General features: G+C 75.5%; 46 protein-coding genes and 1 riboswitch (1 of these 47 running past the window's edge). Of the genes, 29 read left to right on the forward strand and 17 right to left on the reverse strand.

The window, feature by feature from the left end:
* The first annotated feature begins 306 nt into the window (after positions 1-306).
* Positions 307-437, forward strand: a riboswitch (FMN riboswitch).
* 167 nt (positions 438-604) lie between these two features.
* From ribD to NX801_RS28650, 8 genes are all read left to right on the forward strand, one after another.
* On the forward strand, positions 605-1,954 hold the full coding sequence (ribD, locus tag NX801_RS28615) for a bifunctional diaminohydroxyphosphoribosylaminopyrimidine deaminase/5-amino-6-(5-phosphoribosylamino)uracil reductase RibD (protein WP_258790856.1): 1,350 nt from the start codon (positions 605-607) through the stop codon (positions 1,952-1,954).
* Entirely contained in the window at positions 1,955-2,605 is a 651-nt protein-coding gene (locus NX801_RS28620) for a riboflavin synthase (protein WP_258790857.1), read from the forward strand.
* A 56-nt stretch (positions 2,606-2,661) separates the two neighbouring features.
* Positions 2,662-3,240, forward strand: a complete 579-nt coding sequence (locus NX801_RS28625; RefSeq protein ID WP_258790898.1) for a nicotinamide mononucleotide transporter family protein — start codon at positions 2,662-2,664, stop codon at positions 3,238-3,240.
* A gap of 176 nt (positions 3,241-3,416) precedes the next feature.
* Positions 3,417-4,697 carry a bifunctional 3,4-dihydroxy-2-butanone-4-phosphate synthase/GTP cyclohydrolase II gene (locus tag NX801_RS28630; protein ID WP_258790858.1) on the forward strand — a complete coding sequence of 427 codons (1,281 nt, stop codon included), beginning with the start codon at positions 3,417-3,419 and terminating at the stop codon, positions 4,695-4,697.
* A gap of 348 nt (positions 4,698-5,045) precedes the next feature.
* Complete coding sequence (gene ribH, locus NX801_RS28635; protein ID WP_258790859.1) at positions 5,046-5,531, forward strand: 6,7-dimethyl-8-ribityllumazine synthase; 486 nt, start codon at positions 5,046-5,048, stop codon at positions 5,529-5,531.
* Between the two features lie 34 nt (positions 5,532-5,565).
* On the forward strand, positions 5,566-5,838 hold the full coding sequence (locus NX801_RS28640) for a phosphoribosyl-ATP diphosphatase (RefSeq protein WP_258790860.1): 273 nt from the start codon (positions 5,566-5,568) through the stop codon (positions 5,836-5,838).
* A gap of 155 nt (positions 5,839-5,993) precedes the next feature.
* Positions 5,994-6,842 (forward strand): ATP phosphoribosyltransferase, encoded by an 849-nt coding sequence (gene hisG / locus NX801_RS28645; protein ID WP_258790861.1) that lies wholly within the window; start codon positions 5,994-5,996, stop codon positions 6,840-6,842.
* Between the two features lie 221 nt (positions 6,843-7,063).
* Positions 7,064-7,519: a PH domain-containing protein gene (locus NX801_RS28650; protein WP_258790862.1), complete on the forward strand. Its 456-nt coding sequence runs from the start codon at positions 7,064-7,066 to the stop codon at positions 7,517-7,519.
* Between the two features lie 97 nt (positions 7,520-7,616).
* On the opposite strand, the gene NX801_RS28655 is transcribed toward NX801_RS28650, so the two are convergent.
* Positions 7,617-9,893, reverse strand: coding sequence for an AAA family ATPase (locus NX801_RS28655; RefSeq protein WP_258790863.1), 2,277 nt, complete (start codon positions 9,891-9,893; stop codon positions 7,617-7,619).
* A gap of 372 nt (positions 9,894-10,265) precedes the next feature.
* On the reverse strand, positions 10,266-10,853 hold the full coding sequence (locus tag NX801_RS28660; RefSeq protein ID WP_258790864.1) for a uridine kinase family protein: 588 nt from the start codon (positions 10,851-10,853) through the stop codon (positions 10,266-10,268).
* Positions 10,854-11,566: 713 nt separating this feature from the next.
* Between NX801_RS28660 and NX801_RS28670 the strand changes: the two genes are divergently transcribed.
* The 3 genes from NX801_RS28670 to NX801_RS28680 all read left to right on the forward strand — a co-directional run bounded on the left by NX801_RS28670 (position 11,567) and on the right by NX801_RS28680 (position 14,906).
* Positions 11,567-13,012, forward strand: a complete 1,446-nt coding sequence (locus NX801_RS28670; RefSeq protein WP_258790865.1) for a C39 family peptidase — start codon at positions 11,567-11,569, stop codon at positions 13,010-13,012.
* Between the two features lie 188 nt (positions 13,013-13,200).
* Positions 13,201-13,344: an SCO1431 family membrane protein gene (locus NX801_RS28675; protein WP_258790866.1), complete on the forward strand. Its 144-nt coding sequence runs from the start codon at positions 13,201-13,203 to the stop codon at positions 13,342-13,344.
* A 374-nt stretch (positions 13,345-13,718) separates the two neighbouring features.
* Positions 13,719-14,906 carry an acyl-CoA dehydrogenase family protein gene (locus NX801_RS28680; RefSeq protein ID WP_258790867.1) on the forward strand — a complete coding sequence of 396 codons (1,188 nt, stop codon included), beginning with the start codon at positions 13,719-13,721 and terminating at the stop codon, positions 14,904-14,906.
* A gap of 172 nt (positions 14,907-15,078) precedes the next feature.
* Here NX801_RS28680 and NX801_RS28685 read toward each other — a convergent pair whose 3' ends face one another.
* Complete coding sequence (locus NX801_RS28685; protein WP_258790868.1) at positions 15,079-15,474, reverse strand: hypothetical protein; 396 nt, start codon at positions 15,472-15,474, stop codon at positions 15,079-15,081.
* A 202-nt stretch (positions 15,475-15,676) separates the two neighbouring features.
* On the opposite strand from NX801_RS28685, the gene NX801_RS28690 reads away from it, so the two are divergent.
* The 4 genes from NX801_RS28690 (at position 15,677) to fxsA (ending at position 20,322) form a co-directional block, all read left to right on the forward strand.
* Positions 15,677-16,117 carry an Lrp/AsnC family transcriptional regulator gene (locus tag NX801_RS28690; protein WP_258790869.1) on the forward strand — a complete coding sequence of 147 codons (441 nt, stop codon included), beginning with the start codon at positions 15,677-15,679 and terminating at the stop codon, positions 16,115-16,117.
* Between the two features lie 433 nt (positions 16,118-16,550).
* Entirely contained in the window at positions 16,551-18,176 is a 1,626-nt protein-coding gene (locus NX801_RS28700; protein WP_258790870.1) for an amidohydrolase, read from the forward strand.
* Positions 18,177-18,774: 598 nt separating this feature from the next.
* The gene (locus NX801_RS28705) at positions 18,775-19,563 is read left to right on the forward strand and encodes a polyprenol monophosphomannose synthase (protein WP_258790871.1); all 789 of its coding nucleotides are present in this window, start codon (positions 18,775-18,777) and stop codon (positions 19,561-19,563) included.
* A 156-nt stretch (positions 19,564-19,719) separates the two neighbouring features.
* Complete coding sequence (fxsA, locus tag NX801_RS28710) at positions 19,720-20,322, forward strand: FxsA family membrane protein (protein WP_258790872.1); 603 nt, start codon at positions 19,720-19,722, stop codon at positions 20,320-20,322.
* A gap of 308 nt (positions 20,323-20,630) precedes the next feature.
* Here the strand turns inward: fxsA and NX801_RS28715 are convergent, their stop codons facing one another.
* The 4 genes from NX801_RS28715 to yczE all read right to left on the reverse strand — a co-directional run bounded on the left by NX801_RS28715 (position 20,631) and on the right by yczE (position 24,358).
* Entirely contained in the window at positions 20,631-21,005 is a 375-nt protein-coding gene (locus NX801_RS28715) for an RNA polymerase-binding protein RbpA (protein WP_026278069.1), read from the reverse strand.
* A 255-nt stretch (positions 21,006-21,260) separates the two neighbouring features.
* Positions 21,261-22,655 carry an MFS transporter gene (locus NX801_RS28720; protein ID WP_258790873.1) on the reverse strand — a complete coding sequence of 465 codons (1,395 nt, stop codon included), beginning with the start codon at positions 22,653-22,655 and terminating at the stop codon, positions 21,261-21,263.
* Positions 22,656-22,763: 108 nt separating this feature from the next.
* The gene (locus tag NX801_RS28725) at positions 22,764-23,525 is read right to left on the reverse strand and encodes a glycerophosphodiester phosphodiesterase family protein (RefSeq protein WP_258790899.1); all 762 of its coding nucleotides are present in this window, start codon (positions 23,523-23,525) and stop codon (positions 22,764-22,766) included.
* Positions 23,526-23,530: 5 nt separating this feature from the next.
* Positions 23,531-24,358, reverse strand: coding sequence for a membrane protein YczE (gene yczE, locus NX801_RS28730; RefSeq protein WP_258790874.1), 828 nt, complete (start codon positions 24,356-24,358; stop codon positions 23,531-23,533).
* A 64-nt stretch (positions 24,359-24,422) separates the two neighbouring features.
* Between yczE and NX801_RS28735 the strand changes: the two genes are divergently transcribed.
* On the forward strand, positions 24,423-25,925 hold the full coding sequence (locus NX801_RS28735; RefSeq protein WP_258790875.1) for an SCO1417 family PLP biosynthesis transcription factor: 1,503 nt from the start codon (positions 24,423-24,425) through the stop codon (positions 25,923-25,925).
* 158 nt (positions 25,926-26,083) lie between these two features.
* Here the strand turns inward: NX801_RS28735 and NX801_RS28740 are convergent, their stop codons facing one another.
* Both NX801_RS28740 and NX801_RS28745 read right to left on the reverse strand, forming a co-directional pair.
* Entirely contained in the window at positions 26,084-27,739 is a 1,656-nt protein-coding gene (locus NX801_RS28740; RefSeq protein WP_258790876.1) for a hypothetical protein, read from the reverse strand.
* Between the two features lie 37 nt (positions 27,740-27,776).
* On the reverse strand, positions 27,777-27,971 hold the full coding sequence (locus NX801_RS28745) for a hypothetical protein (RefSeq protein ID WP_258790877.1): 195 nt from the start codon (positions 27,969-27,971) through the stop codon (positions 27,777-27,779).
* Between the two features lie 431 nt (positions 27,972-28,402).
* Between NX801_RS28745 and NX801_RS28750 the strand changes: the two genes are divergently transcribed.
* Complete coding sequence (locus NX801_RS28750; RefSeq protein WP_428986262.1) at positions 28,403-28,897, forward strand: ankyrin repeat domain-containing protein; 495 nt, start codon at positions 28,403-28,405, stop codon at positions 28,895-28,897.
* Between the two features lie 233 nt (positions 28,898-29,130).
* Positions 29,131-30,549: a HEAT repeat domain-containing protein gene (locus tag NX801_RS28755; RefSeq protein WP_258790878.1), complete on the forward strand. Its 1,419-nt coding sequence runs from the start codon at positions 29,131-29,133 to the stop codon at positions 30,547-30,549.
* Positions 30,550-31,102: 553 nt separating this feature from the next.
* Here NX801_RS28755 and NX801_RS28760 read toward each other — a convergent pair.
* The 4 genes from NX801_RS28760 to NX801_RS28775 all read right to left on the reverse strand — a co-directional run bounded on the left by NX801_RS28760 (position 31,103) and on the right by NX801_RS28775 (position 34,967).
* A complete protein-coding gene (locus NX801_RS28760; protein WP_258790901.1) occupies positions 31,103-32,026 on the reverse strand; it encodes a 5-oxoprolinase subunit C family protein in 924 nt (307 codons plus the stop codon).
* 29 nt (positions 32,027-32,055) lie between these two features.
* Positions 32,056-32,757: a 5-oxoprolinase subunit B family protein gene (locus tag NX801_RS28765; protein WP_258790879.1), complete on the reverse strand. Its 702-nt coding sequence runs from the start codon at positions 32,755-32,757 to the stop codon at positions 32,056-32,058.
* Complete coding sequence (locus NX801_RS28770) at positions 32,754-33,539, reverse strand: LamB/YcsF family protein (protein WP_258790880.1); 786 nt, start codon at positions 33,537-33,539, stop codon at positions 32,754-32,756. Before NX801_RS28770 ends, NX801_RS28765 begins: the two co-directional genes overlap by 4 nt.
* A 102-nt stretch (positions 33,540-33,641) precedes the next feature.
* Positions 33,642-34,967: an MFS transporter gene (locus NX801_RS28775; RefSeq protein ID WP_258790881.1), complete on the reverse strand. Its 1,326-nt coding sequence runs from the start codon at positions 34,965-34,967 to the stop codon at positions 33,642-33,644.
* Between the two features lie 308 nt (positions 34,968-35,275).
* On the opposite strand from NX801_RS28775, the gene NX801_RS28780 reads away from it, so the two are divergent.
* The 4 genes from NX801_RS28780 to NX801_RS28795 all read left to right on the forward strand — a co-directional run bounded on the left by NX801_RS28780 (position 35,276) and on the right by NX801_RS28795 (position 44,430).
* Positions 35,276-36,037: a GntR family transcriptional regulator gene (locus NX801_RS28780; protein ID WP_258790882.1), complete on the forward strand. Its 762-nt coding sequence runs from the start codon at positions 35,276-35,278 to the stop codon at positions 36,035-36,037.
* 307 nt (positions 36,038-36,344) lie between these two features.
* Entirely contained in the window at positions 36,345-37,871 is a 1,527-nt protein-coding gene (locus tag NX801_RS28785; RefSeq protein WP_258790883.1) for a hypothetical protein, read from the forward strand.
* A 415-nt stretch (positions 37,872-38,286) separates the two neighbouring features.
* Complete coding sequence (locus NX801_RS28790) at positions 38,287-39,216, forward strand: hypothetical protein (protein WP_428986263.1); 930 nt, start codon at positions 38,287-38,289, stop codon at positions 39,214-39,216.
* Between the two features lie 282 nt (positions 39,217-39,498).
* Positions 39,499-44,430, forward strand: a complete 4,932-nt coding sequence (locus tag NX801_RS28795; protein ID WP_258790884.1) for a coiled-coil domain-containing protein — start codon at positions 39,499-39,501, stop codon at positions 44,428-44,430.
* 76 nt (positions 44,431-44,506) lie between these two features.
* Here NX801_RS28795 and NX801_RS28800 read toward each other — a convergent pair whose 3' ends face one another.
* Positions 44,507-44,887 carry a hypothetical protein gene (locus NX801_RS28800; protein WP_258790903.1) on the reverse strand — a complete coding sequence of 127 codons (381 nt, stop codon included), beginning with the start codon at positions 44,885-44,887 and terminating at the stop codon, positions 44,507-44,509.
* An 873-nt stretch (positions 44,888-45,760) separates the two neighbouring features.
* On the opposite strand from NX801_RS28800, the gene NX801_RS28805 reads away from it, so the two are divergent.
* From NX801_RS28805 to NX801_RS28820, 4 genes are read left to right on the forward strand one after another with little or no spacing between them, the layout of a single operon-like run.
* Complete coding sequence (locus NX801_RS28805) at positions 45,761-48,757, forward strand: sensor histidine kinase (protein ID WP_258790904.1); 2,997 nt, start codon at positions 45,761-45,763, stop codon at positions 48,755-48,757.
* Positions 48,754-49,182 carry a roadblock/LC7 domain-containing protein gene (locus NX801_RS28810; RefSeq protein ID WP_258790885.1) on the forward strand — a complete coding sequence of 143 codons (429 nt, stop codon included), beginning with the start codon at positions 48,754-48,756 and terminating at the stop codon, positions 49,180-49,182. The genes NX801_RS28805 and NX801_RS28810 overlap by 4 nt, the downstream gene beginning before the upstream one ends.
* Before the next feature lie 10 nt (positions 49,183-49,192).
* A complete protein-coding gene (locus tag NX801_RS28815) occupies positions 49,193-49,615 on the forward strand; it encodes a DUF742 domain-containing protein (protein WP_258790886.1) in 423 nt (140 codons plus the stop codon).
* Positions 49,596-50,264: a GTP-binding protein gene (locus NX801_RS28820; protein ID WP_258790887.1), complete on the forward strand. Its 669-nt coding sequence runs from the start codon at positions 49,596-49,598 to the stop codon at positions 50,262-50,264. The genes NX801_RS28815 and NX801_RS28820 overlap by 20 nt, the downstream gene beginning before the upstream one ends.
* Before the next feature lie 83 nt (positions 50,265-50,347).
* Here NX801_RS28820 and NX801_RS28825 read toward each other — a convergent pair whose 3' ends face one another.
* The gene (locus NX801_RS28825; protein WP_258790888.1) at positions 50,348-51,331 is read right to left on the reverse strand and encodes a M15 family metallopeptidase; all 984 of its coding nucleotides are present in this window, start codon (positions 51,329-51,331) and stop codon (positions 50,348-50,350) included.
* 79 nt (positions 51,332-51,410) lie between these two features.
* Between NX801_RS28825 and NX801_RS28830 the strand changes: the two genes are divergently transcribed.
* Positions 51,411-51,962 (forward strand): NUDIX domain-containing protein, encoded by a 552-nt coding sequence (locus NX801_RS28830; RefSeq protein WP_258790889.1) that lies wholly within the window; start codon positions 51,411-51,413, stop codon positions 51,960-51,962.
* A gap of 65 nt (positions 51,963-52,027) precedes the next feature.
* The gene (locus NX801_RS28835) at positions 52,028-53,275 is read left to right on the forward strand and encodes an alpha/beta hydrolase family protein (protein ID WP_258790890.1); all 1,248 of its coding nucleotides are present in this window, start codon (positions 52,028-52,030) and stop codon (positions 53,273-53,275) included.
* A 136-nt stretch (positions 53,276-53,411) separates the two neighbouring features.
* Here NX801_RS28835 and NX801_RS28840 read toward each other — a convergent pair whose 3' ends face one another.
* Both NX801_RS28840 and NX801_RS28845 read right to left on the reverse strand, forming a co-directional pair.
* A complete protein-coding gene (locus NX801_RS28840) occupies positions 53,412-53,621 on the reverse strand; it encodes a hypothetical protein (protein WP_258790891.1) in 210 nt (69 codons plus the stop codon).
* Between the two features lie 198 nt (positions 53,622-53,819).
* Positions 53,820-56,222, reverse strand: a complete 2,403-nt coding sequence (locus tag NX801_RS28845; protein ID WP_258790892.1) for a glycoside hydrolase family 31 protein — start codon at positions 56,220-56,222, stop codon at positions 53,820-53,822.
* A gap of 246 nt (positions 56,223-56,468) precedes the next feature.
* Here NX801_RS28845 and NX801_RS28850 point away from each other — a divergent pair, with 246 nt between their 5' ends.
* A protein-coding gene (locus tag NX801_RS28850) for an acetoacetate--CoA ligase (protein ID WP_258790893.1) crosses the window boundary here: on the forward strand, positions 56,469-57,671 show its 5' portion. Its footprint extends 840 nt past the window's final position; 1,203 of the gene's 2,043 nt are visible here — the first part of the coding sequence; the start codon lies at positions 56,469-56,471; its stop codon lies beyond the right edge, outside the window.

Below are 57,671 nucleotides of genomic sequence, written 5' to 3' on the forward strand. Positions count from 1 at the left end.
GGCAACCGGTCCGGCCCCGGGCAACCGGTCCGGCCCCGGGCAACCGGTCCGGCCCCAGGCAACCGGTCCGGCCCCAGCGGCCGGCCCGGGCCCATCAGTCGACCCGGGCCCATCGGTCGGTCCGGGGTCCATCAGCCGGTCCGGGCCCATCGGTCGGTCCGTGTCCGCCGGCCGCCCACGCGGGCGGAGCGGTGCGCGCTGGTGCGGATGCGCGTTCCTGTGCTCGTTCGGGTGCTGTGAGTCAGGCCACAGAGATCGGCCGCATGGGGGACGGCCCGGCGTGGCAGACTGGCCCTGTATCAGCAGCAGCGCACTCCGGGGTCGGTGCAATTCCGAACCGGCGGTTACAGTCCGCGACCCGTCCGCAGCCAGCGGTCGGTTGACCAGGTGAAATTCCTGGACCGACGGTGAAAGTCCGGATGGGAGGCAGTGCGCGGCGGGCGACCCCACTTCACGGGCGCGCCGGCCGGAGGTCCGCTGGTCGCCGTGGTCACGGCGGTCGGTACGGACCGGCCGTCGGCGTATCCCCGGCGGGGTGTCGTTCCGCTCTCTGTCGTCATCGACAGGCCCCGGAGTCCGTGCCCGAACGAGGCAGGAGGACCCGGTGGCCACCACCGCCGACACGGACGCCATGCGCCGAGCCGTCGCGCTCGCCGCGCGCGGACTCGGCGCCACCAGCCCCAACCCGGTCGTCGGTTGTGTCGTACGGGACGCCTCCGGCCATGAGGTCGGCGCCGGTCACCACGAGCGGGCCGGCGGGCCGCACGCCGAGGTCAACGCCCTGCGCCGGGCCGGTGTCCTCGCCCGGGGCGGCACCGCCTACGTCACCCTGGAACCCTGTAACCACACCGGCCGCACCGGCCCCTGCGCCCAGGCCCTGATCGAGGCCGGGATCGCCCGGGTCGTCTACGCGGTGGCCGACCCCGACCCGGTGGCGGGCGGCGGCGCCGAGACCCTGCGCGCGGCCGGGATCCGGGTCGAACACGGGCTGCTCGCGGCCGAGGCCGAGGAGGGCAACGCCGCCTGGCTCACCTCCGTACGCCTGGGCCGGCCGTACGTCACCTGGAAGTACGCCGCCGGGCTCGACGGCCGGGTGGCCGCCGCGGACGGCACCAGTCGCTGGATCAGTTCCGCCGAGTCCCGCGCCGATGTGCACCGGCTCCGTGCCGAGGCCGACGCGGTGGTCGTGGGCTCCGGCACCGCCCGCGCCGACGACCCGCACCTGGCCGTGCGCGGCGTCGACGGAGCCGTACAGCCGCTGCGGGTGGTCGTGGACACCGAGGGCACCGCCGTCCGGCCGGGCGCCCGGGTGCTGGACGGCGCCGCGCCGACCCTGATCGCGGTCGCCGAGGACACCGGTCGTACGGACAGTCGTGCGGACAGCGGTCGTACGGGCGCCGAAGCCGAGGTCACCGGCCGCACGGAGGGCGCCGGCGCGGCCGGGGGCACCGGCGTCGAGTGGATCCGGCTGCCCCGGGCGGCGGCCGGCGGGCTCTCCGTCCCCGCGCTGCTCGCCGCGCTGCACGAGCGGGGCGTCCGTTCCGTCCTGCTGGAGGGCGGTCCGACCCTGGCCGGGGCCTTCGTCGCGGCCGGCGCCGTCGACCGGGTGATCGGCTATCTCGCCCCGCTGCTCCTGGGCGCGGGCCCGGCCGTGCTCAATGACGCCGGAATCACCACGCTCGCCGGGGCGTTGCGGCTCGATGTCCGCGAGGCCGTCCGCCTCGGCCCCGACCTCCGGATCACCGCCACCGTCGCCCGCCCCGCCGTCCCGGCAGCCGGACCCGGAGCCCCGGACCCGGACACGGCCACCGTCCCGGCCGCCCAGGACCCGCGCACCACCGGCCCGCAGGCACCGGGCCCGCACCCGACCCGCCCGGCGACCCCGGGCCCCGCCACCGCCGATCCCGCAGCCGCCGGCCGGGAAACCGCCGTCGTCGCACCGAAGGAGTCCTGAGTGTTCACCGGAATCGTCGAAGAGCTGGGCGAGGTCACCGCCGTGGAGAACCTCGGTGACTCCTCCCGCTTCCGTCTGCGCGGACCCGTGGTCACCGAGGGGGCGAAGCACGGCGACTCCATCGCCGTCAACGGCGTCTGCCTCACCGTGGTCGACGCCGAGCACGGCGAGTTCACCGCCGATGTGATGGCCGAGACGCTGAAGCGTTCCAGCCTCGGCGCGCTGGCCACCGGCTCCCGGGTCAACCTGGAGCGCCCCACCCCGGTCGGCGGCCGGCTCGGCGGCCACATCGTGCAGGGCCATGTCGACGGCACCGGCACCGTGCTGGCCCGGACCCCGTCCGAGAACTGGGAGCTGGTCACCGTCTCGCTCCCGGCCGAACTCGCCCGGTACGTCGTGGAGAAGGGCTCCATCACGGTGGACGGCGTCAGCCTCACCGTGGTGACGGCGGCGGCCGACCACTTCACCGTCAGCCTCATCCCCACCACCCTCGCGCTGACCACCCTCGGCATCAAGCAGCCCGGCGACCCGGTCAACCTGGAGGTCGACGTCATCGCCAAGTACGTCGAGCGACTGCTCGCCGCCGGCGGCCGGGACGCCGCCGCGGCGGGCCAGGACACCGTCCGCCCGGCCGGGGGGAGCCTCCGGTGAACTGGCTCAACACCGTGGCGTTCACCGCCTTCGGCCAGCGGATCCTCTGGACCGACATGGTCGGCAACACCATCGGCCTGATCGCCCTGGCGCTCGGCTGGCGGCGGTCGGTCCTCACCTGGCCCGCCCAGCTGCTCTCCGGGGTGATCCTGGTCGGCGCCTACGCCTCCGCCGAACTCTCCGGCGGCGTCGGCAAGCAGCTGCTGGTGATCGGGGTGGCCGGCTGGGGCTGGCACCAGTGGACCCGGGGCCGCCGGCAGGCCCAGGACGGCTCCATAGCCGTCCGGTTCGCGAGCTGGACCGAGCGGGCGGTGCTGCTGGGCGGCGCGCTCGTCGGCACTCTCGCCGTCGGCGGCCTGTTCATCCTGTTCCCGTCGCTCTCCTGGAGCCCGTGGGCGGACGCGTACATCTTCGTCGGCACCCTGGTCGCCATGGTGGCCCAGGCCCGGGGGCTGGTGGAGTTCTGGTTCGCCTGGCTGCTGGTCGACCTGGTCGGCGTGCCGCTCGCCTTCAGCAGCGGGCTCGCCTTCTCCGGCCTGGTGTACGTCGTCTACTTCGGGCTCGTGGTCTGGGGCATGCGCGACTGGTGGCTGCGCTCCCGCACCCCCGCCGCCCTGAACGGGGCCTGGTCATGACCGCCGCGCCCGCCGAGCCGGACCCGCCCGGCGCCGTCCCCGGCGAACCCACCGGTGACCGGCCCGGCGAAGGCCCCGCTGCCGGCGTCCCCGCCGTCTCCGCTGTCCCGGGTGTCCCCGCGGCCTCCGCTCCCTCCGCCGCCCCCGCTGTCCGAAGCGACCGAAAGGCAAGCACCATGAGCGCCCTCCCCGCGTGGGACGCGGCCGATCTCGCCCTCGACCCCGTCGAGCAGGCGATCCGCGACATCGCCGCCGGCCGGCCCGTGGTGGTCGTGGACGACGAGGACCGGGAGAACGAGGGCGATCTGATCGTCGCCGCCGAGAAGGCCACGCCCGAGATCGTCGCCTTCATGATGAGCGAGTGCCGGGGCCTGATCTGCGCCCCGATGGAGGACGAGGAGCTGGAGCGGCTGCGGCTGCCGCAGATGGTCTCGGACAACACCGAGTCCATGCGGACCGCCTTCACCGTCTCGGTGGACGCCGGCCCGGCCCACGGCGTCACCACCGGCATCTCCGCCGCCGACCGGGCCACCACGCTCCAGCTCCTGGCGAGCGGCGCGGCCACCCCGGACGACTTCGTCCGCCCCGGCCACATCTTCCCGCTGCGCGCCCGCCCCGGCGGCGTCCTGGCCCGCGACGGCCACACCGAGGCCGCCGTGGACCTGGCCAAGCTCGCCGGACTGCGCCCCGCCGGGGCCATCGTGGAGATCGCGGGCGAGGACGGGGTGATGCTGCGGCTCCCGGAACTCGTGCCGTTCGCCCGCAAACACGGGCTGACGATCATCTCCATCGAGGACCTGATCGCCTACCGGCGCGGCAGCGAGCCGACCGTACGCCGGGAGGCCGAGGTCCGGCTGCCCACCGCGCACGGCGACTACACCGCGTACGGCTACCGCTCCACCGTCGACGGCGTGGAGCATGTCGCCCTGGTCCACGGCGACCTCGGCGACGGCGAGGAGGTGCTGGTCCGGATCCACTCCGAGTGCCTGACCGGGGACGTCTTCCATTCGCTGCGCTGCGACTGCGGCCCCCAGCTCCAGGCATCCATGGAGCGGATCACCGAGGCGGGCCGGGGGGTGGTCGTCTATCTGCGCGGCCACGAGGGGCGCGGGATCGGGCTGCTCTCCAAGCTCCGGGCGTACGAACTCCAGGAGCGCGGCCACGACACCCTCGACGCCAACCTGGAGCTGGGCCTGCCCGCCGACGCCCGCGACTACGCCGCCGGGGCCCGGATGCTCACCGACCTCGGGGTGCGCAGCGTACGGCTGCTGACCAACAACCCGGACAAGATCGCCGCCCTGGTACGGCACGGGCTGACGGTCACCGGCCGAGAGCCCATGCCGGTCCAGGCGGGGGAGCACAATCTGCGGTACCTGCGGACCAAGCGGGACCGGATGGGGCACGACCTGCCCTGGCTCGACGCCCCGGCCCCGGGTCCCACCTGCGGAAACCAGTGACCGGGGCGGCCGGCGGCCGGTGATCGGCGGCCGGCCGGCCGGGGCGGTGCCCCGCCGGCCGAAGCGCCGTCCGCAGGCCCCGGCCACAGCCCTGGCCGAAAGAGATCCGGTCAGCGGACATCACAGTCACATCACCGGACATCAGAGTCACTGGACAGCGCGGTCACCGGACCGCACAGTCATCCGGACTCCACCGTCACGCGGATCCCCCGGCAGGACGGATCCCACCGTCGTGTGGACTCCGCGACGCACCGGACAGTCACCGGGCGGCACGGTCACAGCACCGGGCGGCACGGTCACAGCACCGGACATCACAGTTCACCGGACATCACAGGAAACGAGACGCACGTGAGCGGCAAAGGCGCACCCGAACTGAGCGTGAAGAACTGCGGCGACCTCCGGGTGGCCGTGATCGCGGCGCAGTGGCACGAGAAGATCATGGACGGCCTGGTGGACGGCGCCCTGCGCGCCCTGCACGAGCTGGGCATCGACGAGCCCACCCTGCTGCGGGTGCCCGGCAGCTTCGAGCTCCCGGTGGTCGCCAAGGTGCTGGCCGAGCGCGGCTACGACGCGATCGTGGCGCTCGGCGTCGTCGTCCGGGGCGGCACGCCTCACTTCGACTATGTGTGCCAGGGCGTCACCCAGGGGCTCGTCCAGGTCTCCGTGGAGACCGGCGTCCCGGTCGGTTTCGGCGTCCTCACCTGCGACACCGAGGAGCAGGCCCTGGACCGCGCCGGGCTGCCGGGCTCCCACGAGGACAAGGGCCACGAGGCGGTCACCGCCGCCGTCGCCACCGCCACCACCCTGCGTACGGTCAGCGAACCCTGGCGCTGAGCGGAGGGCTCCACCCCGTACTCTGGGGACCATCATGGCGAACAAAACCTTCGAAGAGCTCTTCGCCGAGCTGGAGCGCAAGGCCAGGACCGGCGACCCCGCCACCTCCCGCACCGCCGAACTGGTGGACAAGGGCGTCCATGCCATCGGCAAGAAGGTCGTGGAGGAGGCCGCCGAGGTCTGGATGGCCGCCGAGCACGAGAGCAAGGAAGCCGCCGCCGAGGAGATCTCCCAGCTGCTCTACCACGTCCAGGTGATGATGGTGGCCCGGGGTATCTCGCTCGACGACGTCTACGCCCATCTCTGAGCGGTCGGCCCCTCCCGCCCCGCGGTCCTCCCGCCGTCCCAGGCGCCCCGCAGCTCCCGGCGCCCCGCGCTCCCCGCAGAACTCCAGCCGTCCAGCACCCCAGTACTCAGCATCCAGCGCTCAGTACTCAGCACTCAGCAAAGGAACCCGCCACCATGCTGCGCATCGCCGTCCCCAACAAGGGTTCACTGTCCGGACCTGCGATGGCGATGCTCCATGAGGCCGGCTACCAGCAGCGCAAGGAGTCCAAGGAACTGGTGCTGGTGGACCCGGTCAACGAGGTCGAGTTCTTCTACCTCCGGCCGCGTGACATCGCCATCTACGTCAGCTCCGGCAAGCTCGACATCGGCATCACCGGCCGCGATCTGCTGCTGGACTCCGGTGCCGGCGCCGAGGAGATCCTCCAGCTCGGCTTCGCCCGCTCGACCTTCCGGTACGCCACCCGGCCCGGCACCGCGTCCGGTCCCGAGGAGTTCGGCGGGATGACGATCGCCACCTCCTACGAGGGCATCGTGACCAAGCACCTCGCGGACCAGGGCATCGACGCCTCCGTGGTGCACCTCGACGGGGCCGTGGAGACGGCCGTCGAGCTGGGGGTCGCCGAGGTCATCGCGGATGTCGTGGAGACCGGCACCTCGCTGCGGAACGCGGGCCTGGAGGTCGTCGGGGAGCCGATCCTCACCTCCGAGGCGGTCGTAGTCCGGCGGACCGGTGCCCCCGCCGACGACCCCAAGGTGCAGCAGTTCCTCCGCCGCCTCCAGGGCGTCCTGGTGGCCCGGTCGTACGTGATGATGGACTACGACTGCCGGGCCGAGCACCTGGAGCGGGCCGTCGCCCTCACCCCGGGCCTGGAGTCCCCGACCGTCTCCCCGCTGCACAACGAGGGCTGGGTGGCGGTACGCGCCATGGTCCCGGCCAAGGACGCCCAGCGGATTATGGACGACCTCTACGCGCTCGGCGCCCGCGCCATCCTCACCACGGCCATCCACGCCTGCCGCCTCTGAGGCCCCCGGGCCCCCGGGGACCGGCGCCCCCGGGGGAGCCGCGGTCTCCGAGCCCACCGAGCCCTCCGGAGGGGGCGGCGCCCGGGACGGCCCGTGGTGCCGCCCTCTTCCGGGGCCGCCCGCCCCGAGGGGGCACCTGCCTTCCGGGGTGGCCCCGACCGCCGCCCTTCGGGGCGGCCCCGACGAACCCCCGTCTGCCCGCCCCTAAGGACCCCTGGTACATGTCCGCCACCCGGCTCCCCGACCTCCCGGTCACCTTCCGGCCCACCCGCACCCGGGTGGTCCTGCTGACCGTGGGGACGGTCATGTTCGCCGTCATCACGGCCGTCGCCCTCGCCCTGGAGAAGCTGAGCCCGGGGGAGCGGGCCAGCTTCGTCCTCACGGCCGCGCTCTTCCTCGGCGTACTGGCGCTGCTCAGCCGCCCCAAGGTGGAGGCCGACGAGACCGGCGTCACCGTCGTCAACCTCACCCGCACCCGCCGGCTGGCCTGGGCGGAGATCCTGCGGGTGAACCTCCGCGAGGGCGACCCCTGGGTCTTCCTGGACCTCAGCGACGGCACCAGCCTGCCCGCCCTGGGCATCCAGCCGGGCATCGCCAAGCAGCAGGCGATCCGGGACGCCCAGGCGCTGCGCGCCCTCGTCGAGGCCCGCGGCAGCGGTACCGAGGAGCCCCGCTAGCCGGTGCCCGCGCCCGCAGGGCCTGCCGTTCTCGTACGGGCGGTCCGTCCGGCCGCCGGTGCCGTCCGGGCGCGGGTCCCGTCCGGGCGGCCCGTGGTCAGAAGCCGAGCGGCTCCTGCGGCCCCCGGGGGCCCGGGCCCCGGCCGGACAGCACCTCGCCGTACGCCTGCATCAGATCGGGCAGCCGCAGGGTGGCCAGATCGGTACGGCCGGGTGTGCCGGCGTAACCGGAGAGCCGCAGGTCCCGGTAGGCGCAGGACTTCTCGTAGAGGGTGCGCAGAAAGCGGCCGTTGCCCAGTTCGTCGATCCAGCCCTGGGCGACCACATGCCCGCTGATCGCCCGCAGTTCCTCCACCGCCTCCTCGTCCCACAGATCACCGTGGGCGGCCGCCAGCACCTTGCCGATCGCGGTCAGTTCCAGCGGACGGTACGAGGGGAAGTCCACCCGGCTGGTGAAGCGGGAGGAGAGCCCCGGGTTGGCGGCGAGCAGCCGGTCCATGCCCTCCGGGTAGCCGGCCAGGATCACCACCAGCTGGTCCCGGTTGTCCTCGGCCCGCTTCAGCAGTACCTGGAGCGCCTCGTCGCCGTAGGCGTCGCCCTTGCTGTAACCGGAGTTGGAGAGCGCGTACGCCTCGTCCACGAAGAGCACCCCGCCGAGCGCCGAGTCGATCAGCTCATTGGCCTTCACCGCCGTCTGGCCCAGGAACTCGCCCACCAGGTCCGAGCGTTGGGCCTCCACCAGATGGTCGCCGCCCAGCAGGCCGAGCGCGTAGAAGACCCGGCCCAGGATGCGGGCGACGGTCGTCTTGCCGGTGCCGGAGGGCCCGGAGAAGACAAAGTGACGTTTCGGCGGCTGCACCGGCAGCCCCTGTCCGGCCCGCAGCCGGGCCATCTCCAACTGGGCCGACAGCGCCCGGACCTGACGCTTCACCGGGTCGAGCCCCACCATCCGCTCCAGCTCCGCGAGCGCCTCCGCGAGGAGCGCGGGATCGGTGGGCCCGGCCGGGAAGACCGGAGGAGCCGACCGGCCGGGCAGCGGTGCCCGGACCCGGGCGCCGTATCCGGGACCCGGCTCCGGCACCGGGCCGGGCCCCGCGCCGCCACCCGGCCCCTCCGGACCCGCGACCCCCGGTCCGCCCGGCCCCGGCACACCCGGCCCGGTGCCGCCCGTTCCCGCGCCGTCCGCCGCGCCGGTCCCTTCCGGACCGTCGGGCGGGGCGCCGGTGGCCGTGCCGCCGGGGACGGAACCGCCCGGGGCGCCCGTACCGGCCGGGCGCGGTCCCGGGCCCGGCACCGCCGGCCCCGGGAACTGCCAGGAGCCCGGTCCGCCGGCCCGGTCGCCACGGCGGAGCGCATCCCCGGGCGGCGGTTCGGCTCCCTCCGCCGGGCCCTCGCCGTCCCGGGGGCCGCCACCGGCGTCCTGGCCGAGCCCGGTCAGTGACACCGGAGCGAGTCCGGCCGCCTCCCCGGCCCCCTCCCAGCCCTCCGGACCGCCCCAGTCGTCGGCGGGCCCCGCCCCGTCGTAGTCCGCGACATCGGCGTAGTCGGCGTATTCCGCGTAATCGGTGCGGTCGGCGTAGTCGTCGCAGTCCGCGTATTCCGCGTAGTCGGTGCAGTCGGCGATGGCCGCCAGCCGGGCCGAGGTGTCCATGAACGCCGGGTCCACCCGGTGCACCGCCCGGTACAGCGGCAGGGCGGCGGCACTCCGGCCGGTCCCCTCGTGCGCCCGGGCCAGCCAGTAGCGCAGCTCCTTGCGCTGCGGCTGCTCGCTGCGGCACCGCATCAGCGCGGCCGCCAGCATCGGTCCGGCCTGCCCGTACATCTCCAGCCGGACCCGCGCCATTCCGCCGAAGAGTCCCGCCTCGATGCCGAGCAGCGGATCGTTCACCAGCGGCTCGGTCAGCCGCACCAACTGGTCCCAGTCCTTGACCAGATAGGCCCGGCAGGCGTACAGAAACCGCACCTGCGGGTCGGTGTCCACCGGTGGCAGTCCCGCCAACGCCCGGTCGAGCTCCGCCACATGACGGCCGTCCAGCCAGTGCGAGGCGTGCGCGAGCAGCAGATCGCGCGGGCTCTCCAGCACCGGCTGCACCCACCAGCCCAGCCAGTACCAGGAGTTGAGCGTCCGGCGATGGCGGGCGCGCTGCTCCCCGAAGCGGTGCCGGCTGCCGTACATCCGCAACAGGGCTGTGGTGGTGTCCACGCGCAGGGCGTGCAACCCCAGCCAGGCGTCCGCCATCCCGGGATCGATCCGGACGGCGTCCTTGAACTCCTCCTCCGCCTGCGGATAGGCGCCCACCGTGTAGGCGTCCATGCCGCGCACCCAGGCGAGTTCGGCGGGAGCCGGTGCGCCGCCCTGTGTGCCGATGTCCATCGGGTCCCCCACACGCCGTGCCCCGTTGCCGTACCGCCGGGCGGTCACCCGGCGGGAAGCGTCCCCAACTCGCTCTGCTGCAAGGAATATGACCACGCCACGGGCATCGTACCCAGGCGACGGGGGCTTGATTAAGGGCGCGGAAGCGGCTCGGAAGCCGGTGACCCAGGGTGAGCGAGAGCCGGGCGGACGACGCGCGGCAGGGGGCTCCCGGGCAGTACGAAGCCCCCGGTCACGGGGGAACAACCGGGGGCTTCGCGTCATGGCGGCTCCGAAAAGCCGCACATGAAGAACGTAGGACCTGTAAGCCCCCTGGGTCAAGCCGAGTTGGGGCACTCGGCGGGATCGTTTCCCCGTGGTCCGGAGAGCCACTCAATTCCGGTCACGGGGAGTGATTTTCGGCTGTGTCGCGGACCTCCCACGCGGCCCGGGCCGCACCTCGTATCCCGCCGGGCACTCGCGTACCAGCGCGTCCGCGAACGGACGGGAGGGATCGCCGGCGAAGTGGCGGGTCTCCGCCACCGTCCAGCCGTCCCAGAAGGACGTCTGGGCAGGTCCGTCCCGGTGCCGCCCCCGGGCCCAGGACTCCTCGGGGCCGCGCTCCATCCACAGCAGCCGGGCCAGCCACGGCCGCACCGCCCGGCGTCCGGCGCCCACTCCCTCCACCAGGACCACGGGAGCGGCGGGCAGGCTCCTGGCCGGTCCGAAGCGGCCTAGATTCCAGTCGTACGGGTGAATGCGCGCGGCCTCGCCCTGACGGAACGGCTCCAGCACCTGCGCCCGCAGCCGCTCCGTCCAGCCGAACAACTCGGCATGGCTGGCGAGATCGTCCAGATGGAGGACCGGGACACCGCCGAGCGCCGCCGCCAGCCGGGCGGCGAAGGTGGACTTCCCCGACCCGGCGTGCCCGTCGACCGCGACCAGCCGCACCGGACCGCAGGACGGCGGCAGCGCGCGCACCTCCGCGACGAGGGCGCCGAGCCCGGCGGGGGCGCCGGGCCTGCCGGGGGCGCCGGGCCTGCCGGGTGTGCCGGGCGTGGCGGGCCCGCCGGGTGTGGCGGAGGCGGCGGACGCTTCGGCGGAACCGGGCGTGCCGGGTGTGGCGGGCCCGTCGGGTGTGCCCGGTCCACCGGGCCTGCCGGGGTCTCCGGGTGTGGCGGAGGCGCCGGACGTGCCGGGCCCGCCGGATGTGGCGGAGGCGGCGGACGCTTCGGCGGAACCGGGCGTGCCGGGGTCTCCGGGTGCGGCGGAAGCGCCGGGGGCGCCGTGGCCGCCGGGACCGGCGGGTTCCGGGGAGCCGGGGGAGCCGTGCCCGGGGCCGCCGGGGCCCGGGCCGGGAAGAGGACCGGTCATGCCGATCAGCGTACAAACCCGCCGGTGAGAGCCCCGTCGGGTGGCCTCCGGACGGCCCCGGGGTCGCCGGCCGGGTCGTCCCGGCGCGACGCGCGACGGATAACCGCACCCGCCGTTACCCAGGCCGCGATAGTGGGCACATCCCGCATCACCCCACCCCACCCGGTCCCCACCCCACCCGGCCCGGTCCTCACTCTCACCGCGCCCGATTCCCACCCCGCCCTCCCCGCTTCTCCGCCCTCTCCCCACCTCTCCGCCCTCCCACCACCTCGTCCTCCCGCCTCCCGCCCCCACCACCCCCTCCCGAACGGGACTTCGCCATGAACGATTCACCCCGCGTCCCCGCGCCCGACGGCGCCCTGCCCGAGACCGCCGCGCCGGGCCGCACCCCGCGCCGGGCCCTGCTCGCCGCCGCACTCGCCGTGGCCGGCGCCGGTACCGGCCACGCCCCCGCCACCGCGGCACCCGCCGACGGGCCCCGGTCCGGCCGCCACCCGGAGCACGCGGCCCCCGCCGACCCGGTGGCGTCCGCCTCCACCGCCGCCGACAACCGCTTCTGGGTCTCGGCGGCCGACTGGGAGACGGGCGACCACGCCGGCACCGCCCCGGCCCCCGGCTCCCGCCCGGGTGTCGTCCTGGCCACCCCGGCCGGCCGGGCCGACTACCTCGACCCGCACACCGGCCGCACCGCGACCTGGGAGTACGCCACCTGGACCGGGCCCTGGCACGCCCCCGCCGTCCCGGCCACCGAGCTCGTCCCCTCCTGGAACGCCGCCACCCCCGCCGGCACCTGGATCACCGTCGAGTTCCAGGGCCGCTACGCCGACGGCACCGAGACCCCCTGGTACGTGCTGGGCCGCTGGGCCTCCGGCGACGGAGACGTCCGGCGCACCTCCCTCGACGGCCAGACCGACGGACGTACCGCAGTCCGGACCGACACCCTCGCCGTCGAGGCCCCCGCCACCGGCGAACGGCTGGTCGCCCACCGGCCGCGCCTCACCCTGCACCGGTCGCCCGGCAGCGGGGCCACCCCGACCGTGTGGCGGCTGGGCGCCATGGCCTCGGCCGTACCGGACCGCTTCACCGTGCCCGCCGCCCCGCCCGGCGAGGGACGGGAACTGGCCGTGCCGCGCTACTCCCAGACCGTTCACCTCGGGCAGTACCCGGAGTACGACAACGGCGGCGAGGCGTGGTGCAGCCCCACCTCGTCCCAGATGGTGGTCGAGTACTGGGGCCGGCGCCCCACCGCCACCGACCTGGCCTGGGTGAACCCGGCCTTCGCCGACCCCCAGGTCTGCCACGCCGCCCGGTACACCTTCGACCACCAGTACGCGGGCTGCGGCAACTGGTCCTTCAACGCCGCCTACGCCGCCGGCTATCCGGACCTCAACGCCGTCGTCACCCGGCTGGGATCGCTGACGGAACTGGAGACCCTGATCCGGGCGGGCATCCCCGTCATCACCTCGCAGTCCTTCCGCGCCGCCGAGCTGACCGGGGCGGACTACGGCACCGCCGGCCATCTGATGACCGTCGTCGGCCTCACCGCCGACGGCGATGTGATCGCCAACGACCCCTCGTCCCCCTCCAACGACGCGGTACGCCGGGTCTACCGCCGGCGCGAGTGGGAGAACATCTGGCTCCGTACTCAGCGGTACGACGCCGCCGGGAACGTGGTCTCCGGCACAGGGGGTGTCTGTTACCTCTACTGGCCGCTCGACCCCACGGCCGCGCAACGCCGGGCCCTGGAGGCGATCGGCGTCCACTGAACCGCGGCGGGCGGCCCGTACGGCAGTGACGCGCGTCTCTACCCAGCCGGCCGCCCCCGCTGGCACTGTAGGGGGACTGGGGACGGCCCAGGACATGTCCGGGCCGTCCGCGCCCCCCGGCCCGGCGGCCCCCTGCCCTCGGCCTCCGGGACACCACCACCTCCGCAGAGCCAGCAGAGCGAGACACCATGACCATGAGCACCGCCCTCTCCGCCGCCCGCGCCCGCACCGGGGGCCCCAAGGAGGACGGCCCCAAGCTGCTGGAACACGCCCTCGGCTGGGTCCTGGTCGTCGTCTTCGCCATGCTCGTCACCCAGGCCGGACTGTTCTGACACCACCGGGCCCCGACCCCGCGGCGACCGGCCCCGTCCTCCCGCTCCCGGCCCCCCCGGCCGGGAGCGGCGCCGTGCTCGCCGCCGGATCCGGCCGGGTCCATTCCGATCGCGTCGGATTCCCGCCGCGTTCGTGCTCCGTTCCCGCCGGGATCGTGCCGGGATCGTGCCGGATTTCTGCCAGGTGGAGATCACAACTCCTCTCGACCCGGTGACGCGGGGCCCCCGATCGGGCATACTCAACCCGCCACAGCCGCTGGTCAGCCCCGGTCCGAGACCCGGAAGGGCAGCATCGGTGAGGCAGTGAGACCCGGCGCCGTCGCCCACCCCGCGCGTGCGGACGCCGTAGCGCCCGACAGGGAGGAGAGCGCCGCATGTCCGACCGCGAGCCGCAGGCGGTGGAGCCCCAGCCGGTGGAACGCCACCTGCCCACCGAGGAGTCCCGGGACCTGATGGCCCTGGTACGCGACATCGCCCGGCGGGAGATCGCTCCCCGGGCGGCCGCCGAGGAGGAGGCCGGTCACTTCCCGCGTGAGACCTTCTCGCTGCTCTCCGGGTCGGGGCTGCTCGGCCTGGCGTACCCGGCCGAGTTCGGCGGTGGTGAGCAGCCGTACGAGGTGTACCTCCAGGTCCTGGAGGAGCTCGCGGCGGTCCGGCTCACCGTCGGCCTCGGCGTCAGCGTCCACACCCTCGCCTGCCACGCCCTCGCCGGCTACGGCACCAAGGAGCAGAAGGCCGAGCACCTGCCCGCCATGCTGGGCGGCGGGCTGCTGGGCGCCTACTGCCTCTCCGAACCGTCGGCCGGCTCCGACGCCGCCTCGCTGCGCACCAAGGCGGTCCGTGACGGCGACGACTGGGTCCTCACCGGCACCAAGGCGTGGATCACCCATGGGGGCGTCGCGGACTTCTGCACCGTGCTGGCCCGCACCGGCGGCGAGGGCGCTCATGGCATCACCGCCTTCCTGGTCCCCGGGGACGCCGAGGGGCTCTCCGCCGCCGCGCCCGAGAAGAAGATGGGCATGAAGGGCTCACCCACCGCCCAGCTCCACTTCGACGGGGTGCGGGTGCCGGACGCGCGCCGGCTCGGGGACGAGGGGCAGGGGTTCTCGATCGCCCTCTCCGCGCTGGACTCCGGCCGGCTGGGCATCGCCGCCTGTGCCGTGGGGGTCGCCCAGGCCGCGCTCGACGAGGCCGTCTCGTACGCGACCGGCCGCCGCCAGTTCGGCCGGCCGATCGCGGACTTCCAGGGGCTGCGGTTCCTGCTGGCCGACATGGCCACCCAGGTCGAGGCGGGCCGGGCACTCTATCTGGCGGCGGCCCGGCTGCGGGACGCCGGCCTGCCGTTCTCCCGGCAGGCGGCGATGGCCAAGCTCTTCTGCACGGACGCGGCGATGCGGGTCACCACCGACGCCGTACAGGTGCTCGGCGGCTACGGCTACACCGCCGACTTCCCGGCCGAGCGCTACTTCCGCGAGGCCAAGGTGCTCCAGATCGTGGAGGGCACCAACCAGATCCAGCGGATGGTCATCGCCCGTCATCTGGCGGGCCCGGAATCCCGCTGACCCGGGGTACGGAACCGGGTCCCGCGGCGCGGCGGCCGGCGCGAGAGCCGGCCGCACCCGCGCCGCCCGGGCCCGGAAGAACCGGGCCCTCAAGGCATCCGCACCGGGCCGTACCGCCCCGGAAGCCATCGGCGCCGGGCGGTAGGGCCCAGTCGTGCTCAGGCGGTCGTGCTCAGGCGGCGCGGTCCAGCCGCAGCCGGTCGGGTGCCGGTCCCGACGTCTTGATCGGGTGCGATCCGGGGCCGCCCACGTGCGAGAACGGCTGGGTCCGCCAGTCCAGTCCCTGCGGCAGGGTCAGCAGCAGGCCGGTGTCCTGCTCCAGCGTCTCCAGCGTCTCGTCGGCGGGCCGGGCCTCGGCGGCCGGCCGGCCGGTCCCGCCGCACACCGAGAGCACGAACGGATTCCACGGCGTGGGGCACAGCGCGTGCTCGGGCAGCACGTCCTCGTCTGCCAGCAGCGCGATGGGCCGGGCGCAGTCCGGGCAGATCACCCGGAACATCTCGAACGTGTCGTAGGCGGCGAGTTCGTCGTCCTCATCGGGTACGACGGAATCAACGGGCTCCTGCATGGAGAATCTCCCCCTCGGATGGGCCGACCGGGCTCTGGTGGCCATGACCACAGCAAGCACTTCCCTGTCGGCCCGTCAGGTAACCATCAGGTCTCGACCAATCCGGCGGCCGGGCTGTGGCCTTGGTCACATGACGGGGGCCGGTGCCCGCCGGGAGCCGGGCAGGCTGTGCCGCGCGGGGCCCGGGGGATAGGTTGACCGCATGGAGGAGCTGGATCGTCGGATCGTCGAATTGCTCGTCAAGGACGGGCGCATGAGCTACACCGATCTGGGCAAGGCCACCGGCCTGTCCACCTCGGCGGTGCATCAGCGCGTCCGCCGGCTGGAGCAGCGGGGCGTCATCCGCGGCTACGCGGCCGTCGTCGACCCCGAGGCGGTGGGGCTGCCGCTGACCGCGTTCATCTCGGTCAAACCGTTCGACCCCAGCGCCCCCGACGACATCGCCGACCGGCTCGCCGACGTCCCCGAGATCGAGGCCTGCCACAGCGTCGCGGGCGACGAGAACTACATTCTCAAGGTGCGCGTGGCCACCCCCCTGGAACTGGAGCATCTGCTCACCCGGATCCGTTCCCAGTCGGGGGTCTCCACCCGGACCACGGTCGTGCTCTCCACCCCCTACGAGGCCCGCCCGCCCCGCGTCTGAGCCCCGGCCGCGTCCGCGTTCTCTTCCGCGTTCCCTCCGGAGCTGAGCTCGGATCCGGGTCCGAGCTCAGCTCCGGGCCTGAGCCCTGCCCCGTCTCCGGGACCCGCCCGGGATCTCAAGTCCGCCCAGGGGCCCAGTCCGAGGCCGCCCGCCCCGCGTCCGAGCCCCGGCGGTGTCCGCGTCCTGTCCGCCCGGCTGCCGAGGCCCGCCCCGGGGCTCATGTCCGCCCCGCGTCCGGGACCTGCCCGGCTCCCGGGGCCCGCGCCGCCGCCGAGTTCCGGGCCGCCCGTACCGTCCGGCCCGCCGTGCCCCGCCCGCCTCACCCGGGGGTCCGGGACCCGGCCGGCGGGATTCCGGACTCCGGGGGGGCCGGGCTCCGGACCCGCGGGGGTCTCCCGGAGCCCCGGCCGGACCGCTCTCTACGCTGGTCGTCATGACCGAGAGCGAACACCGCACCGTGCTGCTGCGCGGCGGAGACGTCCACAGCCCCGCCGATCCCTTCGCCACCGCCATGGTGGTGGAGCGGGGGCATGTCGCCTGGGTGGGCTCCGAGGGCGCGGCCGACGCCTTCGCCGCCGGGGTGGACGAGGTGATCGACCTCGAAGGGGCGCTGGTCACCCCCGCGTTCACCGACGCGCATGTGCACACCACGGCCACCGGCCTCGCCCTCACCGGACTCGATCTCTCAGCCGCCCGCACCCTCGCGGAGGCCCTGGAGCTGGTACGGGCGCACAGCGCCGCCCGGCCGGCCGACCGGGTGCTGCTCGGCCACGGCTGGGACGCCGCCCGCTGGCCCGGGGGCCGCGCCCCGTCCCGTACCGAACTGGACGAGGCCACCGGCGGCCGGCCGCTCTATCTGACCCGGATCGACGTCCACTCGGCCGTGGTGACCACCGCCCTGCTCGACCTGGTCCCCGGGGTCACCGGGCTCACCGGCTTCCACCCGGACGCCCCGCTGACCGGGGACGCCCACCACGCGGTACGGGCGGCGGCGTACGGCTCCGTCACGGCCGCCCAGCGCACCGAGGCGCAACGGGCCGCGCTGCGGCGGGCCGCCTCCCTCGGGATCGGCACCGTCCACGAGTGCGCGGGGCCCGAGATCTCCGGCGAGGACGACCTCACCGGCCTGCTCGCCCTCGCCGCCGGTGAGCCCGGCCCCCGGGTGGTCGGCTACTGGGCCGAGGCGGTCACGGGGGAGAAGGACGCCCGCCGGGTCCGGGAACTGGGTGCCGCGGGCGCGGCCGGTGACCTCTTCGCGGACGGCTCGCTCGGCTCCCACACCGCCTGCCTCCACGAGCCGTACGCCGACGCCGCCCACACCGGCACCCTCCACCTCGACGCGGCCGCCGTCGCCGCCCATGTCACCGCGTGCACCGAGGCCGGCCTCCAGGCGGGCTTCCACGCCATCGGGGACGCCGCCGTGACCGCCGTGACCGACGGCATCAGGGCGGCGGCGGAGACCCTGGGCCTGGCCCGGGTGCGGGCCGCCCGGCACCGGGTGGAGCACGCCGAGATGCTCACTCCCGAGACCGTGGCCGCCTTCGCCGAGCTGGGCCTCACCGCCTCGGTCCAGCCGGCCTTCGACGCCGCCTGGGGCGGGGACGAGGGCATGTACGCACAGCGGCTGGGCGCCGAGCGGGCCCGCACCCTCAACCCCTACGCGGCGCTGCTCCGCGCCGGGGTGCCGCTGGCCTTCGGCTCCGACAGCCCGGTCACCCCGCTGGACCCCTGGGGCACCGTCCGGGCCGCCGCCTTCCACCGCACCCCGGAGCACCGGATCTCGGTCCGGGCCGCCTTCACCGCGCACACCAGGGGCGGCTGGCGGGCGGTCGGCCGGGACGACGCCGGGGTCCTGGTGCCGGGCGCCCCCGCCGACTTCGCGGTCTGGCGCACCGGTGACCTGGTGGTCCAGGCCCCGGACGACCGGGTGGCCCGCTGGTCCACCGACCCCCGCTCGGGCACCCCCGGGCTGCCGGAACTCACCCCGGGCGCCCCGCTGCCCGTGTGCCTCCGGACGGTGGTCGGGGGCCGTACGGTCTTTGTGAGACCGAACGAGTGACGTAGCGGCCCGCCCCGCGCCGGACGGGTCCCGGGTGCCTCCGCCACGACCTGCGGATCTTCCGCGCTGACCTGGTGCTTCGGCGAAACGCCGCAGGTCGTGTGGGTGTTGACAGCGTGCGGTCGGCGGCCGGTAGGTTCTGCCGGGTCCACCACAGGACGTCCGGCAGGTCGACCGTCCCGCCTCCGTGGAACGCCGCTGGATCACGGGTTGTGGTGTGCCGCACCGGCGCACCACCACTGGGAGCCAGGTCCAGCGCCCGCGGGAACACGGGAAGGTCCTCCGGCGGGCGGGTGCGACCCGGGTGGGGCCCGGACGTTCAGTAGACAACGGCTTTCGGTCGACCCGCAGCCAGCGGGCGCCAGGTCGGCCCGAAGGACTCCGGGCCCCGCACCGCGGTCCGCGCCGCCCGCTCCCGCGCCACCCCCCCCGTGCCCGGCCCGCCCCGCACCCCCTTCCCGTGTGCCGCTGCCGTGTGCTTCGGCGCACCCCCGCCGCCCCGCTACGGCCCCGCCGACACCCGATCCCCGTACCGCCGTCGCGGCGCGGCCGGGGCTCGCTAAGGTGGGGGACCTGCGAACAGACCGAAGGGGCAGTAGTGAACGACGGTGGCCAGAGGCGATACGGCCCGCTCGGCAAGGCCTTGGTGATCATCCCGACCTACAACGAGGCCGAGAACATCGAGCCGATCGTCTCCCGGGTGCGAAAGGCGGTGCCCGACGCCCATGTGCTCGTCGCGGACGACAACAGCCCCGACGGCACCGGCAAGCTCGCCGACGAGCTGGCCGCGTCCGACGATCACGTCCATGTCCTGCACCGCAAGGGCAAGGAGGGGCTGGGCGCCGCCTATCTGGCGGGCTTCCGCTGGGGCATCGACCACGGCTACGGCGTGCTGGTCGAGATGGACGCGGACGGCTCCCACCAGCCCGAGGAGCTGCCCCGGCTGCTCACCGCGCTGAAGGGCGCCGACCTGGTGCTGGGGTCCCGCTGGGTGCCCGGCGGCCGGGTGGTCAACTGGCCCAAGTACCGCGAGTTCCTCTCCCGGGGCGGCAGCACCTACTCCCGTCTGCTGCTCGACGTGCCCCTCCGGGACGTCACCGGCGGCTTCCGGGCCTTCCGCAAGGAGACCCTGGAGGGACTGGGGCTGGACGAGGTGGCCTCCCAGGGGTACTGCTTCCAGGTCGATCTGGCCCGGCGCGCCGTCGCCGCGGGCTTCCATGTGGTCGAGGTGCCGATCACCTTCGTGGACCGGGAGCACGGGGACTCCAAGATGAACCGGGACATCGTGGTGGAGGCGCTCTGGCGGGTCACCGCCTGGGGCGTCGAGGGCCGCGCCAACCGCCTGCTGGGCCGCGGCGGCCGCGACGGCCTGGGCAAGCGGGACTGACCCCCGCCGAGCGGGACCGACCCCGCGCCGAGCGGGACAGACTCCGCTCGGCACGGTCCGTGGTCCCGCCGGCCCCGCTCCGGGGCGGGGCGATCATCCTTGTGCGGCGATCACCCCTTTATCCGGACCCGGCACGCCGCCAGGCACACTGGAACCATGACCACCGGCACACCGCTTCCCCCGGCCCCGGCCCCGACCCGTACCCGCTCCCGCGCTCGTCGCTACGCACCGCTCGGCGTCGCCGTCTGGCTGGTGCTGGAGGTCTGGCTGCTCACCCTGGTGGCCCGCGCCTCCGGCGGACTCACCGTGCTGCTCCTGCTGATCGCGGGCGGGCTGCTCGGGGCGACGGTGGTCAAGCGGGCCGGCCGGCGGGCGTTCCGCAATCTCAACGAGGCGCTGGGCCGGCGGAGCCCGGGCGAGCCCGGCACGATGGACGGGAAGGAGCGGGGCGGCTCCGGCAACGGCTTCCTGATGCTCGGCGGTCTGCTGCTGATGCTGCCGGGTCTGCTCTCCGACGCCGCCGGCCTGCTGCTGCTCCTGCCCCCGGTACGGGCGGCACTCGGCCGCCGCGCCGACCGGGCGCTGGACCGCCGGATGCGGGCGGCGGCGGTCCCCGGTTCCTGGGGCGACGCGCTGCGGCAGGCCCGTATCCACCGCCCGGACGGCAAGGTCGTGCCGGGCGAGGTGATCCGCGACGGCTCCGGCGCCCCGCACCCCGGCCCCGCCGACGAGACCGGGCGCCCGCCGCTCACCCCGTAACCGCCCCGGCCGCCCGCCGGGCGGTGACGCGCGCACGGGTACGCCGACGGGCGCGCACGGGTACGCCGACGGGCGGGCCGGCGGCGGGCCGCGCCGGGCGCGGAGAGTACCGACAGCGGCCGGCCCCCCATCCCTATCTGTCGAACGTCAACGGCACGGCGAACAGCCGTGGGGCGCGGTACACACTCGGTGTACCGCGCCCCACGGCTGTTGTCGCCACCGGCTGCCGGTCGCCGTCGCCACCGGTGGTCTGCCGACCAGGTGGCCGCCGGAGGGACTCCGGCCGGTCCGGCACCGGCGCCGGTGCCCTACGCGGACTTCCGGCTGTCTCGCGGGTGCACCGCGATGTTCATCGCACCGGACCGGAGCACTGCCAGCCGCTCGGCCAGCACCTCCTCCAGCTCCTCGCGGGTACGCCGCTCCATGAGCATGTCCCAGTGCGTACGCGCCGGCTTGCCCTTCTTCTCCTCGGGGCCGTCCCCGTCCACCAGGAGTGCCTGGCTTCCGCAGACCTTGCACTCCCACTCCGGCGGAATCTCCGCCTCGACCGAGAACGGCATCTCGAACCGATGCCCCTTCTCGCATGCGTACTCCACCGCCTGGCGCGGGGCCAGATCGATGCCGCGGTCGGTCTCGTAGCTGGTCACCACGAGGCGCGTGCCGCGAAGAGCTCGCTCACTCATGAATCGTGCCTCCCGGGCTTGTCGCCCACAGGACAGGTGTCGCTGTCGTCGTCATCCGGTCAACGTCCGGTCGGCCGTAAAGATTCCCGTTCCGGGTCATGCGTCGCCCGTCGTGCCGCCCCTTGTTGTACCCACCGGCGCCCGGTTTGTCACATCTGACAGCAGATGTCACCCAGCGCCTTCACCAGTTCAGCACGCAGTAACGGTCCACCCGGCAGGCCAAAGGCGTATACTAGCCCCCTTTCGCGGCCCCGTCTAAATCCGCTCGGGTACCGGGTTCCCCGCGGCGGCCACCGCACGCCGCACCGGGACCCGCGCCAGCAGGACGAATCCCAGGGCGAAGAAGACCAGCAGCGAGAGGATCGCGTCCCGGTAGCTTCCGGTCAGCTGGTACGCCAGCCCGAAGACCAGCGGCCCCAGCCAGCTCAGCCCGCGATCGCTCATCTCGTACGCGGAGAAGTATTCCGCCTCCTTGCCGCTCGGCACCAACTGCGAGAACAGCGACCGGGACAGCGCCTGGCTGCCGCCCAGCACCAGCCCGATCGCCGCCGCCAGCGCGTAGAACCAGACCGGCGAACCGGCCGGCAGCAGATAGCCGGCCGCCAGGATCAGCGACCAGACCGCCAGCGAGCCCAGGATCACCCGCTGGGCGCCGTACGAGCGGGCCAGCCGCCCCATCGCCAGCGCCCCGGCCACCGCCAGCAGCTGCACCAGCAGTACGGCGGTGATCAGCGTCGTCTGGTCAAGACCCAGTTCCTCGGAGCCGTACACCGACGCCTGGGAGATCACCGTCTGTACCCCGTCGTTGTAGATCAGGTACGCCAGCAGAAAGGCGAGGGTCAGCGGATGGCGCCGCATGTCCCGGAGCGTGGCGGCCAGTTGGCGCCAGCCGGAGCCGACCGCGCCCTCGCCGCCGGAGGCCGGCCGGCGGTCGCGCAGCCGGCGCAGCGGCACCAGGGCGAAGGCGCCCCACCAGAGCCCGGCCGAGGCCAGGCAGATCCGCACCGCGTCGGACTCGGACAGCCCGAAGGAGGCGTGGCCGGTGTAGAGGACCAGATTCAGCACCAGCACCAGCGCGCCCGAGGTGTAGCCGAACGCCCAGCCGCGCGAGGAGACGGTGTCCCGCTCCTCCGGCGCGGCGATCTGGGGCAGAAAGGCGTTGTAGAGCGCCATCGAGACGGCGAGCGCGGCATTGGCCACGATCAGCAGCGCCGCCCCCAGCAGATACCGCCGGCCGTCCAGCAGGAACAGCCCGGTGGTGGCCGCCGCGCCGGTGTACGCCGCGACCGCGAGCAGCGGCTTCTTCCGGCCGGTGCGGTCCGCCGCCGCGCCCGCCAGCGGCATCAGCAGCACCGCGAGGACCACCGAGACCGAGACCGTGTACGGGAAGACCGACCCGGCCCGTACCGGTATGCCCAGCGGGTGGACATAGCCGTCGGCGTCGGCGGCGGCCCGGGCCACCGAGGTCAGATAGGGGCCGATGAAGACCGTCAGCACGCTGGTCGAGTAGACGGAGCAGGCGAAGTCGTAGAAGTACCAGCCCCGTTGCTCGCGCTTCCGGTCGGCCGGCGCCGGACTCCCGGAGTCCGTGGCGGCTCCCGGGTTCTCGCCGCCCCCGGCTCCGGCGGTCCGGCCGGTGGTCTCGGTCATCCCCGCCCCCCTTTATTCGACTGTGGACTGTCCGTCTGTCCGTCTGCTCGTCCATTCGCCGGTCCGTCTGTCCGCCTGTGGTTGTTCGGCCAGGGGACCGAGCGTGGATCAGCTCCAGACGCCCCGGTCGGCCAGGACCGAGCGCAGCACTTCCGGACGATCGGTCATGATGCCATCGACGCCGAGATCGAGCAGCGCGGCCATCCGTTCCGGGTCGTCCACCGTCCACACATGGACCTGGAGCCCCCGGGCGTGCGCCGCCGCGAGGAAGCGCCGGTCCACCACCGGGACGCCGTACTGGGTCTCCGGCACCTGGGCCGCGACCGCCCCGGCACGCAGCGGGACCGGCAGCCCGTACGACCGCAGCCGCAGTCCGAGCACGCCCCGGACGCCGTAGGAGGTGGCGAGCCGGGGGCCGGCCAGCCGCTGGGCCCGCGCCACCCGGCCCTCGTCGAAGGAGCCGACGCACACCCGGTCCCAGGCGCCGGTCCTGCGGAGCAGGCCGATCAGCGGGGCGAGCGCCGCCTCCGCCTTGAGGTCGACGTTCCAGCGGGCCTCCGGGAACTCCTCCAGCAGCTCGTCGAAGAGCGCCAGCGGCTCCCGCCCCGCCACCCGGGCCCGCCGCACCGCGCTCCAGGGCAGGTCCCGGATCCGGCCGCGGGCGTCGGTGACCCGGTCCAGGGTGGTGTCGTGGAACGCCACCAGCCGGCCGTCGGCGGTGGTGTGCACATCGGTCTCGAAGTAGCGGAAGCCGAGCGCGGCGGCGCGGCGGAAGGCCGCCGCGGTGTTCTCCAGGCCGTCCGCCGCCCCGCCCCGGTGGGCGAAGGCGAGGGGGCCGGGATGGTCGAGATAGGGGTGGCGGGGGGATATGCGGCTCACCGCCGCAGTATCGCCCCTGCCGGCCGCTCCCCGGCCACCCCCTCCGGTTCCGCCGCCGCCTCCCCGGTGAGCCCCGGTCCTCCGGCCGCCGGCTCCGGGGTCTTCGGCCCGCCGGCCGCGACCGCGGCGGCCGGGGCGCTCTCCTCCCCGGGGACGGCGAAGACGCGCAGGAAGAACTGGGCCAGCGGGCCGATGGACAGGGCGTAGAGCACCGTGCCGGCGCCCAGCGCGCCGCCGAGCAGGAAGCCGGTGACCACGACGGTCACCTCGATCACCGTACGGACCAGCCGGATGGACCGCCCGGTGACCCGGTGCAGCCCGGTCATCAGCCCGTCCCGGGGCCCGGGGCCGAAGCGGGCGGCTATGTAGAGCCCGGTGGCCACGCCGTTGAGCAGCACCCCCGCGACCAGCAGGCCGATCCGGGGCACCAGGGCGGACGGGGACGGGAGCAGTGCCAGGCCGCCGTCCATCGCGACCCCGATCACCAGCACATTGGAGACGGTGCCGAGTCCCGGCCGCTGCCTGAGGGGGATCCACAGCAGCAGCACCAGCACCCCCACCAGGGTCGTCACGGTGCCCATGGTCAGCCCGGTCAGCTCCGACAGCCCCTGGTGGAACATGTCCCAGGGGTCCAGACCGAGATCGGCGCGGACCATGAGCGCGCAGCTGAGGCCGTAGAGGGCCAGCCCCGCGTACAGCTGGGTCAGCCGGCGGGGGAGCCGGCCACCGGAGAGACGGAAGAGGACGGACGCCCGGGAGGGGACGGACGCCCGGGAAGGGTGGGACACAGCGACCCCCGAAGTGGTGGTAGTGGACTGGCTCATGTCACTCTGTGGGAGCGGATTGGCCGCCAACCATGGCCAATCCGGGGAAGGTGGACTGATTTCCATGACGCAGTGGACTTCGGCAGTGGGCCCCGCTCAGCTCGCCCGGCAGCTCCAGGCCCAGCAGCCCCGGCCGGCCGGCCCCGGTACCCGCAAGCCGCCCGCCTACCGGGCGCTCGCCGACGGCATCCGGCTGCTGGTGCTGGAAGGACGCGTCCCGGTCGCCGCCCGGCTGCCCGCCGAGCGCGAACTCGCCCTGGCGCTCTCGGTCAGCCGTACCACCGTCGCCGCCGCCTACGAGGCCCTGCGCGCCGAGGGGTTCCTGGAGTCCCGGCGCGGCGCGGGCAGCTGGACCGCCGTACCGGCCGGCAACCCCCTGCCCGCGCGGGGCCTGGAGCCGCTGCCGCCGGAGTCGCTGGGCTCCATGATCGACCTCGGCTGCGCCGCGCTGCCCGCGCCCGAACCCTGGCTGAGCCGGGCCTTCCAGGGTGCCCTGGAGGAGCTGCCGCCGTACGCCCACACCCACGGCGACTACCCGGCGGGCCTGCCCGCGCTGCGCCAGACGCTGGCCGACCGGTACACCGAGCGGGGCATCCCGACCATGCCGGAGCAGATCATGGTGACGACCGGCGCCATGGGGGCCATCGACGCCATCTGTCATCTCTTCGCCGGACGGGGCGAGCGGATCGCCGTGGAGTCGCCGTCGTACGCCAACATCCTCCAGCTGATGCGGGAGGCCGGGTCCCGGCTGGTGCCGGTCGCCATGGCCGAGCGGCTGTCCGGCTGGGACCTGCCGCGCTGGCGGCAGGTGCTCCGGGACGCCGCGCCCCGGCTCGCCTATGTCGTCGCCGACTTCCACAACCCCACCGGCGCGCTCGCGGACGAGGACCAGCGGCGCCGGCTGGTGGACGCCGCCCGCTCGGCCGGGACGGTGCTGGTGGTGGACGAGACCATGTCGGAGCTGTACCTGGACGAGGGCCTGGAGATGCCCCGCCCGGTCTGCGCCTTCGACCCGGCGGGCAGCACGGTGCTCACCGTGGGCTCGGCCAGCAAGGCGTTCTGGGCCGGGATGCGGATCGGCTGGGTCCGGGCCGCGCCCGATGTGATCCGCTCACTGGTGGCCGCCCGCGCCTACGCGGACCTCGGCACCCCGGTCCTGGAGCAGCTGGCCGTCAACTGGCTGATGCGCACCGGAGGCTGGACGGAGGCCGTGGCGCTGCGCCGGGCCCAGGCGCGCGACAACCGGGACGCGCTGGTGGCGGCGGTGCGCCGGGAGCTCCCCGACTGGGAGTTCGAGGTGCCGCGCGGCGGGCTGACGCTCTGGGTGCGCACCGGCGGGCTCTCCGGCTCCCGGCTGGCCGAGGTCGGCGAGCGGGTCGGCGTCCGGGTGCCGTCGGGGCCGCGGTTCGGGGTGGACGGTGCCTTCGAGGGGTACGTACGGCTGCCGTTCACCGTCGGCGGCGCGGTGGCCGACGAGGCGGCGGTACGGCTCGCGGCCGCCACCCGGCTGGTGGCGGCGGGCGCCGTCGCCGGCACGGCCGAACCGCCCCGGACCTTCGTGGCCTGAGCGGGGGCGGGAGCCGGGCGCGTACGACGGACCCGGGGAGCCGGGGTGCGCACGGCGGGTCCCGGGGACCGGAGGCGTACGACGGCCCCGGGGGAGGTACGGCGCGGCCCCGGGCGGCGGGGTGCCGGCCGGGGCCGCCGCGGTGTGCGCCGGACCGGTCAGCCCGGGGTGAGACGGCCGCTGCCGGCCGGCGGGAACTCGCCGGTGAGGAGGGAGACGGGCGGCGGTGCCTGGCCGGGCGCCGGCGGCGTCTCCGGCATCGGGGGCACCGCCGGGGCGGCGGCGGGGGCACTCGCGGGGGCGGCGCCCTGGCGCTCGGGCAGCAGCTCCGCCACGGCCTGCCGGTGGGGCACGGGAGTCGTCTCGTCGTACGGGTCGGGCGTGGCCGGCACCTGGAGCCGCAGCACCGGACCGGCGCCCAGCCGGACATAGCCCCGGCCGGGCGGCACCTCGGGCGTCGGCGTGGTGTGCGGGCCCGCCCCGAGGACCGGCGCCATCAGCTCCGCCGGGGCGGCGCCGAGCACCACCCGGGCCCGGGTGTGGCCGCGTACCGTCTCGCTCAGTGCCTCGGCCGCGTCGAAGTGCTCGGCCACCACGACCGTCACATACGCGCCCCGGCCGTGCTGGAGCGGCACCCGCAGCAGCTCCTGCGGGTCGATCCGCCCGTCGGCCGCCGCCAGGTGCCCCAGGACGGCGGGCCGGTCCACCAGGATCCAGAGCGGCCGCCGGGTGTCCTCCGGCGCCTGCTGCCCGGCCTGCCGCGCCTGGTTGGCCGCGATCAGCCGCCGCTCGGTCTCCTGCGCCGCCCACTCGAGGACGGCCAGTGCCCCGCCGGGCGCGCTCTCCACGGACAGCACGCCCCGGCGCCCGGCCAGGCAGGCGTACTCACCGCTGCCACCGCCGTCCACCACCAGGACGTCCCCGCCGTGGTGGAGCGCCTGGAGGGCGATGGACCGGAGCAGGGTGGTGGTGCCGCCGCCGGGCTGCCCGATCGCCAGCAGATGGGGCTCGGTCGAGCGCGGGCCGGTGCGCCAGACGACCGGCGGGGCGTCCCGGGTGGTCTCCCCGTCCCGCACCGGGACCGTGCGCGGCACCGCGCCGTCGTCCGTGAAGCCGAGCACCGTCTCGCCGGGGGCGGTGACGAAGCGCTGGGCCGCGACGGTGACGGGCAGCGGCGGCAGCACGCTCATCAGCAGCCGGTTGCCCTCCTCGTCCCAGTCGAAGAGGTACTCCCGGCCGCGTCCGGACTTGGCGTGCAGCAACTGCTCGATCCGGGCCCGGGCGGCCGGCTCGCCGTCGGCGAAATAGGCCGGGTAGGCGATGCGCAGCCGGCTCGGCCGGCCGTCGCCGTCGAACGCGTAGTCGCTGAACGGGCCGGTCCAGTCGCCCCCGTGGGTGAAGAGCGGGCTGGGGTCCTCGGGCACGGAGAAGTACGGCACCAGGGCCTCGTACAGCCCCTTCAGCCGCTCCGTCTCCGCCGCGTCGGGCCCGGTCTTCGCGGCCGGCCGGCCGCGCCCCTGCCAGGCCGCCGCGCCCATCACCGCGACCAGGGCCAGCATCGGCCCGTACGGGACGAGGGCGACGGCCAGGACGCAGACCGCCACCATGAACAGCGTCGGACCGCGCCGCTCCCTGGGGGTCGCGGCCCACCGGGCACGTCCGGCCGCGGCCAGCTTGCGCAGGCCCCGGCCGACCGTGATCAGCGGATGGAGGACGTCGGTGGCGCCGTCGGCGGCCGTGCGCGCGAGCTCCTTGCCGCGGACGAGCCGGTCGCCGCCACTGCTCAGGATGCGGGGGAGTGGGCGCCGGGCCACGTCGTACTCCTGGAGTGAGGGAAGGGACCGGGGGACCTCAGAAGTTGATTCCGCCCAGCAGGCCGGCCAGGCTCGCCCCGCCGGCCGTGATGCTCGGGGCGATCGCGGTGCCCGCGAGGTAGAACCCGAAGAGCGCGCACACCAGGGCGTGGGACGCCTTCAGGCCGTCCTTCTTGAAGAAGAGGAAGACGATGATGCCGAGCAGGATCACACCTGAGATGGAAAGGATCATGACTTCTCCTGGGTGAGGGGACGGTCACCTTGAGTACTTCCAATCTCACTACAAGTGCCTATGTGACAAAAGGTGCGAATGGGTGAACTTCTCGGCTTTTCACCTCACTGGTGGACGTGTCGCGACCCCAGGACGCCCCCGGCCGTGTGACGCCGGCGCGAACCGGCCGGGCCGGAGAATCCATTGCCGCCGCCGGGCCGGGTCATGTCCCGGACCGGGCAGTACCCTGACGGTTCACTCGTACGGCCGTGCATCAGGCGCGACCGTCAAGGCCAGGCAGGACCGGGCACGATCAGGACGACCAGTGCGCGGCCAGGGCCGTTCCGGCGGCCCCGCCCGGGCCCCGGCCGCTGCGACGGGGCGCGGGCAACCCGGGGCAGCCGGGCAGCCGGAGAGAACGATGTGCGACCACAGGAAAGGCGGTCAGACCGATGAGCGAGCAGCCCCGGACGCCCGGCGACGCTCCCGGCGGTGTGCCCGGTGCACCTGTCGGTGTACCCGGTGCGGGCCCCGGCGAGGTTTGGGGTGAAGTCCCGGACGAAGCCCCCGGCGAGGACGTCGTCCGGCTGGCGGCGAAGATCTTCGACCTGGCCCGCGCCGGAGACGCCGGGACGCTCGCCGCGTATCTCGACGCCGGTGCTCCGGCCGGCCTCACCAACGAGCACGGGCACTCGCTCGTCATGCTCGCCGCCTATCACGGGCACGCCGACGCGGTGGCGGTCCTGCTGGCCCGCGGCGCCGACCCGGACCGCGCCAACGACCGCGGCCAGACGCCGCTCGCCGGAGCCGTCTTCAAGGGCGAGGGCGCCGTGATCCGTGCCCTGCTGGCCGGTGGAGCCGATCCGGAGGCAGGCACTCCGTCTGCCGTGGAGACGGCCCGGATGTTCGGGAAGACGGAACTGCTGGAGTTGTTCGCCGGCAGGTGAACGGGGGCTTGACGCCAGGTGGGAACGGCGTCGTAAATGTGGTCGCGATGGCGAATGGGGGTGGGTCATCATGGCGCCAGGCCCGTATCGGGCCACTGATGAGAGGCAGAGAACGATGGTCGACACCAAGCGGAAGACGACGAGCGGCTTCACATGTTGCTGCGCGGCCTAGGCACCCACCGATCCCCGGTCACCCCCCGGTTGCGTCGACAGCTTGATGTGAGGCCATTCCCATGTTCGAACCAGTCATAGCGCCGAGCGGCACCCTGCTCGGCCTGCTGCAGCGGGGCCGCGGCGACGGCACCCTGCACGCGCTCGCGGCGCCCCGCACGGAGGCGCTGGCGGCCCTCGCCCACTGCGTCACCGGCGACCCCCGCCGGGACTGGCAGGTGGAGAACCGCTCTCTCTACTACGCGCGCCTCTATCTGGACCTGCACGGCGGGCTCGGCGAGATCGAGGCCCATCTGTTCTGCGCCGCCGACGTGCTGGAGCCCGAGGAGTCCCGGACCGGGCTCGCCCTCGCCGTCCTCGGCCACCTCGCCTCCTACGGCCGCGAGGACGCCCTGCTGCTCCTCCGCCGGTACGCGGCGACCGGCACCAACTGGGCCTGGGCGCTGGACGAACTGGCGCTGCGCGACGACGACGCCGGGCTGCGCGCCCTCGCCGCGCCCGTGCTGGGCCGGTTCCCGCGCACCCCCGAGGGCGACGCCGAGCTGGCCGCCACCGTCCGCGACGCCTTCGAACCGCGCCCCTGGCGGCTGTGGGCCGAGGACCCGCGCGAGGAGGTCGGCGCCCGGGTGCGGGCCGCCCGGGAGCAGGGCTCCTTCGACCGCTGGCAGCGGCAGCTGCGACCCGCCGGGCCGCGCCCCGGCTGGAGCGTCCGGGCGATCCTGGACTGGGCGCAGGACGGGCTGGAGCGGGGCACCGAGCTGTACGCCCCCGCCGCCCGCTGCCTCACCGCCGTGGCCACCCCCGAGGACCGGCCGCTGCTCGTCCGGACGGCGCGCACCGGCCCCGACGGCGCCCGCTGCGCCGCCCTGCACCATCTGGCCGGGAGCGGGGACCCGGAGGCGCTGGACCTCATCGAGACCGCCGCCGGTGACCCTTCGCGTACCGTCGCGGAGGCCGCGGTCGCCGCCTTCGAGCGCATGTGCGGCGAGGCCGCGATCGAGCGGGCGCGCCGCTGGGCGCACCGGCCCGGCGCGCTCGGTGCCTCGGCCGCCCGGACGCTGGCCTGCCGGGGCACCGCCCGGGACGCCGGACTGGTGCTCGGCGCTCTTCGCAAGGCCGTACGCGAAGAGGGCCCCGACGCCGCCGCGCTCTATCCGCTGGTCGACGGCGCCGGCCGGCTCGGGATCGCTTGCGCGGCCCCCGTGCTGCGGCACATCTACCGGGAGACGGCCGCCTCCCAGCTGCGCGGGCGCACCGCCCGTGCCCTCGCCGCCACCGATCCCTCCTTCGCCAGCGGCTTCGCCGTCGAGTGCCTCTGGGACTGCGAGGAGACCACCCGGGAGATCGCCGCGCTGCACGCGGAGACGGGGGACGCGCGGGTGGCCGAGCGGCTCCGCCGGCTCGCCGCCGATCCCGCCGAGGAGGACGAGGTGCAGTCGGCGGTACGCAGCCGCTTCGACCCGGACGCGGCCGCCCGCTGAGCCCGGCGGGGGCCCGGCGTCCCGGCCGTCCGGGCCCCTGCCCTGGGCCCCTGTTCCGGTTGTCCGGGCCCCTGTTCCGGCCGTCCGACCCCTGTTCCGGTTGTCTGGGCCCCTGTTCCGGCCGTTCGGCAGCCGGTTGATCCGCCGGTCTGGCCGACCGCCGGCCGGCAAGTCGGCCGCCCCTGCCCTGCCGCCTGCTCGCCCGGTCCGCGCCTGCCCGACTGGCCGCCGTCCGGTCGGCTCGCGGTCCGCCTGTCCGGCCGCTTGTCCGCCAAGCCGTCCGGCCGTTTGTCTGTCTGTCCGACAGGTTGTCTGTTCCGACAGGCCGACAGGCCGACAAGCCGACAGGCCGACTGTCCGGCTCTCCGGCTTTTCACCGGTGACGCCCGCGGGGTGAGTGCCTGGGCCCGGCCCCCGTCGTGCATGCGCCCGGCCGGTCGGGCCGATCGTGGGCCGGGCCGACCGGCCGGCTCACTCCGGGACCCTCCCGGGCGTGGCCCGGCCGCCCGAAAGGACGGCGGTGGCCACGGGCCTGTGGAGGTTCTGCCGTGCCTCAGCCTGGGTGGGCCGGCGGCCGGCGGGCGGCGGGGCCGAGCGGAACGAACCGGACCGGGGTGCCCGGCACCGCCTGGGCGGCCGCCGCCAGATCACGGGCCTCGGCCACGGCGATCACCGGATAGCCGCCCGTCGTCGGATGGTCGGCCAGGAAGACCACCGGGCAGCCGTCCGGCGGCACCTGCACCGCGCCCAGCACCATGCCCTCGCTCGGCAGCTCGCCCGGGACGGCCCGCTCCAACGGCGGCCCCTCGGTGCGCAGTCCGATCCGGTTGCTCGCCGCCGCCACCCGGTAGCGGGCGGTCGCCAGGGTGCGCAGCGCCCCGTCGGTGAACCAGTCGTCGCGCGGGCCCGGCCGCACCCGGAGCACCAGTTCCTCCGGCGGCCCCGGCCAGGGCACCGGCCCGGCGGGCGGCACCGGCCCCCGGGCGGGTCCCAGCGGCAGCACCGTGCCGTTCGTCAGCGGCGCCGGGCCGAGGCCCGACAGCAGGTCGGCCGACCGGCTGCCCAGCACCGGCTCGGCCGCCACACCCCCGGCCACCGCCACATAGGACCGCAGGCCCCGTACCGCGGCGCCCACCGTGAGCAGCGCGCCAGCCGCCACCCGTACCGCCGCTCCCCAGGGGGCGGGCCGGCCGTCCACGGTGACCGGGCAGGGCGCTCCGCCCACCGCCACGGTCACCGCCCGGTCCGGGCGCAGCGCGCAGCCGTCGAGCGTGGTCTCCAGGGCGGCGGCGTCCGGAGGGTTGCCGACCAGCCGGTTGACCAGCGCGTGGGCGTACGGGTCGAGGGCGCCCGAGCGCGGCACGCCCAGGTGGGCGTGGCCGGGGCGCCCCCGGTCCTGCACGGTGGTGAGCGCCCCGGCGCGTACGACAGCGAGCGCGCCGTCCGTCGCTCCCGTCGCTCCGGTCGCCCCGGTCACTTCGGTCTTCCCGATCTCGTCCGCCCCGCTCACCGCCGCGCCTCCGGCACGAACCGCACCCGCACCCCGGGCGCCAGCAGCGCGGCCGGCTCCCGGGCGGCGTCCCAGAGCGCCAGGTCCGTGGTGCCGATCAGCCGCCAGCCGCCCGGCGAGGGGCGCGGATAGACCCCCGTGTACGCCCCCGCCAGCGCCACCGACCCGGCCGGCACGGAGGTGCGCGGGGTGGTGCGGCGGGACACCGCGTACCGCTCGGGCAGTCCGGTCAGATAGCCGAAGCCGGGGGCGAAGCCGCAGAACGCCACCCGGAACTCCCGGTCCGCGTGGATCGGCCCGACCTCCTCCGGGGCCACCCCCCAGACCTCGGCCACCTCGGCCAGATCGGGGCCGTCGTAGCGGACCGGGATCTCCACCACCGGCTCCTCGCGCGTCCGCAGGGGGCCGATCTCCCAGCCGGGCAGCTCGGCCGCCAGGGCGTCCGGGTCCGCGACACCGTCGAGCAGCACCGTACGGGCGGCCGGCACGATCTCGGTCACCCCGGGCAGCCGGCCGTCCGCCCGCCGGCGCAGCAGCTCGGCGTGGAGCGCCTGGGTCCGCTCGCCGCTCCCCAGCTCCACCAGCAGCCCGTGCGCGCCGACCGGCCGTACCACCGGCCGTGCCACCGGGTCCGCCGCCGGGGGCGTACCGGATCCGCCGGAGACGGCGGCCCGCTCCCGGCGCGTCGCTCCGGTCATACGAACGCCTCCACGCGGACGCCCTCCTCCGCCAGCCGCGCCCGGACCCGCCGGGCCAGCTCCAGCGCCCCGTCGGTGTCCCCGTGCAGACAGAGCGAACGGGCCCGTACCGCCACCGGGCGGCCGTCCCGGGCGGTCACCGTGCCGTTCCTGGCCAGTCCGACCGCCCGGTCCACCACCGCCGCCAGGTCGGTGAGCACCGCGCCCTCCTCCCGGCGCGGGACCAGGGTGCCCTCGGGGGTGTACGCCCGGTCGGCGAACGCCTCGGCGACCACCGGCAGCCCGGCCGCCCCGGCCGCCGCGTGCAGCCGGGAACCGGGCAGCCCCAGCAGCGGCAGCGGCTCGCCGCAGAGCAGCACCCCCTCGACCACCGCCCGGGCCTGCTCCTCGTCGTGCACGGTGCGGTTGTAGAGGGCGCCGTGCGGTTTGACGTACGCGACCCGGCTGCCGGCCGCCCGGGCGAACACCTGGAGCGCCCCGATCTGGTAGGCGACCTCGGCCGCCAGCTCGTCCGGCGGTACGTCCATGGCGCGCCGGCCGAACCCGGCCAGGTCCCGGTAGGAGACCTGGGCCCCGATCCGTACGCCCCGCTCGGCCGCCAGCGCGCAGACCCGGCGCATGGTGGCCGGGTCCCCGGCGTGGAAGCCACAGGCGACATTGGCGCTGGTGACGACGGAGAGCAGCCCCGCGTCATCGGTCAGCCGCCAGCGCCCGAAGCCCTCGCCCAGGTCGGCGTTGAGGTCGATCGGTTCCGGAACCGGCTGCGGGGACACCGCGTCCATGGCGTCAGATCTCCTAGCGGGGTGGATCGGGGCGAGCGAGGTCACACAGGAATGGACGGGGAGCGGTCGCCGGGCCGAGGCGGAGTGCGGGGCCCGGGCGGGTCAGACGAGTTCCCGGCCGCGGGTCTCCGGAAGCCCCAGCAGGGCCAGGACCGCGATGCCGTAACCGACCGCGCCGAAGACCAGCGCCCCGCCCACTCCCCAACTGTCGGCCAGGAAGCCCACCGCGGTCGGGAAGAACGCGCCGACGGCCCGGCCCGTGTTGTAGGTGAAGCCCTGCCCGGTGCCGCGCACGGCGGTCGGGTACAGCTCCGCGAGGAACGAGCCGAAGCCGCTGAAGATGGCCGACATGCAGAAGCCGAGCGGGAAGCCGAGCACCAGCACCAGACCGTCGGCCCCGGCCGGGATGTTGGTGTAGGCGAGGATGCAGACGGCGGAGAGCACCGCGAAGATCACGATGTTGCGTTTCCGGCCCAGCCGGTCGGTGAGCCAGCCGCCGGTCAGATAGCCGATGAAGGCGCCGGAGATCAGAAAGGCCAGATAGCCGCCGGTGCCGACGACGGTCAGCCCCCGGTCGGTCTTGAGATAGGTCGGCACCCAGGTGGCGAGCGTGTAGTAGCCGCCCTGGACGCCGGTGGAGAGCAGCACCGCGAAGAGAGTGGTGCGCAGCAGCCCGGCCCTCCCGGGCCTGAAGATCGCGGCGAACGAACCCCGCCCGGCGCTGTTCGCCCGTGCCTCGGTGGCCTTCGGGGCGTCCTCGACGTTCCGCCGTACATAGACGACGAGCAGTGCGGGCAGCGCGCCGGTCCAGAAGAGGACGCGCCAGGCGCTGGACTCGTCCACGAAGCGGAAGACCAGGGTGTAGGCCACCACCGCGAGCGCCCAGCCGGCCGCCCAGGCGCTCTGCACTGCGCCGAGCGTACGGCCCCGGTGCCGGGCGGAGGCGTACTCCGCGACCAGGATGGCGCCCACCGCCCACTCGCCGCCGAAGCCCACGCCCTGGAGAGCGCGGAAGACCAGCAGAGTCCCGTAGTTGGGGGCGAAGCCGCAGGCCACGGTGAAGACGGCGTAGGTGATGACCGTGATCATCAGCGCCCGCACCCGGCCGATCCGGTCGGCCAGGATGCCGGCGAGCACCCCGCCGACCGCCGAGACGACCAGGGTGACGGTGGTGAGCAGACCGGTCTGACCGGTGCTGAGTCCGAAGTGGGCGGCGATCGCGACCATACCGAGCGGCAGCGCGAAGAAGTCGTAGGAGTCCAGCGCGTATCCGCCGAACGCCCCGGCGAAGGCCCGCCGGCCCCGGGGCCCCAGGTCGCGGAGCCAGCCGAACGCGCCACCACCGCCGTCGGGGGCGGCGGCCTCGGAGCCGCCGGCCGCGCCGGGCCCGGGAGGGCGGGGGGACTTGGGGGAGCGGGTCGTACTCATCTGCACCTCGCGGGAGGGAGGGCCGCCGACCGGGCAGCGGAGAGCGAGCGGTGGGGCGGGCGGTGCGGGGACGGTGCGGAGGTTCGGGCGGGTGGCTTCCGGGACGGGTGCGGCTCTTCCGGGGTGGGCGCGCGGGGCGGGGAAGTGCGCCGCGCGCCCACCACAAGCTAGGGATTGTTGAACGATCCGACAAGGGGTTCGTCCACCTGTTCTTCAGGTGATCTCCAGCTCTACGATTCCGGTGAAAGCCCCGGCCGCCTCCACGGCGGCCCGGGCGTGGCACGGGGGCGGCGAAGGGAACAGAGCGCGTGGGCACTGCGGGAACGGCGGATCCCGGGACGGGCGGACTGTCCGGCGACCGCGCCCTGCTGGGCCGGACCAGCACGGCGGAACGGGTCGCGGACATTCTGCGCACCCGGATCGCGGAAGGCTTCTTCCCGCCCGGCAGCCGCCTCTCCGAGGACGGGATCGGGGGCGCCCTGGGCGTCTCGCGGAACACCCTGCGCGAGGCGTTCCGGTTGCTCACCCATGAACGGCTGCTGGTCCACGAGCTCAACCGGGGCGTCTTCGTCCGGGTGCTCGCCGTGGCCGACGTGGCCGACATCTACCGCACCCGCCAACTGGTGGAGTGCGCGGTGGTACGGGGCCTCGGCGAGCCGCCCTACCCGCTCGGCGGGCTCACCCGCGCAGTGACCGACGGGGAGCGTGCGGCCGGGGTGGGGGACTGGCGGGAGGTCTCCACCGCCAACATCCATTTCCACCGGGAGCTGGTCGCCCTCGCCGGCAGCCCCCGCACGGACGAGCTGATGCGCGGCGTGCTGGCCGAACTGCGGCTCGTCTTCCATGTGGTGGCCGACCCCCGCGCCCTCCACGAGCCCTACCTCGTCCGCAACCGGGAGATCCTGGAGGCCCTGCGGGCGGGGAAGCGGGACGCGGCCGAGGCGCTGCTCACCGGGTACCTCGACGACTCCCGCGCCCGGCTCACCGAGGCGTACACCAGGGCGATGGCCGCCGCACCGGGCGCCCTGTCCGGGGCGGCCCCGGAGCGGCCGGACCCGGCGGCGGGCTGACGGCCTCCCCGGCCGCCGCGAGGGGGGTCTCCAGGCCGTCGAGCAGGGGCCCCGGCCGTCGCACGGAGGACTTCCCGGCCGTCGCCAGGGGGAGTTCCCGACCGCTGTGCCGGGGGCCTCTGGCCGTCCTGCGGGGGGACTTCCCGGCTGTCGCGCGGGTGACTCCCGGTCGTCGTACGGGGGGGTGTGTCCCGGCCGTTGTACGGGGGCTCGGCGCCCCCCCCGTGCAGCGGCGGGCCGGGGGTGTCCGGGAGGGGTCTCCGCACCGTTTCGACCGTTGTCGGTGCGAGGACCTAATCTGTGCACCGTGACTTCGCCTGCCTCGACGGAATTCGTTCCGCCCCAGCTCAGCGCGGGGCCGCGGCCCGCTCAGGGCCCGGCCGCCGACGAGGGGCTGGCGCGGCGGCTGCGCGCGCTCGCCTGCACTGCGCCGCTCCACGACCTGGACGCGCGCAAGGCGAATCTGGCGGGTGAGTACTCGGTCTACGCCATGGCGGAGGTCGCCCTCGCGGCGATCGACCTGGTCACGCTCAACATGGACTTCGACACCGGTGCCGACCACGAGCAGGTGATCGCCCGGCTGCTGCCCCGGGTGGCCGCCCAGGCGCCGGAGCGGCCCGCCGCAGAGCACGAGCGGGTCGCCCGCTGGGTGCTGGAGAACCTGATCAACGTCGGCAGCGTCGACCGCGGCTTCCGCGCCGTCTACGGCACCTTCGGCACCGACGGTGTGTACGTCCGCCGGGACTACGACTTCAAGCTGGTGGAGGAGGTCCCGGGGTACGGCGGCGGGGTCTACCTCCGCACCACCGACGAGGCGGTCAACGTTCTCGTCGGCGCCCTGGACACCGATGTCACCAGCGCGCAGATCGCGGCCGAGGTCAAGCTGGAGGTCCTGATCAGCCGGGGCCGGCTGGCCGACGCCCAGCTCGCCGCCGAGCAGGCGCGCTACCGCACGGTGCAGTACGCCGAGACCCTCCGCAAGACCCTGGAGGCCACCCGGCGCAACGTCCGGGCGGTCGACTGGCTCAGCGCCGTACCGGACATGATCGAGGAGGCGCTCGACCATGTCGCGGACCGCTACCGCCACGAGAACGCGATCCTCACCAACATCCGCAAGGCGCGCGACGAGGCCGAGGGCCAGGAGCACAAGCGCCGCGCCGCCGAGCTGGTGGACATCGTCAAGGACTGCATCCGCCGGCACACCCAGCTCCAGTCCCGGCTGCTGGAGGCCGGTCCGCTCTTCCGCGCCGAGCAGGACCGGCAGGCGTTCGCCCAGCCCGTCAACCACACCGGGCTGGATCTCTACGGCCAGTTGCTCGCCCCGCTGCTACCGCTTCCGGTGGAGCGGGCCGGCCGGGTCACCGACGCCTTCTTCGCCCGGGGCACCGGCCTGCGCACCCCCGGCTCGGTGCGGATGGGCGATCTGGTCGAGCTGCTGCTGACGCCGCCCCAGGAGCGGGAGCACCTGGGCGCCGAGATGCCCGAGCCGGATCTGATCGCCACCCCGGACGACAGTCGGTTCAGCGAGGAACAGCTCGCGAGCGCCCTGGAGTTGCTCAGCCTGGAGTACGACGCTCCACGCCGGCTCTCCGGGCTGCTCGCGGACGCCCGCCGGCGCGATGCCGAACTTCCCTACCTGGTCGCCCTGCTGGCCGTTCACGCGGCCAGCCCCCCGGTCGGCACCGCCTACCGGCAGGGCGAGGAGCGGCTGCTGTTCGCCGTGGACGACGGCACCGAGCTGGACGACCCGGAGTTCGGCGGCGCCGACCTGATCGTCGGTACGGCCCTGCTGGACGCGGCCGGCATGGCGGCGGACCGTACGGACACCGCATGACCACCCGCCCCGCCGCCGGACCCGTCCCCGGCCCCGCGTTCCGCACCACCCTCAGCACCACCTCCAGCACCGCACCCAGCAAGGAGCCCCAGCCGTGAGCGACGACCACGCAGCGCACCCCGACGCGTGGCACGAGCCGGACGCCCCCGCGACGGACGGTCCGGGGGCGGACACCTCCGGCGCGGATACCTCCGGCGCGGACACCTCCGGATCGGCCGCCTCCGGAGCGGAGACGCCGGGGGCGGAGGCATCCGGAGTGGAAGCGCCCGGCGGGTCCCCGGCTCCCGAGCCGTCCGGCGCCGGTCACCCGCACGCGGACACCCCCGGGGCGGCGGAGCCCGGGCCCAGCCCGGCGGACATCCCCGAGCCGTCCGGTACCGGCCACCGCGCGGACGCGGCGTCCCCGGCCTCCCCGGTGGCGCCGGCCGCCCCCGCGCCCCCGGCGTCCCCGGCCTCCCCGGTGGCGCCGGCCGCCCCCGCGCCCCCGGCGGCTCCGGTGTCCTCCCCGGGCGGGGTCACCCCGGCCGACGCGGCCGACGCCGCCCGGCTGGTCGCCTTCGGCCTCCAGCCGAAGCTGATCCCGGCCCGGGACGCCGACTACGCCGACCTGCTGCGCCGGTACCGCGAGGAGCCCGCCTTCGGCCGCCTCGCGGACGCCGTCGCCACCGGGCTCGGGCTGATCGTCCTGGAGGTGTCGCCGCGCGCCGGGATGGCGGTCACCGCGGCCGAGGACTCCGTCTTCGCCGTCCGGATGGGCGACTACGCCCGCCGGGCCTCCACCGACTCCGCCGACCGTTTCCTGCACGGGCTGGCCCATCTCGCCGTCGCCGCCCTGGCGTTCCCCCGCCCCGAGGACCTCGCGGACGACGGGTACATCGGCCGGATCACCGTCAACGGCGTCGACTCCTTCGTCCGCCAGGCGTGCCGCCGGCTGGAGGAGCGCGCCGAGGAGCAGGGCGAGAACACCGACCCGGCCACCGGCGTCCCCGGTCTGGAGGCCGCCTGGCGGGTCTACGCGCGCCGCAGCTCCACCGGGGCCACCAAGGACGCCCGCCGGCTCGCCGGTTCCACCACCGGCATCATCGGCAAGGCCGTCGCCTTCCTCACCGACTCCGGCTTCCTCCAGCGCACCGGGGACGAGTCCGGCGGCTCCTACCGCACCACCGCCCGCTATCAGCTCCAGGTCCGCGACATGGCGGGAAGCGCCGCCATGGCCGAGCTGCTGGAGCTGGGCGTGGTCCCGGTGTCCGACGGCTCCGCCACCCTGCTGCCGCCGCCCGAGGGGGACGACCTGGAGCTCGCCGCCGACGCCGGACTGCCCTTCCACGCCGCACCGACGCCCTAGGCGCCACCGGTGCCGTACCGCCGCCCCCGCCCCGTGCCACCGCCCCTGTCGTACGCACCCCGGCCCCGCCGCCGTACGCCGTGCGAGTCACCGGCCCGGGCACAGGCACCGGTCCGGGCACGGCCACCGGTACGGGCCGGCGCCGCACGCCACCGGCGCCCCGGGGGTCGCCCCACCACCGCCCCGGCGCCCTGAGCGCCACCGTCCACCGCCCGCCGCTCATCCCCAGCACCCGCCGTCCCCCACCGCACAGCACCACCAGACGACTGAGAGTCCGCCGACATGTACGAGCTGTCCCGGGTCCGCCTCTACTCCATCGGGCCCGCCGGCGCGCGCTACGCCGACACCGTGCTGGATCTGCGCGGAGTGGGCGCGCCGGTGCCCCACCCCGCCCCCGCCCAGGCGGAGTTCTTCGAGGAGGAGCCGGTCGGACCGCCCCGCCGCCCCGCCCCGGCGGGCGTGCTCTTCCTGGAGAACGGCGGCGGCAAGTCCGTGCTGCTCAAGCTGATCTTCTCGGTGATGCTGCCCGGTCACCGCAACACCCTGGGCGGCGCCAGCTCCGGGGTGCTGCGCAAGTTCCTGCTCGCGGACGACTGCGGCCATGTCGCGCTGGAGTGGCAGCACACCCTCACCGGCGAGCTGATCGTGGTCGGCAAGGCCAGCGAGTGGCGCGGCCGCCAGGTCTCCAACGACCCGCGCAAGTTCGCCGAGGCGTGGTACTCCTTCCGCCCCGGGCCGGGGCTCAGCCTGGACTCGCTGCCGGTGGCCGAGGCCACCTCGGTCCGGCCGCCCGCCGAGGGCACCTCCGGGGCGCGCGGCCGGCGCCGCACCATGAAGGGATTCCGGGACGCCCTCACCGAGGCGGGCAAGGCGTACCCGCATCTCGACGTCACCTGGGAGGAGATCCACGACCGCTGGAACGAGCACCTCGGAGACCTCGGTCTCGATCCCGAACTCTTCCGCTACCAGCGGGAGATGAACGCCGACGAGGGCGAGGCGGCCGGCCTCTTCGCGGTCAAGAAGGACGCCGACTTCACCGATCTGCTGCTCCGTGCGGTCACCGACACCCGGGACACCGACGGCCTCGCGGACCTGGTCGGCGGCTTCGGCAACAAGCTCGGCCGGCGCGCCGAACTCACCGCCGAGCGCGACTTCACGGCGGGCTCGGTCGACCTGCTCGGCCGGATCGTCACCGCCGCCGACACCCGGGCCCGCGCCCGGGACGTCCACGCGGGCGCCGAGCGCCGCACCCGCGCCCTCGCCCGCCGGCTCTCCGCCCGGGGCGGCGTGGAGCGGGTGCGCGCCGCCGAGCTGGCCCAGCGGGTCACCGCCGCCGCGCACGCCGTCACCCGGGCCGAGGAGGAGCGCGGCCACAGCTCCCTGATCGCCGCCGAACTCGCGTACCGGCACGCCTCGCTGGCCCTCGCCGCCGCCGAGAAGGGCGCCGCCGCTCAGCGCCGCGAGCTGATCGACGCCCGCACCCTGCACTCCGCCTGGCAGGCCGCCGAACTGGTGCTGCGGCACCGCGCCGCCGCCGACCGCTCGGCCCGGGTCGCCGCCGCCATCCGGGAGGCCGAGCGGGACGCCGCTCCCGCGCTCGCCGCCCGTGCCGAGGCCGCCGCCGACCTGGTCCGGGCCCTGAGCGCCGCCGCCGAGGCGGGCGAGCTCCACGCCGACGAGGAGGAGGAGCGGTCCGCCGCCCTCCAGGAGACCGGCGAGGCCGCCCACCGGGATGCCACCGCCGCCGCCACCGACGCCCAGCGCGCCCGCAGCGAGGCCGGTCATCTGCGCCAGCGCCTCGCCGAGGTCGAGCAGGAGACCGCCGAGGCCGTCCGGGCCGGCTGGCTCGACGACTCCGCCCCGGACGCCGACCCGGCCCGCGCCGCGCTCGCCGCCAGCGACGCCGAGAAGTCCACCGTGGCCGCCTGGGAGACCGCCCGGGAGGCCGCCCGCGCCGCCGCCGACCGGGCCAGGGAGGCGGCCGCCGCCGAGTCCCGCGCCGAACTGGGCGCCGCCCGCGCCGCCGACGCCGCGCGGAACGCCCGGCACGCCTACGACGCCGAGCGCCGCGCCGCCGAGTCCATCGCCGCCGACGAGCGGCTGGCCGAGCTGCTCAGCCTGGAGCCCGCGCCCGCCGCCCCGGCCGGCCCCGGTGTCCCCGGGCCCCGCCAGGGCGGGGATCCGGCCGACGCCCCGGGGGCCCGGGCCCGGGCCGGTGAGCCCGCGCCGCCCCACCGGTCGGCCGGCGCCGGGCCGCTCACCGCCGAGGAGTTCGACGGGTGCGCCGACGAGCTGCGCGAACTGCTCGACCGGGGCGTGGCGTCGGCCGAGCGGAAGCTCTTCGAGCTGCGCACCGCCGCCGCCGACGACGCCCGGATCCTCGGCGCGCTCGGCGACGGCGGGCTGCTGCCGCCCGGCCCCGATGTGCTGGCCACCGTGGAATACCTGGGCGAGCAGGGCATCCCGGCGCTGCCCGGCTGGCGCTACCTGGCCCAGGCCGTCGACCCGGCCGACCACGCCGCCGTGCTCGCCGCCCGGCCCGAGCTGGTCGACGGCGTGGTCATCACCGACGCCGTCTCCTACACCCGGGCCCGCGAGGTGCTGGCCGAGGCCGCCCTGCTGCCCCGCTCGGCCGTCGCCGTGGGCACCGCCGCCGCCCTGCTGGCCCCGGTGCCCGGCCCAGGCGCCGGCGCCGAGGGGGCCGGAGGGGATGTCTTCCTGGTGCCGCCGAACCCGGCCATGCACGACGAGGGCGCCGCCGACGAGGAGCGCCAGGCCCTCCGCGCCCGCGCCACCGCCCGGGACGAGGAGATCCGCACCCTGGCCGCCCGGCTGACCGGTGACCGTTCGCTGGCCGCCCGGATCGGCTCCTGGCGTGCCGACTGCCCGCCCGGGATGCTCGCCGAGCTGGCCGCCGCCGCGACGGCCGCCGAGGAGACCGCGACCGCCGCCGAAGCCGCCCTGGCCGAGGCCCGGACCGCCCGCGCCGAGGCCGACGAGGCCGCCGCCGAGACCGCCCGGGTCCGCGACGAGCGCCAGGAGGCCGCCCAGCGCGCCCGCCGCGCCGCCGACGCCCTGGCCGGTCTCGCCCACCGGCTCCGCGAGCGGGCCGGCTGGACGACCCGGCTGCGGGAGCTGGCCGACGAGGCCGCCGAGGCGGAGGAGAAGGCCCAGTCCTGTCTGGAGCGCGCCCGCGCCGCCGACCAGGACCGCCGGGCCGCCCAGCGCGCCGCCGACGACGCCCACCGCACCGCCCGCGCGCTGCGCGCCGAGCGCGCCGAGATCGCCGGCGCCCCGGAGCACCCGGGCGACGAGGGACCGGCCGCCGACGCGCCCCGGGCCGCGCTGCCCGACCTCCGCGAGGCGTACCGGGCCGCCTCCCAGCTGTACGAGAAGGTCGGCGTCGGCGCCGATCTCCGCGCCGAACAGGCCCGCGCCGAGAGCGACGAGAGCGCCGCCCTCGGTGAGCTGGAGCGGCTGACCAACAAGGTGCGCACCCGGGCCGCCCAGCTCCTCGAAGGCACCGACGGCGCCGACGGGCCGTCCCGCCAGGCCGCCGCCGCCCGCGCCGAGTCGCTGGTCCAGCTGCTGGAGACGCGGGCCACCGAGGCGAGCGAGAAGCTGGGCCGGCTGCGCGGCGAGGCCGAGCGGCTCGCCCCCGAGGACGGCGCCGCCCATGTCGAGCTGCCCGAGCAGCGGGTGCCCGCCGACGCCGAGCAGGCCCAGGGCCTGCTGCGTACCGCCACCGGTGAACTGGCCGCCCGCACCGAGGCCCTGGAGGCCGCCCGGACCGGCCATGCCCGGCTCCTCCAGGCGCACCGCGCCGCCGAGGACGCGGCCGGCGGCTTCGACGAGACGGCCGCGCTCCTCCGCGACCTGCTGCGCGAGCCGACCACCGAGCGCCCCGAGGAGGCCGGGGCCCCGGAGGAGCCCGAGCCCTACCCCGGCGACCTTGCCGAGGCCCGGACCGCCGCCGCCGAGGCCCGGCGCTCGCTGCGCGGCTGCTCCGGCGATCTGTCCGCCGCCGACAGCGCCGTACGGGAGGCCTGCGACGTCCTCGTACGGCACGCCAACTCCACCCGCTACGAGCAGGTCCGCACCCCCGCCCGGCAGCAGATCCGCGAACTGCCGGCCTCGGCCCTGCCCGAGCACGCCGCCGCCTGGGCCGACGCCTTCGCACCCCGGCTGCGGGTGCTCACCGACGAGCTGGCCCAGCTGGAGCGCAACCGCGACTCGATCGTGGACCGGCTGCGCGGGCTGGTCGAGTCCGCCCTCGCCACCCTCCGGTCGGCACAGCGGCTCTCCCGGCTGCCCGAGGGACTGGGGGAGTGGTCGGGCCAGGAGTTCCTGCGCATCCGCTTCGAGGAGCCGGACCAGGCGACGCTGGTGGAGCGGCTCGGCGAGGTCATCGACGAGGCGACCAGCGCGGCCGTCCGGAAGAACTCCGATCTCCGCCGGGACGGCATGTCCCTGCTGCTGCGCGGGGTACACGCCGCCCTCCAGCCGAAGGGCATCGCGGTGGAGATCCTCAAGCCGGACGCGGTGCTCCGGGCCGAGCGGGTGCCGGTCGGCCAGATGGGCGATGTCTTCTCCGGCGGCCAGCTGCTCACCGCCGCCATCGCGCTGTACTGCACCATGGCCGCGCTGCGCAGCAACGACCGGGGCCGCGACAAGCACCGCCACGCGGGCACGCTCTTCCTGGACAACCCGATCGGCCGGGCCAACGCCACCTATCTGCTGGAGCTCCAGCGGGCCGTCTCGGACGCCCTCGGTGTCCAGCTGCTCTACACCACGGGCCTCTTCGACACCACGGCTCTGGCGGAGTTCCCGCTGGTCATCCGGTTGCGCAACGACGCCGACCTGCGGGCCGGGCTGAAGTACATCAGCGTGGAGGAGCATCTGCGGCCGGGGCTGCCGCAGCAGCGCACCGAGGGGGAGACGGTGCACGGCGAGATCACCGCCACCCGGATGTTCAAGCGCACCCCGGCCGAACCGGCTCCGCCGGCGAGGTCCCGTCCCCAGCCCCAGCCCCAGCCGCCCGCCTCGGTCGCGGTCCCGGACCCCGGCGCGGCAGCCGGTCCGGTGCCGCCCGTACCGGCGCCGGCCCCCGGTGCGGAGACCGATGCCCCGGCCCCCGGCAGTGGTCCCGACCCGGCCGCCGGTGACTCCGCCGCCGGTGGCGGGGCCCCCGGCCACCCGGCCGCCGACGGCTGACCCGCCCGGCGGCCGCGCGGGACGGCACCCGGTCGGCTCCGGGGGCGGCAGCCGACCGGTCGGGGCCGGCCGGGCTTCAGGCCCGGGAGAGCCGGCGGCCCACCCGGCGCCGCCGTATCCGGGCCGCCTCCCGCGCGGCCGCCCGGGCCAGCCGGCGGGCCCGGCGCCGCTCCCGCCGCAGCCGCCGGGCCGTACTGCTGGGCTCCGACACCACGCCGTACCGCTGCATCCACACCTGCCGGGTGACCCAGACGTCCAGCACCGCCCAGGTCGCCACCACGGTGCAGGCCACACCGCTCAGCACCATGGGGAAGGCGAGCCAGACCTCCGCGAGGACGCAGAAGAAGGCGACCATCGCCTGAATGAGCGTCACGGACGCGATCAGTACGGCCCGCACCGCCGCCGTACGCACCGGGTCCGGCAGCCTGCGCCGCCCGACCGGCTCCTCCACCCACAGCTCCCGCCGGGTGGTACGGGTCTCCGCGCCGTCCCGGTGCCGTCCGGCTCCGTGGACCCCGCCCGGGTGGCCACCCGGGCCGTCGGTGCCCCGCCCGCCGTACGACTGCCCGGGGGACGACGGCCGGTGGTGCGGCTGTCCGCCGTACGCCTGCTCGCGGTCCGGCTGCCCGGCGTACGGGCTCCCGGGGTACGGCCGCTCGCGGTCCGGCTGCCCGGCGCCGGTCAGCCGTGCGCCGTACCTCTCACCCCCGTACGGCTCCGGGGCCGCCGGCCGGCCTCTGCCCGGGGCCCCGCCGGTCCGGGCCCGGCCGTCGCGCGGCCCGCCGTGCCGCTCGGGCCGCCCGTACCGCCGGTGCGGCCCGTCGTGACCCTCGTACTGTTCGTACAGCCCCTCGTACCACCCGTATCGCTCGTATCCCTCGCGTCCCTCGTACCGGTCGCGTCCCTCGTACCGCGCGCGGTACCCGTCCGTCTCCGACCTCGCCGACCTGTCCATCGAACCGCCACTCCCCACGACTGACCGTCTTCTGGTGGCTGCCCCTTGCGCGCCGCTTTACGCCGCCCGTCCGGCGAGTCCCCTCCCCGCAGCCCCCTTGTGCATGACGCCGGAACCCGGGCCGGGGATTCCCCAGGGCGAGAATCCGGCCAACCGAAGACGGTCGAAAAGTGACGCCTCGTCGGCAGAGCTCCGACGGGCGCCTGGTTGTCAACTCCTCGGATACCAGGACAAGTCCTGGTGAGAGCGACAGGCATCGGCCGAAAAAGGCCCGGACGTGCCTTCGAGTTGTCGCCCGTGCGGTAGTAGGCTCACGCCGTTTGTTGGTGAGTTCATGTGACCATCGGCGCCGGGCGGAGCGAGCTGGGGGAGGCCATGCGCTTTCGCGGAAAGTCGATCCGCAGGAAGATCGTGGCCCTGCTGCTCGTGCCGCTGCTCTCGCTCACCGGGCTCTGGGGGTTCGCCACCCTGCTGACCGGGCGCGAGGCCCGGCAACTGCTGGATGTCGGCCAGGTGCTGGAGCGGGTGGGCTATCCGGTCGAGCAGGCCGTCCGCGTCATGCAGAAGGAACGCCGGCAGTCCCTGGTGTATCTGGCCGATCCCCGCGCCTCGGAGGCCCTGTCGGCGCTGCAGCGTGAGCGCGCCGCCACCGACCGGGCCCTCGACGTGATCCGGGAGAGCGCCCGGGACCCCGGGGTGGCCGACGCCATGACGCCCCGGGTGGCCCGCCGGCTGGACGCGCTCGTCGGGACACTGGACGGGCTGGAGACCCTGCGCCGCTCGGTGGAGGCCCGGTCCGTCGGCCGCAGCCAGGCCCTGGAGTACTACAACGACCTGGTCGATCCCTGCTACGCCTTCCTGATGGCACTCCACGCGGTGGAGAACGTCGAGATGGACAAGCAGGCGCGCGCCCTGGTGGGCCTGGTCCGGGCCCGCGAGATGCTCGCCCAGGAGGACGCCCTGGTGGTCTCCTCCCTGCTCACCGGCCGGTTCACGGCCCAGGACACCCGCTCGCTCACCGATCTGGTGGCCAAGCGGCAGGTGCTCTACGAGACCAACCTCGAACTGCTGCCGACCGTCGAACACGACACCTTCGGCACCTACTGGAGCGGCCCCGGCACCGAACCGCTGCGGGTCACCGAGAACGCGCTCATCGCCGCCGGCCCCACCGACGACCCCGGGACCGGTGCCGAGCGGTGGCGCGAACTGGCCGATCCGGTGCTGGACCGGCTCGCGGTGGAGACCGACGAGGCCGCCGCCCGCTTCGAGGAGCGGGTCGCCCCCATCGCCCGGAGCGTGCTGCTCAGGGCCGGGATCGCCGGAGTGCTCGGCTTCGCCGCCCTGGTGGCCTCCCTGGTCGTCTCCGTACGCGTCGGCCGCGGGCTGGTCCGCGATCTGCGCCGGCTGCGCAAGGAGGCGCAGGAGGTCTCCGGGGTACGGCTGCCGAGCGTGATGCGCCGGCTCGCGGCGGGCGAGCACGTCGACATCGAGACCGAGGTCCCGCGGCTGGAGTACGAGCGGGACGAGATCGGCCAGGTCGGCCAGGCGCTCAACACCCTCCAGCGCGCGGCCGTCGAGGCGGCCGTCCGCCAGGCCGACCTGCGGCGCGGTGTCTCCGAGGTGTTCGTCAACCTGGCCCGCCGCAACCAGGTGCTGCTGCACCGTCAGCTCACCCTGCTGGACACCATGGAGCGGCGCACCGAGGACGCCGGGGAACTGGCCGACCTCTTCCGGCTGGACCATATGACGACTCGGATGCGCCGGCACGCCGAGGGCCTGGTGATCCTCTCCGGGGCCGCCCCTTCCCGCCAGTGGCGCCGCCCGGTCCAGCTGATGGACGTGGTGCGCGCGGCGGTCGCGGAAGTCGAGGACTACGAGCGGATCGAGGTGCGCCGGCTGCCCCGGATCGGGGTCGGCGGCCCGGCCGTCGCCGACCTCACCCATCTCGTCGCCGAACTGCTGGAGAACGCCACGGTGTTCTCGCCCCCGCACACCACGGTCCATGTGCACGGGGAGCGGGTGGCCAACGGCTTCACCCTGGAGCTGGACGACCGGGGGCTCGGCATGCCGCCGGACGCCCTGCTCGACGCCAACCTCCGGCTCGCCGAGACCCCCGAGTTCGAGCTGTCCGACACCGACCGGCTCGGCCTCTTCGTGGTCAGCCGCCTCGCCCAGCGGCAGAACGTCCGGGTCTCCCTCCAGCCCTCCCCGTACGGCGGGATCACCGCGGTCGTGTTCATCCCGGCCGCGCTGCTCACCGACCCGCCCGAGACCCAGGGCAGCGGCTTCCGGCTGGACCGGGCCACGGCCCCGCCGGCGGGCGAGCGGCGGAGCCCGGTCCGCGCCGGTGGCCCCCGGCGACCGTCCCGGCCCGGCGGCCCGGCGGACCCGGAGGCGTACCGGCCGGGCGCGGAGGAGCCGTACGCCGACGCTGACACCGACGACGCGTTCGCCACCCGCCGCGCCGGGGCGGGGCAGCACCAGCAGGCCGCCGAGCCGTCCGACCCGGGGGCCGGGCAGCGGCTGCCCCGCCGCCACCCCCCGACCCTGGTCGCCGAGTACGGGCAGCGGGTGTACGAGCGCGGCCGTGCCCACCCGTCCCCCGGCCGCCCGATCGGCCCGCCCGCCCATGGTGCGGAGGACCTGGCCGTTCCCGGCTCCGGTGGTCCCGAGGGCCCGGCCGCTCCGGGTGCTCCCGGTCCCGTGGGCCCGGTCGCTCCGGGTGTCGGTGGCCCCCCGGCTCCGGCCGCTTCCGGTGCCGGTGGCTCCCCTGGTCCGGCCGCTCCCGGCACTCCTGGTCCCGAGGCCCCGGCCGCTTCCGCCGCGGAACCCGGTCCGGGCCGCCCCGGTCTTCCCGCCGCGCCGGGTGCCCCGGCCACCGGGGCCGCGTGGCCCGAACTGCCCGCGCCCCGCGCCATACCACCCGTACGCCCCGAGCTGCCCGCCCCGGGGCCCGTACCGCCCGGAGCCGTACCCCCCGGCCGTCCCGCTCCGGCGCCGGGCCGGTCCACGCCGGGGGACCCGGAGCTCGGCGGCCTGCCCCGCCGGGTGCGCCAGGCCAGCCTGATCCCGCAGCTCCGGGAGCTGCCCGCCCCGCCCGAGCCCGTGTCCCCCGGGGTGGCGGGCACCGGGCCGGCCGACCCGGACGGCGGGGCCGAACGGGACGCGGACGAGGTACGCCGGCGGATGGCGGCCATGCAGCGCGGCTGGCAGCGCGGCCGGCGGCAGAACGAGGCCCCCGAAGCCGTACCGGACGGGCACACCCACGGGCACGCGCACGCATCCACTCAGACCCCACCGCACACGGACACCGCATCCGGCGGCCGTGGCGGGACAGCACCAGGAACGACACCGGGAGGGAACGGTCGATGACCGCACCGAACGCCGCAGCCGCCAACGCGACCGGCGAGCTCAACTGGCTTCTCGACGAACTGGTCGAGCGGGTCGGCTCGATCCGGAAGGCCCTGGTGCTCTCCGGCGACGGGCTGGCCACCGGCGCCTCCCGGGACCTCGGCCGGGAGGACAGCGAGCACCTGGCGGCCGTCGCCTCCGGGTTCCACAGCCTCGCCAAGGGCGTGGGCCGGCACTTCGACGCGGGCCGGGTCCGCCAGACGGTGGTGGAGCTGGACGAGGCGTTCCTCTTCGTGACCGCCGCGGGTGACGGCAGCTGCCTCGCCGTGCTGGCGGACGCCGACTCCGACATGGGCCTGGTGGCGTACGAGATGACGCTGATGGTCAAGCGGGTGGGCGTCCACCTCGGCACCGCGCCCCGGACCGGGCTGCACACCGGAGGGTGAGTGCGAGGCGATGAGTGACGCGGGCCGACAGGGGCGGCCGGGGGAGCGGGGCCCGGGCGGTGACCACTGGTTCGACGACGACGCCGGGCCGGTCGTCCGGCCGTACGCGATGACCCGCGGCCGGACGAGTACCGCCACCCGCCAGCGGCTGGACCTGATCGCCCTGGTGGTGCCCGAACCGGCCGCCGCCGATCCGGGCCGCGATCAGACGCTCTCTCCCGAGCATGTGGAGATCGTCCAGCGCTGCGGGGACTTCCCCCGGTCGATCGCCGATCTCGCCGCCGGACTGGACCTGCCCGTCGGAGTGGTACGGGTCCTCGTCGGCGATCTCGTCGAGGACGCCCTGGTCCATGTGACCCGCCCCGTTCCCCCGGCCGAACTGCCGGACGTCAGCATTCTGCGTGAGGTGATCAATGGTCTACGGGCGCTCTAGCTCCGGCGACCCCGACCGGCCCGGCGACCCCGATCGCTCCGGCGGACTCCCCGGTCCGGCGCGCGCCCGGCGGCCGGCCGATCCGGTGGCGCTCAAGCTCCTGGTGGCGGGCGGCTTCGGGGTCGGCAAGACCACCCTGGTCGGCGCGGTCAGCGAGATCCGGCCGCTGCGCACCGAGGAGGACCTCAGCGAGGCCGGCCGGCCGCTGGACGACCTGCGCGGCGTCGAGGCCAAGTCCACCACCACGGTCGCCATGGACTTCGGCCGGATCACGCTCCGGGACGAGCTGGTGCTCTATCTCTTCGGCACCCCCGGTCAGGACCGGTTCTGGTTCCTCTGGGACGAGCTGGCGCAGGGCGCGCTGGGTGCCGTGGTACTGGCCGACACCCGCCGGCTGGCGGAGTGCTTCGCCGCCGTCGACTACTTCGAGCGGCGCGGCATCCCCTTCCTGGTGGCCGTCAACTGCTTCGACGGCGCCGAGCGCTTCCCGGCCGCCACGGTCCGGGCGGCGCTCGACCTGGACGACCGGGTGCCGCTGCTGATGTGCGACGCCCGCGAACGGGAGTCGGTCAAAGAGGTGCTGGCGACCGTGGTGGAGCACGCCCTCGCCCTCACCACCCGGGACCGCGCCCCGGCAGTCCGGGGCTGATCCGGGGGCACCCGTACGCCCGCCCCTGGGGCACCCATCCGACCCCGGAGCGGTCCCCCGCCGCCGGGAACCGCCCCCGGCCCTCAGTCGCCGGCCACCGACCGCCGCGCGACCGGAAAGTCGAAGTACCGGTCCGGGAAGGACTCCGGCCGGTAGGTGAAGTGCCACCACTCCTCCGGCAGGTTGACGAACCCCTGGGCCTCCAGCGCCGCCCGCAGCCGGTCCCGGTTGGCGCGCCGGGCGCCGCGCACCCGGGGGTCGTCGGTGTGGGCCAGCGTGTCGAAGCAGTCGAAACCGGTACCCATGTCCAGGGAGTTGTCCGGAAACCGCTCCTCCCGGCCCGCGTAGCAGGGGACCAGCCGCTCGCCCGGCACATAGGGGCGGGCCGGCCGGGCGGGCAGCCGTACCAGGGTGACATCGACGGTCGACCCCCGGCTGTGGCCCGACCTCTCCGCGATGTACCCGTCCTCGAAGAGCCGCTCCTTGCCGACCCGGGGGTAGAACTCGCGCTTCATCCGCTGGTCGGCGGGGTCCTTCGCCCACCGGACGAAGTGATCGACGGCCCGCTGCGGGCGATAGCAGTCGTACACCTTCAGCGAGTACCCCTGCCGCAGCAGCCGGGCCTGCGCCCGGTGCAGCGCCGCCGCTGCCGACCGGGTCAGCAGGCAGACGGGTTCCCGATACCCGGTCACCGGCACGCCCAGGAAGGTGTGCGGGGTGGCATAGCGCATCTCCTGGCGGATCGTGGGATCCACCGAGCGCAGCGTGGTGAACTCCGGGGGCGCCACCGGCTCCACCGCGGTGTGCGCCGGGGCCGCGGTGCGCGAGGCGCCCCCGGAGACACCCGACAGGGGGACGAGTACGACGGCGATCGCGACCGCCGTCCCGGCCGTACGGCTCCGGCGCGACCGCCGGGCGCCGGGCGCGGCCGGGGACCGGGCGTCCGAGCGGGTGCCGGAACGGGCGTGGGAGCGCGCGCCGGAACGGGGGCAGAAACGGGCTCGGGGATGCGCGCCGGAGCGGGAACCGGCGGACCGGGCGGCGCGGAGGGCGGCGAAAGGTCTCATCACCCCCGTCTACCAGCCGGTCACCCCGCCCGTACAGCCCAACCCGCCCACCGCCGGGGCCAGTCGGTACAGTCCGACCGTGACCCACATCCCGCCGCTGCCCGCCTCCCCGTGGTCCCACTGCCCGCACTGCGGTGCCCGGTACGCCTCCGGGGCGGACTGGCCGCGCACCTGCCCGGGGTGCGGCACCGTCGCCTACCGCAATCCGCTGCCGGTCGCCGTCGCCCTGCTGCCGGTCACCGACGCCGGGGGAACCGGACTGGTCGTCATCACCCGCACCATCGAGCCGCACTCCGGCGGGGTCGCGCTGCCCGGCGGGTTCATCGACCACGCCGAGGACTGGCGGGACGCGGTGGTACGCGAACTCCGCGAGGAGACCGGTATCGAGGCGGCGGCCCAGGAGGTCCGGCTGGCCGACGCCCTGAGCTCCCCCGGCGGACATCTGCTGCTCTTCGGACTGCTTCCCGCGCGTCCGGCCGCCGGTCTGCCGCCCTCCCGGCCCACCGCCGAGACCTCCGGCCACCATCTGCTGCGCGCCCCGGCCACCCTGGTGTTCCCGCTGCACACGACGGCGGTGGGCAAGTGGTTCGCGGGCGACTACGACGACGGGAACCGGCCACCGTCGGCCTGACGGCGGCCACCGGGGACGGCCGAAAGCCGATGCACAGGTGTCCCACAGGCACGTAGCGTCGCGGCATGAAGCGATCGATCAACCGAGCCCGGAGACAACTCACCGGTCTCGCGCTGGCCTTGGCCCTCGCGGGCGTCGCCGCGCCCGCCGCGCACGCCGCACCCGTGACGCCCGCCGTCCCGGTGGCCGTCTCCCCGGCGGCCGGCGGTCACCCGGACGGCTCGGCCGGGGGGAGCCGTACCGAGACGCCCGCGACCCGGCTGACCCTGCCCCGCCCCACCGGGCCGCACGCTGTGGGCCGGTCGGTGTTCCCACTGGCGGACCACGGGCGCCCCGACCCCTGGGTGCCGGCCTCCGGGGACCGTCGGCTGATGGTGACCATGGACTACCCGGCGCTCCCGGGCCCCGGCCCCCGCGCCCGGTACGCCGAGCCCGAGGAGGCCCGGCTGCTGGCGAAGGGCCAGAGTCCGTCACCGGGCGAGAACGTCATACGGGCGCTGAGCGAGGCCCGGGTGCACGCCCGGACGGAGGCCGTGCCGCTGCCGGGCCGCCATCCGCTGGTGGTGCTGTCGCCGGGCTTCGGCATGGCCCGGTTCACCCTGACCACGCTCGCCGAGGACCTGGCGAGCCGGGGATACGTGGTCGCGCTGGTCGACCACGCCTATGAGTCCACCGGCACCCTCTTCCCGGACGGCACGGTCACCACCTGTGCCGCCTGCGAGGCGGCGGACACCCCGGAGGAACTGCGCCGGGTGACGACCGGACGCGGGCAGGACGTCTCCTTCCTGCTGGACTCCCTGCTGGGCGACCGCCCGGCCTGGCGCCACGCCGGAATGATCGACGCCCGGCACATCGGGATGGCCGGCCACTCCATCGGCGGGGCCGCCGCCGTCTCCGCCATGGCCGGCGACGACCGGATCCGCGCCGGCGTCAACATGGACGGCACCTTCCAGGACCCGGTCCCGGCCGGCGGCCTCGACGGACGGCCGTTCATGCTGCTCGGCGCCGACAAGCACCACCGCCCGGCGACCCTGGACCCGAGCTGGGACGCCGCCTGGTCTCGGCTGGACGGCTGGAAGCGCTGGGTGACCGTGCGCGGCGCCGGTCATCTCTGGTTCTCCGACGCGCCGGTCCTGGTGGAGCAGTTGGGGCTGCCGCCCGAGGAGGGCGCCGAGCTGGGCGCCGACCGGACGGTCGCCCTGGTCCGCTCGTACATGGCGGCCTTCTTCGACCGCCACCTGCGCCACCGCGCGGCACCCCTGCTCGACGGCCCGACGCCGGAGAACCCCGAGGTGGTCTTCCACCGACCCTGACCGGCCGGACCCCGGAGGGCACCCGCCCGGCCGGCGCGTCTGCCGACCGGACGGGGGCGACCACCCCGCCGGCCGGTCGACCACCGGCCGGCGGGTCCACCGGCCGGGGCCGGTGCGACCACCGGCCGGCGGGCGACTACCAGTCGGTGAGCGACCGGAGCGCGGCCTCGTCCGCGCTCCGGTCGCGCTGCTCCGCCCCACCGGCGCCGGTGTTGCCGTACGACTGGCTTGAGTAGTTGCCGTTCTGCGTGTGCACCTGGCGGTCGCCGTCGGCGGCGGCCAGGGGAGCGGCGGCGCCGAGGACGGCGGCGGCGAGACCGGCGGTGGCCAGCACCTTTGTGATCATGGTTCTTCCCTCTCGTGACGCGCCCTCACCGGGGCACGGAGCGCAGGTCGGCTCCCGAAGGCTCCTGGAGCCGAAGGCGGAGACCCGGCGAACGCACGACTGCCGGGAACCCGCCGTGACCAACGCGCGGACCGGGACGGACGTATGCCCCATTCACCCGTTCGCGCGCCGCCGCTCCTGCCCGCCGCCTGCCACCGCTCAGTGGCCGGGCGCGTGTCCCCGCACCCGTATGCCCTCCGACACCGTCACCGCCCCCTCCTCGGTCACCCGCTCCACCCGCACCGCTCCGTCCACCCACCGGCTGCGGTACTGCTCCACCCGGGGCGGCGCCCAGCCGTCTCCCGGGTCCCGGACCACCAGACCGCCGCCCGACCGGTCGGGGGCCGGGGCCCAGACCTCCAGCACGCTCTCCCCGCCCCCCTGTCCCCCCTGTCCTCCCTCTTCGCCTGGTGCGTTCCGCACCGGCACCACCGCGCCGGCCCGGGCCAGTACCGGGACCCGGGAGAGCGGCGCGTCCAGCAGCACCTGGCCCGGACCCTGGTACGCCCGGCCGGTCGCGGTGTCGTACCAGCGCCCGCGCGGCAGCCGGACCGCCCGCCGGTCCGCGCCCCGGTCCAGCACCGGGGCGACCAGGAACGCGTCCCCCAGCAGGAACGCGTCCTCGCAGTCGCGCAGCGTCCGGTCCTCCGGCGCGCCCCACCACAGCGGACGGACATACGGCGCCCCGCTCAGCCCGGACAGGTGCGCCAGGGTGACGAAGTAGGGCCGCAGCCGCTCCCGTTCGGTCAGGGCCGCCCGGGCGTGGGCCAGCACCTCGGGACCGAACTCCCACGGCTCGCGGCGCCCGGCGTCCAGGGCCGAGTGGGTCCGGAACAGCGGCAGCCACGCCCCCAGCTGGAACCAGCGCAGGAACAGCTCGGGACTCGGCGACCCGTCGAACCCGCCCACGTCCGGGCCCGAATAGGGCACCCCGCACAGCCCGAGCCCCAGCACCAGCGAGAGCGAGGCGCGCAGCCCCGGCCACCCGGTCGACACATCGCCGGACCAGGTGCCCCCGTACCGCTGGAGCCCCGCCCAGCCGGAGCGGCTGAACAGGAACGGCCGCTCGTCCGGACGCAGCCGCCGCAGTGCCTCGTGACCGGCCCGGGCCATGGCCAGCCCGTAGACGTTGTGCGCCTCCCGGTGGTCGCCGCCCCGGCCCTCCAGGGCGTGCCGGGCCGAGCGGGGGAGCGTCGGGTCCCCGAACGGCGCGAAGGAGACCGGCTCGTTCATGTCGTGCCAGATCCCCGAGAAGCCCTGGGCGAGCCGCTCCGCGTAGTGCCCGCCCCACCACTCCCGTACCGCGGGGTCCGTGAAGTCCGGGTAGACGCAGTCGCCCGGCCACACCACACCCCGCACCTCCGCGCCGTGCGCGTCCCGCACGAAGGCCCCCGCCGGCCCGATCTTCCGCCCGCTCTCGTACACCGCCTCGCCCGGCTCCGCCGCCACCCCGGGGTCGACGATCGACACCAGCCGCACCCCCTCGGCCCGCAGCTCCCGCGCCAGCCCCGGCAGATCGGGGAAGCGGCGGCGGTCCACGGTGAACACCCGGTGCCGGTCGTAGTGGTCGATGTCCAGATGCAGGACCGAGAGCGGCAGCCGGTGCTCCCGGTAGCCGGCCATCACCCGCCGCACCTCCCGCTCGCTGCCGAACCCCCACCGCGCGTGCTGCGGGCCCAGCGCCCAGGAGGGCGGCACGGCGGGCGCCCCGGTGAGCGCCGTCCAGCCGCGCAGCACCCGGGCCGGGGTGCCGATCACCACCCAGCACCGCAGCGGGCCGCCGGTCATCCGCAGCTCGCTGCCGCCGGGCAGGTCGTGCCCGGAACCACCGCCCTCCACACCCTCCCGCAGCGTCACCCGGCCGTCCCAGGAGTTGTCGTGGAAGGCCAGATGCGTGCCCGCGTCGGAGACCACGAACTGCACCGGCATGGTGAGGTACAGCGGGTCGTCCGCCGGCCCGAAGTGCCCGCCTGGGTCGGTGTTCCACAGCCGGTAGGTCCCGCCGCGCAGCCGGGGCCCGGAGGCCCGCCCGCCCAGCCCGAAGAACCGGGCGTCGGCCGGCACCTCGGACCGCTGCGACCAGCGGGCGGGACCGCCGCCGACCGGGTCCCACCAGCGCGGCGGCAGCTCCCGGCGCAGCACTGCCCCGCCGGGCGTACGCAGCTCCACCGCGCCCTCCCGGGAGACCGCCACCGTCACCCGCTCGGCCACCACCCGCCAGCCGCCGTTGGTGTCCGGTTCCAGCACCGCCCGGGGGTCCGGCTCGGGTGGCTTCCCGGCCAGCGCGTACGAGGGGGTGGGCGCCGCTCCGTCCCAGCCCCAGAACACCGTCCCGCCGCCCGACACCTGGATCCGCAGCGAGGAGCGGGCGAACCGCACCTCGCCCCCGCCCGGCAACGGCCCGGCGCCGATCACGTCGCCCGGCACCCGGGCCCGCTCCGGCCCCCGGGGCGGCAGTCCCCGCGCGTCCGTACGCCGTACCCGCCAGGCCGACCGCAGCGCCCGCAGTCCCGTCGCCGTCGACAGCAGCCGCGCCGTCCGCACCAGTTCACGCCCGTCCATGGCGCCCACCCTGCCAGCCGGGCGGCCGGACGGGGGCTCCGTTCAGCCGCCGTTCACCCGCCGCGCGGGCAGATGTTCAACCGGCCGCGCCCGGCAGGCCCGCTCTGGTCAGGGGCGCGATCACATGGCATCGTCCCTGTCAGCCGCGCCGCGCACACGCCGTCCGTGCGCGCGACTCATCCCTACCCACAGCCACCACAGCGCCATCCGACCCGCCTACGCCCGTGCAGCCAGGGAGCCGTTCCAATGACGTCAGCGACGACCGCGCACTCCGGACAGCCCGAACCGTCCGGATCCTCCGGAGCCGTACCGGCCGAACCGCTCTGGCAGCCCGGCCCGGAGCGGATCGCCTCGGCGGCCGTCACCCGCTTCCAGGCGTGGGCGGCCGAGCACCACGGGGCCCCGGCCGGTGGCGGCTACCCGGCCCTGCACCGCTGGTCGGTCGATCACCTCGACACCTTCTGGGCGGCGTTCACCGAGTGGGCCGGCATCCGCTTCGCCATGCCCTACCGGCAGGTGCTCGGCGACCGCTCGATGCCGGGCGCCGAGTGGTTCCCCGGCGCCACCCTCAACTACGCCGAGCACGCCCTGCGCGCCGCCGCCGACCGCCCGGACGAGCCCGCCCTGCTGTACACCGACGAGGTCCACGACGACCTCGAACCACTCACCTGGGGCGAGCTGTACCGCCAGGTGGGCTCCCTCGCCGCCTGCCTCCGCGCCCTCAAGGTACGCCCCGGCGACCGGGTCAGCGGCTATCTGCCGAACATCCCCCAGGCCGTCGTCGCCCTGCTCGCGAGCGCCGCCGTCGGAGCGGTCTGGACCTCCTGTTCCCCCGACTTCGGCGCCCGGAGCGTGCTCGACCGCTTCCAGCAGGTGGAACCGGTCGTCCTCTTCACCGTCGACGGCTACCGCTACGGCGGGAAGGAACACGACCGCCGCGAGACGGTGGCCGAGCTGGTCCGCGAGCTGCCGACCGTCCGCGCCGTGGTCCACATCCCGGTGCTGGGCACCCCACGCCCCTCAAGTGCGCTCGCCTGGTCCGCCCTGACCGCCGGCGACTCCGAGCCCGTCTTCGAACAGGTTCCCTTCGACCACCCCCTCTGGGTGCTGTACTCCTCGGGCACCACCGGGCTGCCCAAGGCCATCGTCCAGTCGCAGGGCGGCATCCTGCTGGAGCACACCAAGCAGCTGGCGCTCCACTGCGACCTCGGTCCGGGGGACCGCTTCTTCTGGTACACCTCCACCGGCTGGATGATGTGGAACTTCCTGGTCTCCGGTCTGCTGACCGGGACCACCGTGGTCCTCTACGACGGCAGCCCGGGCCACCCCGACACGGGCGCCCAGTGGCGGGTGGCCGAGCGCGCCGGCGCCACTCTCTTCGGCACCTCCGCCGCCTATGTGATGGCTTGCCGCAAGGCCGGTGTGCACCCCTCCCGTGACTACGACCTC

Origin of the sequence: Streptomyces pyxinae, from assembly GCF_024756275.1 — a bacterium.
Taxonomy (GTDB): Bacteria; Actinomycetota; Actinomycetes; order Streptomycetales; family Streptomycetaceae; genus Streptomyces; species Streptomyces pyxinae.

What these genes read in the sequence shown, in the direction of transcription:
- fxsA (WP_258790872.1), top strand. Translation starts at nt 19,720, where the DNA reads ATGACCACCGGCACACCGCTTCCCCCGGCCCCGGCCCCGACCCGTACC.
- NX801_RS28715 (WP_026278069.1), bottom strand. Translation starts at nt 21,005, where the DNA reads ATGAGTGAGCGAGCTCTTCGCGGCACGCGCCTCGTGGTGACCAGCTAC.
- NX801_RS28630 (WP_258790858.1), top strand. Translation starts at nt 3,417, where the DNA reads ATGAGCGCCCTCCCCGCGTGGGACGCGGCCGATCTCGCCCTCGACCCC.
- NX801_RS28750 (WP_428986262.1), top strand. Translation starts at nt 28,403, where the DNA reads ATGAGCGAGCAGCCCCGGACGCCCGGCGACGCTCCCGGCGGTGTGCCC.
- NX801_RS28770 (WP_258790880.1), bottom strand. Translation starts at nt 33,539, where the DNA reads ATGGACGCGGTGTCCCCGCAGCCGGTTCCGGAACCGATCGACCTCAAC.
- NX801_RS28675 (WP_258790866.1), top strand. Translation starts at nt 13,201, where the DNA reads ATGACCATGAGCACCGCCCTCTCCGCCGCCCGCGCCCGCACCGGGGGC.
- NX801_RS28655 (WP_258790863.1), bottom strand. Translation starts at nt 9,893, where the DNA reads ATGGACATCGGCACACAGGGCGGCGCACCGGCTCCCGCCGAACTCGCC.
- NX801_RS28835 (WP_258790890.1), top strand. Translation starts at nt 52,028, where the DNA reads ATGAAGCGATCGATCAACCGAGCCCGGAGACAACTCACCGGTCTCGCG.
- NX801_RS28820 (WP_258790887.1), top strand. Translation starts at nt 49,596, where the DNA reads ATGGTCTACGGGCGCTCTAGCTCCGGCGACCCCGACCGGCCCGGCGAC.
- NX801_RS28840 (WP_258790891.1), bottom strand. Translation starts at nt 53,621, where the DNA reads ATGATCACAAAGGTGCTGGCCACCGCCGGTCTCGCCGCCGCCGTCCTC.
- NX801_RS28670 (WP_258790865.1), top strand. Translation starts at nt 11,567, where the DNA reads ATGAACGATTCACCCCGCGTCCCCGCGCCCGACGGCGCCCTGCCCGAG.
- NX801_RS28765 (WP_258790879.1), bottom strand. Translation starts at nt 32,757, where the DNA reads ATGACCGGAGCGACGCGCCGGGAGCGGGCCGCCGTCTCCGGCGGATCC.
- NX801_RS28845 (WP_258790892.1), bottom strand. Translation starts at nt 56,222, where the DNA reads ATGGACGGGCGTGAACTGGTGCGGACGGCGCGGCTGCTGTCGACGGCG.
- NX801_RS28650 (WP_258790862.1), top strand. Translation starts at nt 7,064, where the DNA reads ATGTCCGCCACCCGGCTCCCCGACCTCCCGGTCACCTTCCGGCCCACC.
- NX801_RS28640 (WP_258790860.1), top strand. Translation starts at nt 5,566, where the DNA reads ATGGCGAACAAAACCTTCGAAGAGCTCTTCGCCGAGCTGGAGCGCAAG.
- NX801_RS28735 (WP_258790875.1), top strand. Translation starts at nt 24,423, where the DNA reads ATGACGCAGTGGACTTCGGCAGTGGGCCCCGCTCAGCTCGCCCGGCAG.
- NX801_RS28625 (WP_258790898.1), top strand. Translation starts at nt 2,662, where the DNA reads ATGGTCGGCAACACCATCGGCCTGATCGCCCTGGCGCTCGGCTGGCGG.
- NX801_RS28755 (WP_258790878.1), top strand. Translation starts at nt 29,131, where the DNA reads ATGTTCGAACCAGTCATAGCGCCGAGCGGCACCCTGCTCGGCCTGCTG.
- hisG (WP_258790861.1), top strand. Translation starts at nt 5,994, where the DNA reads ATGCTGCGCATCGCCGTCCCCAACAAGGGTTCACTGTCCGGACCTGCG.
- NX801_RS28700 (WP_258790870.1), top strand. Translation starts at nt 16,551, where the DNA reads ATGACCGAGAGCGAACACCGCACCGTGCTGCTGCGCGGCGGAGACGTC.
- NX801_RS28775 (WP_258790881.1), bottom strand. Translation starts at nt 34,967, where the DNA reads ATGAGTACGACCCGCTCCCCCAAGTCCCCCCGCCCTCCCGGGCCCGGC.
- NX801_RS28805 (WP_258790904.1), top strand. Translation starts at nt 45,761, where the DNA reads ATGCGCTTTCGCGGAAAGTCGATCCGCAGGAAGATCGTGGCCCTGCTG.
- NX801_RS28680 (WP_258790867.1), top strand. Translation starts at nt 13,719, where the DNA reads ATGTCCGACCGCGAGCCGCAGGCGGTGGAGCCCCAGCCGGTGGAACGC.
- yczE (WP_258790874.1), bottom strand. Translation starts at nt 24,358, where the DNA reads ATGAGCCAGTCCACTACCACCACTTCGGGGGTCGCTGTGTCCCACCCT.
- NX801_RS28825 (WP_258790888.1), bottom strand. Translation starts at nt 51,331, where the DNA reads ATGAGACCTTTCGCCGCCCTCCGCGCCGCCCGGTCCGCCGGTTCCCGC.
- NX801_RS28745 (WP_258790877.1), bottom strand. Translation starts at nt 27,971, where the DNA reads ATGATCCTTTCCATCTCAGGTGTGATCCTGCTCGGCATCATCGTCTTC.
- NX801_RS28810 (WP_258790885.1), top strand. Translation starts at nt 48,754, where the DNA reads ATGACCGCACCGAACGCCGCAGCCGCCAACGCGACCGGCGAGCTCAAC.
- NX801_RS28795 (WP_258790884.1), top strand. Translation starts at nt 39,499, where the DNA reads ATGTACGAGCTGTCCCGGGTCCGCCTCTACTCCATCGGGCCCGCCGGC.
- NX801_RS28690 (WP_258790869.1), top strand. Translation starts at nt 15,677, where the DNA reads ATGGAGGAGCTGGATCGTCGGATCGTCGAATTGCTCGTCAAGGACGGG.
- NX801_RS28815 (WP_258790886.1), top strand. Translation starts at nt 49,193, where the DNA reads ATGAGTGACGCGGGCCGACAGGGGCGGCCGGGGGAGCGGGGCCCGGGC.
- NX801_RS28685 (WP_258790868.1), bottom strand. Translation starts at nt 15,474, where the DNA reads ATGCAGGAGCCCGTTGATTCCGTCGTACCCGATGAGGACGACGAACTC.
- NX801_RS28720 (WP_258790873.1), bottom strand. Translation starts at nt 22,655, where the DNA reads ATGACCGAGACCACCGGCCGGACCGCCGGAGCCGGGGGCGGCGAGAAC.